Below are 57,671 nucleotides of genomic sequence, written 5' to 3' on the forward strand. Positions count from 1 at the left end.
CGTTACCCCTCCAACTAGCTAATCAGACGCAATCCCCTCCTTCAGTGATAGCTTATAAATAGAGGCCACCTTTCATCTATCCTCGATGCCGAGGTCAGATCGTATGCGGTATTAGCAGTCGTTTCCAACTGTTGTCCCCCTCTGAAGGGCAGGTTGATTACGCGTTACTCACCCGTTCGCCACTAAGATTGATAGAAGCAAGCTTCCATCGCTCTTCGTTCGACTTGCATGTGTTAAGCACGCCGCCAGCGTTCGTCCTGAGCCAGGATCAAACTCTCCAAGATATCTTGAAGCTATTTGAATAGCTCATTATTTGTTGTCGTTACATTTAAGTAACTTTGAATTATGGTTGGTTTTGACTTTGTCAAAACCCGCACTCTGGCATATGTTCAATCGTATTGATTGATTACCTATCATTGTTCAGTTTTCAAAGATCTGTTACGTCAGGTTGTTGCCCTAACGACTTGTATAAGTATATCAGCGAAGTCTTAAATCGTCAACCTCTTTTTTCAAAGATTTTTTCAATTTATTTTCAACTGATTTTATACATACAATCATAACCAAATTCTCTAGAAATAGAGATAGAAAACTCACAAACCGAAGTTTGTGAGTTTTAATTTGGTGACTCACCCGCGACTCGAACGCGGGACACCCTGATTAAAAGTCAGGTGCTCTGCCAACTGAGCTAGTGAGTCATGTTGGCAGGGGTGGCTGGGATCGAACCAGCGCATAACGGAGTCAAAGTCCGTTGCCTTACCACTTGGCGACACCCCTACAGTGATTATGATGTGTAGGTTATGGGGTGAGTAGTGGGGATCGAACCCACGCGTAACGGAGCCACAATCCGCCGTGTTAACCGCTTCACCATACCCACCACCTTGTAGGTATCGAAGACGTTGTCTTCGTAACAAAGAGAATTATATCTGTTCTAGAGATTTGTGTCAACACCTTTTTCTCAATTTCATTTAACTTTTACAATTAAAATCAAGAAATGTATTATCTCTAATATAAACTCTTTAGCCTTATATACATAAGGAAGCACTTCGGAAGCAAAGGCCTCACGAATGGTGCTTCCCTATTATACATATAAATTACTTAGTTGGCAAATAGTTTTTTACAAAATTTGGCAAAGCAAAAGCAGCCTTTTGAATTTCATCATTATAGTACTTAGTTTCAAAGTTTTGTTCACGGTTTGGAGTCCATGTTAATGGATCATATGTTTTGGAACCCAACGTGAAGCAATGCATGCCTGCTGGGTAAATTGGAATAAATGCAGTATATAAACGTGCAATTGGGAAGTGATTATTTACATACCCAAATACTTTCTCTACTAGCGGTTGATGCAACATAGGAGATTCTGTTTGTTGCACAAACAAGCCGTCTTTTTTTAGAGCTTTCAAGGTATTCTTATAGAACTCTTCAGTGAATAGACCTTCACCTGGACCAATTGGATCAGAGCAGTCTACTATAATTACATCATAATAATCTTCTGCTTCTGCCATGAAACCTATACCATCGCCAATTTTTACAGTTAATTTTGGATGGTTTTCAATCATAGCTTTAGCAATAGTTGGTAAATATTGTTTTGCCAACTCTACTACCTTGCCATCGATTTCAACCATTGTTACTTCTTTTACACAGTCGTGACGTACACATTCTCTAGCTACGCCACCATCACCGCCACCGATGATCAGTACTCGTTCAGGATTTGGGTGTAAGAATAATGGAACATGACTCATCATTTCATGGTAGATAAACTCTTCACGTTCAGATGTTTGGAATACGCCATCTAATGCGAGCATTGTACCATACTCTTTAGATTTAAATACTTCAATTTTTTGGAACTCAGATTCACCTGAATATAATACTTCTTCTGCTTCAGCGCTGAGACGTAAATGAGGAGTTTGTTCCTCTGTAATCCATTGACTCATGTAGTACCTCCTACTTTTATACTACAATACGCACCGCAGGTTATTGCGATGCGTATGTATGTTACTTTAATTGCTCTATTACTTAACCTTTACGGCTAATATAACAGAAACCGCCACCTAAAATGGTATCTTTCATCCAATTCGCTAACGAAAAATCTCGGATCTCACCTTCATCAAAGATGCCACAGCGAATATCATCGCCATCCCTAAAAATCTTGTGAATTGGAACCCAATGCCATGTATAAAGAGCCTTTTCCTTGCCCTTATGACGATTCAAAAACGCCACAGGCACATCTTGTGCCAATGCATCATGAATAAACTGAGCTGCTGCCTCTACCTCTACACGAGAAGCACAGAAGGGAGACACATTTAACATATGTACATCATATGACAAGCCTTCGTCTTCTAATAAACGAACCAGGCCTCGTTCCATCCATTGCGTTTTATAGACACCACCACCGAAGCGTGGCTTCACATATTTCCAAACTAAGTTCATCCGTTCTAAAGCAAGCGTTTGATCGGATGTGGTTTCTAAATCTAATAAGCCATCCCTAAATAGCGAATAACTCAAAACTTGTGATGCCGATGTAGGACCACAACCAGACAGGCGTTGCCACTCATCTGTGAACCACTCTTGGTCATACCCATATGATGTCTTTCCGTCTACATCAATATATAGCCATTCCGGATGTTTAATAGATACATCATTCATGAGATTAACCTTCGATTACTTCAACAGTTTCCATGATAGCACCTTGATGGATACCATCAACTACGTCCATACCTTCAATTACTTTACCAAATACTGTATGTACACCATCCAAATGAGGTTGTGGTTCGTATACGATAAAGAATTGGCTACCACCAGTATTAGGACCACGGTGAGCCATAGACAATGCACCACGTTCGTGTTTGTGTGGGTTACCAATTAATTCATCTTTAATTGTGTAGCCAGGACCACCTGTACCATTGCCATTAGGGCAACCACCTTGAGCTACGAAACCAGGAATTACACGGTGGAAACGAAGACCATTGTAGAAACCTTTATTGATCAAATCAATGAAGTTTTGTACTGTGCCAGGAGCTTCTTTATCAAATAATTCAATTACAATATCGCCGCCGTCAGCCATATGGATTTTTGCTTTTTTCATTGTTCAGGTACCTCCAAAATTGTACGCAACACATGTGCTACTAATATAAAACCTGCCACTGGTGGCACAAAACTACATGTACCAGGGCTTGTTGCTTCCCCACGGAACTGTGGCTTTGTTGGTTTTTCTGTAGAAAATAAAACTAATTGTTTTTTTATGCCCCGTTTTTTTAACTCCCGGCGCATAACGCGCGCAAGAGGACATGTATGAGACTTATTGATATCAGCAATCATAAGTTTTTCTGGGTAAAAGCGATTACCACCGCCCATACAAGAAATAACAGGGATACTTTCACGTTGACAAACCTCAATAATATTCAGTTTTGCCGTTACCATATCGATAGCATCGATAACATAATCAACGTGCAAGCTTTGAATGAATCCAGGGTAACTTTCCTCAGTATACATAATATCATGAGTTTCTATCACCACATCCGGATTAATAGAAAGAGCTCGCGCCTTTGCTACCTCTACCTTACGCTCACCAATCGTGTCGTGAGTTGTAATCATTTGGCGATTCAAATTACTAGGTGCTATAGAGTCTCCGTCGATAAGAACGATTCGCCCAACACCTGCACGTACCAGAGCCTCAAGAGCTCCACCGCCTACACCACCGACACCAAAGAGAGCCACAGATGTATTCTTTAAGGTTTGGATTTTATCTGGTCCAACTAACCATTCTAAACGAGTTAACATATATTCCATTAATATTTACCCGCCGGAATGATTTCTGTCCAATAACCGTCTGGATCGGCAATAAAGTAAATCCCCATATCAGCATTTTCGTAGGCTACAACGTCCATCTCTTTGTGTTTTTTAAAAGCTGCTTCATAGTCATCTACATAAAATGCCAAGTGGAATTCATTATCTCCCAGATTATAAGGGCGATCCCAGTCACGCAACCAAGTAAGTTCTAATTCATGCGCTGTATATGGACTTTTTAAATATACAAGTATGAAAGCACCACTTGGATCTTCCAAGCGGCGAGATTCCTCAAGTAATAAAGCCTCTTTATAGAAAGCTAAACTTTTATCAAGATCCTTAACATTTATATTATTGTGAGCAAATGAAAATTTCATAGGACCTCCTTAATTAATTCCAGTATGTTTTTGTAGGAATTCTCCTCTTTTAATAGTATCACATTTGGCAATTCTATAGCTAGTTAATCACAAATTTTGCTGTACTGCCATCATCACCACGTGTGACCTCTAAGTGGGCAGGTATACGGGTCTTTAATTCAGGTACATGAGAAATCATGCCGATGAGGCGTCCAGAAGATTGTAATTGTACCAATGTTTCCATGGCAAGTTCTAATGTATCTGGATCTAAAGTACCAAAGCCTTCGTCGATGAACATCGTATCCATATGAATACCACCTGCATAACTTTGAATGACATCGGCAAGACCTAAGGCAAGAGCCATTGATGCCAAGAATGTTTCACCACCAGACAAGGTGTTCGCTGGTCTTGATTGACCTGTGAAAGCATCCATAACGGCCAAATCAAGGCCTTGTTTGCCACGACCACCACCGGTATAGTCAGACCGCTCCAAGGAATATCGACTACGACTCATCTTTTGAAGTCGTAAATTGGCGGCATACACAACTTCATCTAAAATGGCACCTAGCACATATCGTTCAAAGGTTACATTTTTAAAGCCTTGTTCACCTCCATTGGCTAAGTCGTTAAGACGGCTTAAGAAAGTGATTTCCTCACGAGCTTCGCCCATAGCCTTTTCCAGTTCTTCTAATGATGCTAATGTGGTTTCAATATGTTTTGTTTCTTTATCCCAAGCCGCAAGAGAACCTACTAAATTATCACGTTTCTCTACGGCCGTATCATATGCTTCGTCAGAAACCGTATCACTTGGTTCTATTACAGACTGGGCATGTTTCAAAGCCGCATCATATACAGCTTGAGCTGTACTAAAAGCCTCATCTAATGCATGTAGCTCAGTTCTAAACGTATCTAAGGCCTTATAATCACCTAGTGCATCTATAAAGTCATCTTCAGATACAGAAATTGATTCTAATGATTTTACATATTCTTGGTAAAATCTATCAAGATTTTTTGTTTCTTCCTGCACTTGTGTAAATAAGATTTCTAAACGACCCCGTTTAGCGTTGAGCTGCTCTTTAGCGGCATCTAGACTTGATTTACAAACCTTCAACTGCTCATCGTATGTGTTAATTTCAGTCTCTAATGATTCGATCTGTTTATGCCATGCATCAAGATCTGTAGTTGGCAATATCTTAGATAACCCATCTATCTTAGCCTGTACAGAGCTAATCTGAACCGCTACGTCATGCAAATTATTAAGTAATTCATTATGACCGATTTCCAACTTTGATAATATACCTTTAGCCTCAACCAAGTCATGCTCATTTTTAGTTATAATTTCGGTCAACTGTTCAGTGTCTCTACGTAAAGCTGTAAGCTGCTCCATTTGAGACGCCAAGCCTTGTTGAATTGAATCAAATGCATCTTCTGAAAAATTATCAATAGATGATTTGAGTTTAGAAACTTGGTCTTTAACTTGCTCATCTAACTCATGTAGACGAATCGATAACGTTTCTTTCTGACCAATTTCGCTAGCCTGCTTTTGCAACACCCCATCACGCACTGCACGCGCCTCTTCTACTTCCTCTTTTGTAGGATATAACTCAGGCTTAGATGCTAACTGTGGATGCTCTGTAGAGCCGCATACAGGACATGGCTCATTATCTACTACTAAATGGACGAGTTCAAACGCTCGTCCCTCTGCCATCAAATGTTCTAAACGTTCAAGCTGTATCTTTGAGTTATTTACTGTTTTATCTAGAGTTGCTAACGACCTCTCTTTAGCATCGATATCGTTTTGAACCTTATCTTTCTCTACCAACAATTCAGAATATCGTTGCAACTGGCTCAACTGTTCTTGGATGTGAGGAATAGACTCTAATGCTTTACTATTAGCTTGGAACTGTTTTCTCGCTTCAACTAACGCAGCCTCTAAATCAGCAACTAGCTCGTGCTGAGCCTGTAACTTAGCTTCACTTTTCTCGCGGTCTTGTGTTTCTAACTGGCTATTTAATGTGCTCAATTCCTTATTTAGCACTACTAACTCATTAAACTGTTCGGCCTGCTGTTGTAATTGAGCCAACGTAGTCCGCTTAGCTTGCATAGTTTCAGCTTGAGATTCTAACGTTTCATAAGCCTCTGTACATTTAGACTCATGTTGAGTTGCAGCCTCTACACTTTTTTTTGCATCTGAAAGTGCCGTTTTCAAGGTTTTTAATACAGCCTGTTTATCACCAAGTTGTTTATACAATTCATAGCTTGGTGTTAACCCGGTGAGGAACTGAACCTTTTCATTTAAACTAGACCGCTCCTTTTCTCTTTCTTTTACCAAGTCTAATTTGTTCGTAGCCTCAATAAGAGATTGTTGTACCTGATTATATAAGGCCCACTCATTGCGTAATGTATTGAACTGGTCCACTACATCTACAGCTTTATCACGTTCAACAACAAGCATATCACGATGAGGTTCTCTATCTTTCAAAAGTTCCCGTACATGCTCAATAGTTAGTACAGGGATTTCCTCATCATGCGGAATGGATTGCAGTAATGCAGATTGTTTTGTTATATTTTCTTCAATACCGGATTTTGCCTCATCATAAGCAGATTTTAGGGCATCCTGTAATCTTCGATATAACTCAGTTCTAAAGAGTGTATGTAATAACTCCTCCCGTTCACTGGTAGAGGCTACTAATAATTTTCCAAACTCCCCTTGCGGCAAAAGTACTACTTGTAAGAATTGATCTTTACGAAAACCTATGATTCGTTGAATCGTATCCCGAATAGCAGCGGCAGAGGTAGCGATAACTTTCCACTCGCCATCTTTCATTTCGTATACAGTAGCACTAGCATTCTGCTCACGCATACCTGTACCACGTTTTTTAGCTACCAATTGTTTTGGCAATCTTTCAACACGATACCGAGCCTCACCAATAGCAAAGGAAAAATCAACACGGGTCATACGTTCAGGTTCTGCAAAATCACTGCGGATAGCATCTGTTTTTCGCACTTCCCCACTAGGTTCACCATATAAGGCATATACCATAGCATCTAGTATAGATGTTTTCCCTGCCCCCGTAGGACCAGAGATAAGAAACATGGAGTGATCTTGAAGAGTACTAAAGTCCAAGGTAACCGAATCGCGGTACGGACCAAAGGCTTCTATAGTTAAAGATATAGGCTTCATTTAGTCCTCCTTTAGAATTCGATCCCATACAGAGTTGATGTATTGTTGCTCACGCTCTGTTAATGGTTCTTTCCACACGGTTTCAGCAAATTGATTAAATAATTCGCGCTCGTTTAACTCTTTAAAAACGGCTTCATCCATATCTGCCATAGGAGTTGCCACGCGACCTACTAAATCAATAGTCATACATCGATGATACACTTGGCGCAGCTTAGCCATCCCATCCATTATAGGCATCGTATCAAGTAATCGAGCCTGCACATAATCGTCTTTGTGCTTAGCTTGTAATTCTTTATTATTTAGGAGGTCTTCAAAGTAACCTTCTAAAATAACTACATCTCGCTTCGCATCTACAGGAATGGTGCTAATATCTACTTGCCCCTTTGTATTCATATCAACGATGGTAAAAGATTTCTTCTGCGTATGCTCATCAAAGGAATACTTTAATGGCGATCCGCTATAACGAATATAGTCTGCCCCCATTCGTTGAGGCCCATGCAAATGGCCAAGAGCTGTATATTGAAAGTCTTTAAAGACTTGTGGACTTACTTGTTCACTACCACCGATAGACAAGGTCCGCTCAGAGCCACCTACATCACCGCCCATTACAAAGGCATGACTAATAGCAATGCTACGCATCCCCTTTGGCACTTGTTTGAACAAGTAGTCACTCCAGGCCTGATACATTTGATCGTAATTATGTAAATTAAGTGAAGCTGGCTCTTGCTCATCAGTCTCCACATAGGAGAACAGGGAGTCCTCGCTCATATCTATATCAACTGGTTTTGATACAATTGCACCCAGACCTAATGCATCTCCAATGCGACGAGGTTCACTAAAGGGCATAGGGCAAATGGCCACTTTGCCATCAGCACCTTCAAATTCAAAGGGTTGTAATGCATGATGAGGGGAGCCCCAAATATGGATACCAGAACGACTTAACATAGAGCGGCCCACCTCAAGGCGTTCAGCGCCGTCGTGATTACCACTTACCACAAAGAGAGGTACCTTATAATCCATAGCAAGACGAGTAATGATGGAATCCCATAACTCAATAGCTTCAATAGGCGGCACTGCACGATCAAATATATCCCCTGCGAGCAATATACCGTCGATTTTTTCATCTTTCAAAATAGAAAAGAACTGATTCTCTAACACATGAGCTTGGTCATCTGTTAAATACTGACCATAAAAAATACGTCCTAAATGCCAATCAGCAGTATGTAAAAAACGCATTTTATCCCCCTTTCCAGCTCTCCCTATACCTTATCTAAATGTATTTATATAAATAATTATATAACTAAGACTGCGTTTTAGCTTAATTATTGATTCTCTACAATAGAGCGCAACATAGCAATTTCTTTTGCATAACCATCTAATTCGTTTGGCGTTTCTAAATAGAACGGCAAGTTCGTCAATTTAGGATGTGTCACAATATGAGCAATGGCGTCGATACCAATGTGACCTTCACCAATTTTTTCGTGCCGATCTTTATGAGCGCCCATAGGGTTTTTAGAGTCATTCAAGTGAATGGCTTTTAAACGGTCTAAGCCTACAATACGGTCAAACTCATCAATAACACCATCAAGATTATTGACGATATCATAACCACCTTCATGAATGTGACAAGTATCTACACAAACGCCCATGTACTCTTTTAATTTGACGCCGTCGATGATACGAGCAATTTCTTCAAAGCGGGAACCAATTTCTGTTCCTTTACCAGCCATGACTTCTAAGAGAACTGTTGTTTTCATGCCAGGGAATAAGATTTCATTCAAACATTCTACGATATATTCGATGCCTTGATCTACACCTTGCTTTACATGGCTACCAGGGTGAAAGTTATACATTTGGCCTGGTAAATATTCCATACGCTCTAGGTCTTCTGTCATGGCTTGTTTTGCAAAAGCACGCAAATCTTCTTTTGCTGCACATGGATTATACGTGTAAGGTGCATGAGCTAATAAGGTGCCAAAGTTATGTTCTTTCATATACGCACTCAAGCTATTCATATCCTCTACATCGAGGGCACGCATACTACCACCACGAGGATTTCGTGTAAAATATTGGAATGTATTGCCCCCAATTTTTGTAGCTTCCTTCCCCATGTTTAAATAACCTTTGCTAATTGATAAATGACTGCCGATGACAAACATAATACTCCTTTATATTTATATAATTCTAAAATTCTAAAATACTCAATTCTAATATCTATTCTATTGCGCTTACATCTATTTCAAAAGCCTAATGAATATAAGACATATATAACTAATATAACCCCTACCGTGAAGGAGCCCTTCGCGACAGGGGTTATGAATTAATGGCTTTCTTTTTTAGCACACTCAGGGCATACACCTTCAAAGGTAATATGTTGACCTGTGATTTGATACTCGCTACCTTGATCAGCAATTGTTTTGATAGCTTGTAAATCAATGCCCATCATATCCTCTACCTTGTTGCAACGGATACAACGGATATGGGAATGAGCTTGTGTGTCCCAATCGTAATGAGCGCGCTCATCACCAACTTCTAAAATTTTTACAAGACCGATTTTTTCAAAAATCTCCATTGTCTTGTACACAGTTGCCAAGCTCATGCTTGGATGTTCTGGACGCAACGTATGATACAACATTTCTGCTGTTGGATGATCATGATGACCACGCAATGCATCATAAATCGCAATACGTTGTGGGGTCACTTTAAACCCTTGGCTACGCAGAATTTGTGCGATATCCATAATACTCTACTCTACCTTTCTCCACTTGGAAATCTATAAGGCATCGACCATTATCGGCCATTCACAAGAAATAATTATTATCTATTATATCAGAATTCTCAACACTTATCAAGATAGATAGTATTAACTATTAAGTAATAAAAAATGTGGATTGCTCGTAAGCAATCCACATTCTATTAGTCTTTAAAGTAAGGTTTGAAACCTTCACCTTGATGACGAGGTTTTTTATCACCACGTGGACGATCAGATCTACGATCATCTCTGCGGCGGTCATCACGACGTTCACCTCTGCGGTCATCACGGCTGCGACGAGGGCGGTCATCGCGACGACGATCTCCGTCACGGCGGCGATCACCATCTCTACGACGATCACCACGGCGGCGGTCACTACGACCACCTTCACGGCGACGGCGTACACGCAATGGTTTTTCTTCTGTAATATTTACAGGAGTTGTATCTGGTTCTTTTGTTAACAATTTAAGAGCTGCTGCCAAAAGTGTTACAGAATCTGTATCATTCAACAATTCCTCTGCACTAGATTTGAATGGCGCTAATGCTTCTAAATTATCTGTCATTTCAACGAGGCTTTCAATTGCCAAACGTTGTTGACCTTCAAGAACTTCACCTAAGGAAGGTGCACGGCGGCGTGCAATTTTACGTTTTGTTAAACGCTCGATAGCATGTAAATGCTCCATTTCACGAGGGATAACGAACGTGAAAGCTTGACCAGCTTTACCAGCACGGCCTGTACGACCTACGCGGTGTGTGTAGCTTTCAGGATCTTGAGGCATATCGTAGTTATATACGTGAGATACACCAGAAATATCAAGACCACGAGCTGCCACATCAGTAGCCACGAGAATATCGATGGTACCTTCGCGGAATTGACGAATTACGCTGTCCCGTTTTTGTTGAGACAAATCGCCATGAATGCCTTCCGCCATGTAACCACGTTTCTTAAGACCTTCAGTTACTTCATCAACACGACGTTTTGTACGTGTGAAGATAATAGCAAGTTCAGGTGTTTGAATATCGAACAATCGGCAAAGAACATCGAATTTTTGACGGTCTTGCACTTCGATATAATATTGTTCAATTAAGTCCATCGTAACTTGAGTCGGTTTCATACGAATCAATGTTGGCTCTGTCAAATATGTTTCAGCTAATTGTTGGATAGCTTTAGGCATAGTTGCAGAGAACAACAATGTTTGATGGTCTTCTGGGATAGCACCCAAGATTTTATTGATATCATCAACAAAGCCCATGTTTAACATTTCGTCGGCTTCGTCCAATACCACAACTTTCACATGGTCAAATTTAATAGAACCACGGTCCATATGGTCCATCAATCGGCCTGGAGTGGCAACGATGATTTGAGGGTTCTTTTTCAAGGCACGGAACTGACGATTAATATCTTGACCACCATAGATAGGTAGTGCTGTGATATTCGTGTATTGAGCCATTTTGTTAAGCTCTTCAGCTACTTGGATAGCTAATTCTCGTGTAGGGGATAAAATAACTACTTGAACGTGACGCTCATTCCCGTCTACGCGTTCCAATACAGGCAAGCCAAATGCTGCTGTCTTACCAGTACCTGTTTGAGCTTGACCGATCATGTCTTTACCGCTCATGGCTACTGGGATAGCTTCCTGTTGAATTGGCGTAGGCTCTTCAAAGCCCATATCGTTTAACGCTCTTAGAACAGGTTCGCTAATCATTAATTGTTCAAATTTTTCTAACATCTAAATGTGTTTCCTCCTATCGCGCACGAATTATGCGCGTTAGAATAGTATATCATATTTCGAAGGTGAGCGCTATAAGAGTAATTGCGAATCTAAACTAAATAGACTTTCTTCTCTCCCTTAAATGTTCTATTAAAACAATTCCACCTGATACACAAAGGAAAACAAGGTATGATAAATGAATAGGCGTATACAAGCATTCAACAAGAACAACCCATAGAAGTAATAGTAATTTAGAAATCCATTTTGTTGTTATTCTATCGGCTATCATAAATATAGATAAATTAATAATTATTTTAATGATTATCGCAGCGATTATAACGATTGATGTAAATTCTTCTCTATAATCTGTCAGTTCATATAAGGGATATAATAAATAACTTAACACAACGCTAAGTATTATTAAGAACCAAATATTTATGCCCTTAAAAAATTTACATTGTCTATAATAGAAAACTCCAACCAAAAGAAAGAGTAAAACACTAAGCAATATGCCTATAACTAATAGATAATCTAAATGAATCATGGTTTATACTGTCCTTTAATCATTTTCACCAGTCTCTTTTACAATACACTCTTAAATATTCTTAATTATAGCATACGGCAGCTCCACACTTATTAGATACTGATCCTCTATATTATGCACAAAAAAGGCACCTCGAAGGAGGTGCCTTCTTATTATGGTTTATTGAAGAATTCTATATTATTAGTCTAAGATAATAAAACAATATATATTTTTTATTTAGAATAATACCTTCCTAAACGCATAGATGCAAACAGTAATAAACATCAGCATCGAAAATGCGGCAATGAGTCCACGATTGTAATATATACTATCTCTTTTTTGAAAATATCCTGTACACAGTGTAACAAGTGTAAAAATAGTCCAAATACTTCCATAACTCACAATTACTGTATAATTTCTATCAATTATAATTTTAAGAATCAGTAGAACTAAACTTATAAGAGAAATAATAGACAAATATTTTGTTAAACTACCAAAAACTCTATGTTTTTTTATATATTCATACTCTTCATTAATTGAAGTCTTACGAATTTCAAGTTTATATAAGGCTATTCCCGATATGATAGATGCAAAAACAAACGTACTACCTAATATTGTTAATCTACTCATCTTTTACCTCATTTTTCATCGACGATACTTTTCTCGTATTCAAGCTTTCTCTTTACTACTTAAAGAATATATCTTTAAACGCATAAGCAGAGCCTACAGCACCGAATAATATTGAAGCAATAGCAATAATCCCACGTTTATAATACAAACTGTCTCGCTTTTGAAAAAATCCTGTACACATTATAAAAAGTAGAAAGAATGCCCAAGCCCCTCCAAATCGTGACATAAACTCATAATCTTTATAGACTAAAAAGTTAAGGTTTAATAGCAATATACTCACAATTGCAATTATTGTTAAATACTTGGTTAAATTACCAAAAGCTCTATGTCTTTTGATATATTCATATTCTTCATCAATGACACGTTTACTAATCTCAAGTTTATATAACCCTATAGATAACGACATAGATATGAAAATCCAAAAATATCCTAACATTTCAAGTTTTTTCATTTTTTACCAGTCTCTTTTACAATACACTTTTAGATGTTCTTTATTATAGCATACGGCAGATCCATACTTATAAGATACTAATTTCCTATATTATGCACAAAAAAGGCACCTCATTCGAGGTGCCTCATTGTTATAGTTTATTGGAGAATTGTATGGTATTAATCAACTATATAAGTAAAATTATATTTTAGGTATAATATGATTAAAAGAACGTACTTCAAAATACCGCCAATAATTAAGCAATGCCTGTTAAGCAATTACAATTTACTGAATATTCTAAAGTAGTATAAAAGGAATACCAATGAAACCATTTACTCTTAAAAGATTTGTATTACTACCGTTGATTATACTATCCCTCATACTAACAACAGGTTGTCATCTTCTATCACATTATAGTGAGGATGAGATACAACAATATATAAATAAGAATTATCCTAATCTGACCTATCACCTAGAATCACAACGGAATCATACATGGCAAGTCACCTTTGATAAATATCCACAAATGCCCATTGAAATATCTGAAGTCATGCACACCTCGGCACCAGTTGTACCACAAGTTGAGCGAATACTAATAACCAACATTCCGTTGATAACTGTATTTCCATTAATGAAAAACCATTTAACAGCAGAGGAGTTATCCTATGCTACATATGACACATCTACCTTGTATATTGAAATGCCTATCCCTTATTCAGCCATACAAAACCAAGATGTAGAAAGTTTTTATAATCGTATGGATCAATTCTGCAAAGAATATGCTAACACCTATCCAGACTTCAAAGAAAGGATATTTATTAGAGTCATTATAAAACCGTCTGATGGTTCTGATTCACCTGAAGAATATAGAAGAATATTCCGTTTATCTCAATATTGATAAAAGAGGTGCCTCCTAAGGAGCACCTCTTTCATTTATGAAACGATATTGCCATTTGATATTCTAGAAATATTATATGTGACATCATTTCACACTATCATCAACAATTCTTATAATCCTCCTAAAGAAATCATATCCACCATTTATATAATCACCCATTCCTACTTCCCTATCTTGAAAATATGGTGAAATAGGAAGATATCCCCACACAACACCTAATCCTCCACATAAATTGCGGCCACCATCTCCACCTTTATAGGAAAACACATCATTATCATATACAATTTCTCTACAATACGGATCGTCACCTATAACAAGGCCAAAAAAGTTTTCTTTTTCTAACGTATAATCTCCATCATTATCCATCCATTCCATATGCTTTAAATTCATAGAGAAATCTATATTGTTTCCCCATGGAAAGATAGTTCTACACCCCTTGCCAGCTAAATACTCCCACTCTCTTTGTGTAGGCAAAGAATATCTATTTTCTTTTATATCCTGTAAAAGTTTCTTAAATGTGGTTTCTTCATAAAGTTTGCCACACCAATTGCTATCGTCTGTTTTATATAAACAAACAGTGTTGTGCACCATCACTTCAGAAATACCTTTTTCCTCGGCTTTTTTTATCATCTGTTGCCACTCTTTATTTTGTCTGAGTGTCTCATCTGAAATAGGTATCCAACAAGTTTCACTATACTCTTTTTGTACCAATAATGGATGGATTACAAACTCATCTTCTTGAGTAAAATTATGTTTAAAATACGTTTCTATGTTGGATAGTACCTCTTCATCTTCTAGTGTTTCCCTAATCTTAGTTTGAACATCGTCTTCACTATAGATTTCCTCTTCATATCCCTCGACAAATGGATAGGCAAGCTCCGCTAAATTTTCATCATTAAAAATATCCTGAAATGGTTTATTTTTAAAATCAAATCCTAACGTAACAGTATCTCCAGGAACAAATACAAATTCTATACCATCATGTGAACGATATACCGCCGTATATGTGGATTTTCCAAAGGCAGTAAATTCTTTAAAGCATATTAATTCTAAATTATATATTTTTCCAATCTTATTTAATAATTCCATTCTATCGCTAGTAGATAACAAATCATATTGGGGATTATACAATTTTTTGATGGGAATAGGATTCATTAATTTGATACTCCTTATTTTTATCTAGTACAAATATTCTTCACTATGTATTTACTCTATTTGTTTAAGTATTGCCTTAGGGTTTGATTTTCTAATGGCCCTCTCTAAACAATACGATTTTATATGGCTACAATTATAGTATACCGTATTCTTTCACGGATAATAAGCTATTATTAAGCACAAAAAAGGCACCTCCAAGGAGGTGCCTCATTGTTATAGTTTATAGGAGATTTGTATTTTATTAATCTAAGTCGTAGAAACCAGATGGTTTATCGCTCAAGTTAATAATGATATTTTTCATTTGAGTGTAGTGTTCAAGGATAACTTTGTGAGTTTCACGGCCGATACCAGATTGTTTGTAACCACCAAATGGTGCACCTGCTGGGATGGAGTTATATGTATTTACCCACATACGACCTGTTTCGATTGCTCGAGCTACGCGGATTGCACGGTTGAGGTTTTGAGTAAATACGCCACCTCCAAGACCGTATAAGCTGTCATTAGCTTGTTCAATAACTTCTTCTTCGCTGTGGAACTTAATTACAACAGCTACAGGGCCGAAGATTTCTTCACGAGCTACGCGCATATCATTTGTAGCATCTACGATAAGTGTAGGTCTAATGAAGCAACCCTTACCAAGTTCGCCGTCAGTAACGCGTACACCACCAGCTGCAACGCGAGCGCCTTCTTCTTTGGCAAGCTCTACATAGCTAAGTACTTTCTTAACTTGATCTTCGTAAATCAAGGAACCAAGTTGTGTAGATTCTTCCCAAGGTAAGCCAACTTTTACTTTATCAAATAAAGCGGAAAGTTCAGCTACAAATTTATCATAAATTGTATCTTGTACGAAGATACGGGAACCTGCGCAGCATACTTGACCTTGGTTGAAGAGGATACCGAGCATTGCCCCATCAAGAGCTTGTTTCCAGTTTGCATCTTCAAAGAAGATATTCGCAGATTTACCACCTAATTCCAATGTAGCAGGAATCAAGCGTTCAGACGCTGCTTTATATACATCAAGACCTACTTCTGTAGAGCCTGTGAAAGCAAGTTTACTGAAACCAGGATGATCAAGGATATATTGACCAGATTTAGAGCCTTTACCAGTTACGATATTCACAACCCCTGGAGGCAAGATTTCTTTCAAAATATCGCCTAATACTAAAAGGCTAAGGGATGTATGGCTAGAAGGTTTGATAACAACTGTACAACCTGCTGCAAGAGCTGGTGCCAATTTCCAAGCAGCCATTAGGAATGGGAAGTTCCAAGGTACGACTTGACCTACAACGCCAATTGGTTCGCGAACGATGAGGCTCAATGTATTTTCATCCAATACTTGTGCAGATCCTTCTTCTGAACGAAGCACGCCAGCGAAGTAACGGAAATGGTCAGCACCAAGTGGAATATCTACGTTCAAAGTTTCACGGATTGGTTTACCATTGTCATATGTTTCAACTTGTGCCAAGTACTCTTTGTGAGCATCAATAGCTTCAGCAATTTTTAACAAGTAATCAGCGCGCTCTACTTGAGATACTGTTTTCCAAGTTTTAAAAGCTTCTGTTGCAGCGTCTACCGCTTTATCAACATCGTCTTTCGTAGCCTCTGCACAGATAGCGAGTTGTTCGCCATTAGCAGGGTTATATACATTAAATTCAGCGCCGTCAGATGCAGCTACCCATTCATTATTAATTAAAAGTCCATATCTTTCTTTAAGGTTCAAGCTCATAGCATTACCTCCTATGTAGGAATATAGATTGAGGAAGATTTCCTCTGTGATTTCATCATACGCCTTATATCTAAATATTTCAATCAGATATATCATTTTCGATATATCTAATCTGCATTATTATACATAGTTTTAAGTTATATAGAAAAACCGCACCCTCAAAATCCATAGAGAGTGCGGTTTTGTGTACAATGACTTTTAGTCAAGAGTATTTCTCAATAATATAATTCAATTGATACTAATTGTTTTACCGACCACCATTGTTGCGGTCATTATTACGGTTATTGTTACGATTGTTGTTTCGACGTTGTCCGTTGTTATTTCTGTTTCGGTTATTATCGCTATTCTTTGGCTTTTCTGGTTGCAATGCTTTTACAGACAAACCGATACGATTGCGTTTTACATCAACAGAAATAATTTGAGCTTCAATAATATCGCCTACAGCCAGCACATCAGATGGATGTTGGCGGCTGTTACAAAGTTCACTACGATGCAAAAGACCATTCGTTTTAAGACCAAAGTCTACGAAGGCACCAAAATCAACTACGTTGTGAACAGTACCTTTTACCACAGTACCAACCTTGATATCTTCAAGGCTTACCACATGTTTTCTAGTAAGTGGTGCTGGCAAATCTTCACGAGGGTCACGGCCTGGTTTTGCCAAAGCGCCTAAGATATCTCGTACAGTCGGTACACCCGCATCAAGTTTTACGGCCAGTTTTTCCGCATCAACAAGCGGTAATTTCACTTGTAACGCTTCCAATTGCGCTTTGTCTTGCAAATCGTTCAAGGTAAAACCTAATTCACCAATAATGCGTTCTGCCAATTCATAAGACTCAGGATGGACAGATGTATTATCTAGTGGATTTTTACCGTGTTGTAAGCGAAGGAAGCCCGCACACTGTGTGAACGCCGCAGGACCTAAGCGAGGTACTTTCAACAAGTCTTTACGACTTTTAAATACGCCATTCTCTTGACGATATGCAACGATATTTTTAGCCACCGTGCTAGAGATGCCCGCAATGTGTTGCAAAATAGCAGGAGATGCCGTATTGAGCTCTACTCCAACATGGTTAACTACAGTTTCAACGACTTGATCTAAGGTATGAGTCAACTGTTTTTGATTTACGTCATGTTGGTATTGACCTACACCGATAGATTTTGGATCAATCTTAACAGATTCAGCCAATGGATCTTGTACACGGCGCGCAATCGATACGGCACCGCGTATGGTTACGTCTAAATCTGGCAATTCATCGATAGCCAATTTAGAAGCAGAATATACAGATGCGCCTGCTTCATTGGTGATGATATAGTGGCAGTCTAATTTTTCTTCTTCAATCATGGTGGAAGCAAACTGCTCTGTTTCATAGGATGCAGTACCATTACCAATAGATAAGAGAGTAACTTTGAACTTACGGATTTTATCAGCCAATACCTTTTGCGCTTCTTTGCGAAGCTTTTCACTATTCGTTAAATAGTAGGCACCGTAATCTAGCACATTACCTTGTTGGTCGATGATAGCCATCTTACAACCTGTACGGTAACCAGGGTCAAGGCCCATGATAACGTGCCCTGCCAAAGGTGGTTGTAACAATAGATTTTTAAGGTTTACCCCAAATACCTTGATAGCTTGTTCGTCCGCATTTTCCGTCAACTCATTGCGGATATCACGCTCTAGAGCAGGGAAAATTAGACGTTTATACGCATCGGCTACTGCAGCCGCTTTATAGTCTCCGAAAATAGACTTTGGATTTTCCTCTAACTTTTGCACCATGTAAGTAACATACGTATCACCTGGTACTGTAAGGGCTAATTTCAAAGCCCCTAATTTTTCACCGCGATTAACCGCCAAGATACGGTGAGACGGCATTTGACGAACAGGCTCGGCATATTCCGCGTATTGCAAGAACTGTTGTTGTACCTCTTCATCACCAGTCAACTCAGCTTGAATAAAGCCTTCGTTCCACATCTTTTTGCGCAAGTACGCACGGAAGTCTGCACTATCGCTGACAATTTCTGCTACGATATCTGACGCACCTTGAATAGCGTCCTCTGGTGTGGGCACCTCTTCCGTTACAAAGTCTTTAGCAATCTCTAAAGGATCACCAGTGGTAACCGTATCGTTAAGGATCATTTCCGCCAACGGCTCCAAGCCTCGTTCACGGGCAATCATCGCACGTGTGCGTTTCTTAGGACGGTATGGTAAATACAAATCCTCTAACTCTTGAAGCTTTGTTGCGGCCTCTAAGGATTTCATCAACTCGTCGGTCATCTTTTCTTGCTCTGTAATAGATGCAATGATTTCTTGACGACGTGTTTCCAAGTTACGCAAGTATTTAATGCGTTCTTCAATGGTACGCAATTGCTCATCTTGCAATTCGCCCGTTACTTCTTTACGATAACGCGCAATAAATGGCACCGTATTGCCTTCGTCCAATAATTCTACGGCAGCTTGCACCTGCTTTGGCTTAACATTTAATTCACTGCCAATAATGGCAAACATTCTTTCACTCATTTAGATGCCTTTCTGCGATAGGTTACAAAACGATGAGGATATTTGTTCTTTTCATCCACCGCGCCGTCTACAACGGATTCAATGGTGAAAGCCTCCTCTGGGAACTCTGGGAAAAATGCATCCCCTTCAAATTCGTGGTCTACTTCTGTAATGTACATCGTATCCACGTAAGGCAAGAAAGCCTCGTATACTTGAGCACCGCCGATAACATAGGCCGCATCAAGAGTACGCGCTGCTTCTGCAGCTGCCTCAGGACTATGGAAAATCTTAACCCCTTCTGGTGCATCAAAGCCCTTATCACGGGTAATCACCCAGTGCTCACGATTTGGCAACAAGAACGGCAAACTTTCAAAGGTCTTACGGCCCATAATGATGACATGACCTGTAGTTTTCTCTTTAAAGAATTTCAAATCATTCGGCAAGTGCCAAATCAAGGTATTATCTTTACCGATCACACGATTATGTGCTACGGCTACGATTAATGCTAACATACTAGCCTCTTTCAATTAATGGTATATGGCAATAGTCATACATAGGATTCCAATTCGCAATGGTCATGAACATAATACTATATCTACAGCCATACGTATCATGCTATTTAACAATTATCATGAATTTAGTGCTATACAGCAACAGTCATGGACAATTTACCTAGATGTTCATACCCGTCTAATGTAACGTCCTCTGGTGTGAAGTCATAGAAGTCTTTTACTTCAGGATTCACAATAATTTTCGGGGCTAGCAACGCTTGATCACGACGTGCTAACTGCTCGCGCAATGCTTCTACATGGTTTTCATAGACATGAGCATTGTTGATAACATGAGTAAACTTACCAGGCTTAAGACCTGTTACTTGGGCAATCATGCATTGTAATGCTGCATATTGAGCTGTATTAAATGGAACGCCAAGGCCCATATCGCCACTACGTTGAATGAGCATACAGTTCAACTTGCCATCAGCTACGTCCCATAATGTTTCATACGCACATGGTTGCAATGCCATATCATCTAAATCTTCAATATTCCACAATGTAACAATCATACGACGGCTATCAGGATCTTCCTTGATAGTCTTGATGAGATTATCAAGTTGTTTGTACTTTGCAATTTGGTAACCATAGGCCTTACCAATAGTGCCATCTTCACGCATCCACTCATCCCATACGCGCACGTTCATTTCTTGTAATTTGCGTACATCGTTAGATTGCATTTGCCAAATCCATAACAATTCTTTTACCGCCGTTTTGAAAGCTACAAATTTTGTAGTCAAAATGGGAAATTCCTCTTGTAAGTCGAATTGCATAATTTGATGTGGCAATTTATAGGTTGCAACACCGGTACGGTTTTGACCATACGTGCCATGTTCTAAAATATTTTCAATAATACCGAGGTATTGTGTATCTGCTAGACTCATATGTCCCCCTAAATCTATGTATACTACGTCGAATAATACTAACCTTATATCTTACAATATATAGTACTATCATACTAAAAAATACATAGTACTACCATATATACAGTAAAATTTATTATCCCTTATATTCTGCAATGGCCTGTAAAAAACTGAGGCCATATTTTTTCAATTTTGCTTCCCCTACACCCTTAACATTGCCAAACTCACCTAATGTAGTGGGTCGTAAATTGGCTAGGTCAATAAGGACTGTATCGGGGAAGATAAGATATGGTCGAAGCCCTGCTTCTTCGGCTAAGCGCTTGCGATGTTGTCGTAAATGTTCAAATAAACCACCCGGGCCGGAACTAGATTTTTCTCGTGATGTAGTAGACGTAGACCGACTAGTTCTAGATGGTACAGACACATGTTGTCTGATTTCCTCCACCTCTTTATGCCCACTGAGGACCTCCTCAGCACCAGCCGTCAAGGATAGTACAGGATATTTACCTGAAGAACTACGCAAATAACCAGAAGCTACAAATTGTTGGATGAGCCCTTTAATAGATTTCTCGTCTACATTACTTAGTAAACCAAATACAGGGAGTGCATCGTGGCCTGCCCGCATAATACGATCAGTTCGCTCACCGCGCACGATAGAGGTAATCATAGAGGCACCATAGCGTTCATCAGTGCCCATAATAGCACGGAAAATAGCCTTCGCCTCTTTTGTTACATTGACCTTATCACCGGAGCCTTTACAGGAACTACAATTATCACAAGTGGTCCAAACGGTGCTTTCACCAAAATAGTTAAGCATATATTTACGTAAACAATTACTGCAGAAACAGTAATCAATCATGGACTGTAATTTACGGAGCTCCACCTCTTGTCGCTCAGGCGTCTCGATGGACTGTTCAATCAAATATTTATGAACTTGTACATCCTGCCCACTGTAGAGCAATATACATTCTGCAGGTGCTCCATCGCGACCTGCGCGGCCCGCCTCTTGATAGTAGGACTCCATGTTGCGCGGCATTTGGTAGTGCAACACATAGCGCACATTACTCTTGTCGATGCCCATACCAAAGGCATTAGTAGCCACCATGACCTGCAGTTTATCATCTGCATAAGCATTTTGCATCTCACGGCGCACCTCATCACTGAGACCTCCGTGATAATGGCCCACCTTAATGCCTGCACGAGTCAGATTTTCATACACCCGGTCTACATCCTTACGCGTCGCACAATAGATAATACCATTTTCATTAGCATGTTGGCGCACATAGTGAACCACATAATCCATGCGCTTTGGTGTACGGATGACAGAGAACGATAAATTAGGTCGATCAAAGCCCGTTACATACACATTTGCCTTATCTAGGCCTAATAGTTTTTTTATATCATTTTCTACATATTTCGTAGCTGTCGCGGTGAAAGCACCTACAATAGGTCTCTTTGGCAGAGAGTTGAGCCACTCACCGATGAGGCGATAGGACGGTCTAAAGTCATGGCCCCATTCGGAGATACAATGAGCCTCATCCACAATGACTTGAGCAATAGGCAAGGCTCGCAGCACATTACAGAAGAAATTAGACCCTAGTCGCTCTGGTGCAATATATAAGAGCTTGATCTTACCGCTACGCACTTCGTACATCGTTTTATTAAATTCCGCTTGGGTGAGCGTACTATTGATAAGCGCCGCTGGTATATTCTGCACTAAAAGACCATCCACCTGATCTTTCATAAGAGAAATCAATGGAGAGAACACGATAGTAAGGCCAGCCTTGCAAAGTGCAGGTATCTGAAAACAAATGGACTTACCTGCCCCCGTCGGCATGATACCAATTACATCTTCATTACGTAATAAGGAGGCAATCGGAGCCTCTTGAGCCGGTCTAAAGGAGGTATACCCAAAGTAAGTTTCTAACATGCGCAGTGCTTGTTGCTTTGTCACAACTGGTTGTTTCACAGTTTCTTGTTTTGTCGCAACTGGTTGTTTTAGATTGTCTTGTTTTGTTGTTCTCTGTTGATCCATGGGTACCTCCTTTCACGTGTTATTTTTCCATTCTATTATTTTATCATATTTCGAGTATTTTCGGCTTTTTAGTATATACGATTTATAGGTTAACCGTCTAATGCCCAAGATGAAAGTATATGCTTAAAATCCGTATGAAAATCAATAAAATCTCACCAAATTTTTACACTCTAAAGTGCTAATATATGATACAATAAGAATTATTTATAATACTATAGAATGAAAATTTAACCTAAGGAGGTCTTATATAGGCATGACACAAGACAACTTAATGATTATTATCGCCTTTGCCTTATATCTAGGACTCATGATGTATATTGGGGTCTATTACTACAGGAAATCAAACAGTATTGGCGATTACATCCTCGGCGGCCGACAATTAGGACCATGGATCACAGCACTGAGTGCGGAAGCATCAGATATGAGTGGTTGGATGCTCATGGGTGTACCGGGCCTCGCGTATACAACGGGGATCTCCGGAGTATGGATTGCCGTAGGCCTTACGCTAGGGACTTGGGCAAACTGGAAATTCGTGTCTAGACGCTTGCGTAACCATACAGAGGTAGCTAGCGATAGCTTAACACTACCAGATTACTTAAAGAATCGTTTCCACGATCAATCCCATTCGGTAGCTGTTATCTCAGCCCTATTCATCTTGATTTTCTTCTTGATTTATACATCATCAGGGTTCGTAGCAGGTGGCAAACTGTTCAATACCATCTTTGGTCTTGATTACACCGTATCCCTCTTTATTACAGCGGGCATCGTCGTATTTTACACTTTCCTCGGTGGTTTCCTCGCCGTATCTTGGACGGACTGTATTCAAGGGGCATTGATGTTCTTTGCCATCTTAGCAGTACCAATTACAGCAGCCATGTTTATGGGGGGTCCTATTGAAACATTCCAACTCATTCAACACGAGTTCCCTCAAGGTCTTAGCTTATTTGGCAATCCATCCGATTGGTTCACTTGGGCTATCGGCTTAATCTCCGCTCTCGGTTGGGGCCTAGGTTACTTTGGTCAACCTCACATTCTCGTAAGATTCATGGCCATCTCCGACGGGAAAGAGTTAAAAAAATCTACGAATATCGCCATGGTATGGGTTATCTTATCCCTTATGGCAGCTATCGCGGTAGGCCTTATCGGTCACGTATACATGTTGCCAGATAAATTAGTCGGCACTGATGCGGAAACAGTATTCCTCATCATGACAGAACGTCTCTTTACACCATTTATAGCAGGTCTCATCTGGTCTGCCGTATTAGCAGCTATCATGAGTACTGCATCTGCACAATTGTTAGTAACAGCTTCCGCTATTGCTAATGACCTTTATGCGAATATCATTCATCCTAAAGCAAGCGATAAAGAGCTAGTACTAGTAAGCCGTATCGTAGTGCTACTAGTTGCATTAATAGCCATCTATATGGCAATGGATCCAGATAGCTACATCTTAACAATGGTTGCCTATGCATGGGCAGGTTTTGGTGCTGCCTTTGGTCCAGCTATCTTGTTCTCCTTATTCTGGAAACGTATGACACGTCATGGCTGTATCGCAGGTATCGTCGTAGGTGGTTTAACCGTACTCATTTGGAAACAATTTGGATTCCTCGGCCTTTACGAAATCGTACCAGGCTTCCTCTTCTCTTCCATCGCTATCTATGTAGTGAGTATCATGGGTAAATTACCTCCTCGTCCAGTTCTTAAGGACTATCGCGAAGCAGAAAAAATGCATGTTCTATAAATTAGAAATCGGACGTTTAAAATAGCATACATAAAAATAGAGCTAGTTGATTCAACGATCAACTAGCTCTTTTATTATGAGTATTGTTCTAAGCCTTCCTTAATAGCTTCTTTCACTTCTGCTACCAAGGATGCTGGTGAAAGTACTTTCACACTTTGCATATATTGAAGTGCCCAATACTTAAAGGCATCATGATTTACACGTACACGGCATACAACATCATCAGATGTGACGTTCGTGAATTCCACATTGCCATCGAACCAATCTAAAATTTGGTTTACAATAGACCGCTTTGCCTTAAAACTTACGGTAATGGATTCACCGCCAAACATGTAAATATGTTCTTTTACATATTGTGATACATTAAAGGTGCGTTGCTGATTATAGCCCTTTATCTCCCGTAAAGGTTTTCTGCGTTCGCTCAGCACCGTAATGTGTGCAATTCGATCGACACGCAATGTAGACATGTCATCATAATTTTCATGGTTCCCAACTAGGTAATAGTGTCCCCGATTCATAACTAGTTGGAATGGATTGAATACATACTTTCGCTCCTTATTATCTGGACCGAGATTGATATGTAATCGTTTATCCACGTCAGGTTGGCAATAAGCCAAGGAAATTTTTCTCCCCTTTTGTATTGCTTCCTCTATGAGATCAATATTAAGGAATAAGTCCTGACTTCTATGAAGGTAACCCGTAGCACTTTCAATATCAATACCATGGGGCTTGAAATGAGAGCTACCCAATTTAGCAACACGACTAATTAAATCCTTACGTTGAGATGCGGTGATATGACGAGACGCCAAAATACCGTCAATTAATAATCTCAATTCTGAATCTTCAAAGGTATGAATCATATAGAAATCAGTACGGCGAATAGTACCATCTGCTCCTACGGCAGACTCTTCACATTGAATACCAAAATCACCAGATTCATATAAATCATTTAAATGACGGCCTAAGGTCTTCCGATCGACGGATACCTCGTACCGCTCGGCTAATATACTGCGAATCTCCTCTTGAGATAAAGTATGATTAGCATCCGTTTCACTTTTCAGGATTTCTAGTATATATACTAGAACGGCCTTCTTAGATGCCATAAAAGACTCCTTTTACAAATAATACAATAAAAACAACATTGTAACTAATACAATTTATAATATCATCCACAACACATCGGATGATGTTCACAAAAATACCCATACATAGTATACCATACTTTTCATATATGGTTCATTTATTTCTCATTAATTTTATCGATTTACTATACTTTTTTGGCAATATTATATAACTAAATGTAATAATTATTAAAAAAGATTAAATTAAATTATATAAAACAAAAACCCATTACTACTTAATACACATAAATGTTATAAGTGTAATGGGTTTTACATTCATTCTGAAGATTATATGAATCACTAAAATATTATCTTAGAAATTTTAAAAGAATTACGAAAGACCATTGTTTTTCTTACTTCTAATAAAGCCTAATTGCTCCATACGCTTCGTCAATTCATTATAGAATGCTTCCGCCATGGCATTTTGGTGTTTACCAGTTTGCGCCTTATCAGCGCTAAAGAGAGAATCTTTAATCTTCTTAATCATCGTAGACTTGGCTTTAGGCTTATTCAATAATTCCATGAACAATAAATCTTCTTCAGAAATATCACCAATAGCGTCATTGAACATATTTGCACCATAAATATATTCACTACCACCATCAGCAATAGCTTTTACAAAGTTTGTAAAACGAGCTGGTACATAGGATAAGCCCTCCATGTATTCCTGTTTATCAGGGAATGTTTTATAGAATCGAATACCACCGCGTACCATATGTTCAACGATAGCTTTATATAAACTACATACAGCTGGTTCTAAGTCATCTTCAGATGCATTAGCAGTATCATGAGCAGCTTTTAAAATGGCAAGGGCTTCGATCATATTGAAAGTGCCACCATCTTTAATGAGCGCTTTGAATGTATCTCGTACAAGCTCATTTTCAAACATTTCTAATGCTTCTTCATCAAAGAGGATTTGGAATACAAAACTATTTACGATAGACCGTACAGGTACTGTATTCACCTTATCTGGATTAGCTACATCATAGCTAATATCCTTTGCAGCACTTTCTTTGCAAATAATAGACTTGCGGAATGTTGTATCAAGCATAAAGTCTAAATATTGTTCTTGATCCGCTTGGCTATTAGGAGCCAATTTTTCAAGTTTATCGGCAATGCTGTCATCATAGGTACGAACCATAGATAATGTTAAATCTGCATCACACACATATGTAAGATTGTGAGCTTTCAAATGATCATTGAATTGATAGAAGTAACATGGATCATTATGAGGTTCTAAATGGTCATGACCTACATAATAATCATCCTTTTGCATAACGGAACGCAAGGCACCTAAGAATTTACTATTACGCTCTTTAAGGTTATCATAATTAAGAATTTGAGCACCTACTAGGCTACCTACAGTTTTACCACGTAATACCTTTTCCTTATGAGTCAACTCATCATAACCACGATTAGCAAATAGCATAAGTTGACGAACCTCTTCCATCGTATGCCAACCTGGGTATGTATTATAGGATACATATGCAATGCCATTATCAGCCAAATGATGAGATATAATATCAAGCAACTTATCCTTCATTTCATCGCTAATCCAAGAGTAAAAACCATGGGCAATAATGTAATCAAAGTTTCCTAAGGATTCATCAAAGTTCAAAATATCCCCTTGTAATAGAGATACATTTTCTAACTTAGCATCACTAATAATTTTGTTACCCTTCTCTACTTGATCTTGGGAAAGCTCAATACCTACAAATGTTGCTTCTGGATTATGCACAGCTTGAGAAATAATATTTCCCCCATACGTAGTACCTAATTCAAGTACACGTGCTGTTTTAGCCGTTGGTGGCTTAAGACCTACAAGTGTACCATACGCTTCCAAATAGGCAGGTGTAGTAAAAGGAAATGGATAGGATTTATAGCCTAACTCTTTATATATTGTTTGTTGCATATCGTCTGTTGCGATCTGTTGATTATCCTTAGCCATAAGCACCTCTATGTTTACTATTAATGTTATCAAATCATATATCTGTACAATATACCTAGTAGTATATGCACAACTATTTAATATTATACCAAATTCCTAGTATATTACCTATTATGAAAGCATTAGTAATTCAGGAACTAGCTATTCAAGAAATAACCGCATTAATTTAAGATACAATAAAATAAATTCCACATATAGTTAACTATATTATATACAAAAGAGGCACCCTCGAAAGGGTGCCTCTTATTAGTTCTTAGTCGTTAAATAACGAATTATTTTACGTCTTCGAAACCTTTTTGTAAGCGAACGTAGCTTAAGCGACGATCTTTTGCGTCTTGTTCAGTTTTAGCGAACAATTCTTCTGCAACATCTGGAGCTGCTTTAGCCAAGGATGCGTAACGAACTTCACCTTTAAGGAAGTCTTGGAAGTTTTCAGTTGGTTCTTTGGAATCCAAGGAGAATGGATTTTTACCTTCTTCTTTAAGTTGAGGGTTGTATCTGTAAAGATCCCAGTAACCAGCTGCAACTGCTTTACGTTGTTCTTCTTGAGCTTTACCCATACCAGCTTTGATACCATGGTTGATACATGGGCTGTAAGCGATGATCAAGGAAGGACCTGGATATGCTTCAGCTTCTGCAACAGCTTTCATCAATTGGTTTTTATCTGCACCCATAGCTACTTGTGCTACGTATACATAACCATAAGACATAGCCATCATGCCAAGGTCTTTTTTCTTAGTACGTTTACCAGAAGCTGCGAATTGAGCAACTGCTGCGATATTAGTGGATTTGGAAGCTTGACCACCAGTGTTGGAGTATACTTCAGTATCGAATACGAAGATGTTGATGTCTTCGCCAGAAGCTAATACATGGTCAACACCGCCGAAGCCGATATCGTATGCCCAGCCGTCACCACCGAAGATCCAGTGGGAACGTTTGATCAAGAATTGTTTTTTCTCAAGAATTTCTTTTAATTCTGGAGTTGTAGCACCTTCAGCTTCGATAGCTGCTACTAAACGTTCGGAACGTTGACGAGTTGCTGCACCAAGGTTAGCAAATTCAATCCATTGTTCCAAAGCTTCTTTCAATTCGCCTGTAGCAGTTTCTACAGCTTTAGAAGCTAATTCTACTAATTGTTGACGAATTTTCTTAACGCCGATGTACATACCATAACCATACTCAGCATTATCTTCGAACAAGGAGTTTGCCCAAGAAGGACCTTGACCTTGTTGGTTAGTTGTGTATGGAGATGCAGGCATGGAAGCACCCCAGATGGAGGAACAACCAGTTGCATTGGCAATCATCATGCGGTCGCCGAACAATTGAGTTAACAACTTAGCGTAAGGAGTTTCACCACAACCTGCGCAAGCACCGGAGAACTCGAACAATGGTTGTTCGAATTGGGAACCTTTAACAGTGTCCTTCTTCATAGGGTTTTCTTTTACAGGAAGGTTAACACCGTAGTTCCATGCTTCAGCTTGTTCGATTTCGGAATCGATGGAAGTCATTACGATAGCTTTGCCTTTAGGAGCTGGACAGATATCAACACAGTTACCGCAACCCAAGCAATCTAATGGGGATACTGCGATACGGAATTGAAGGTCTTTAGCGCCCAATGCAGGGATTGTATCGAAATGTTCTGGAGCTGCAGCCACTTCTGCTTCAGTTGCCAAGATTGGACGAATTGTAGCATGTGGACATACGAAGGAACATTGGTTACATTGAATACAGTTTTCAGGTAACCATTTTGGAACGAACAATGCAGGACCGCGTTTTTCGAATTTAGCAGTACCAGCAGGTAATGTACCATCTTCGTAACCAGCGAATGTGGATACAGGAAGATCATAACCAGCTTGTGCATTGATTGGTTGTGCAATGTTTTGAACGAAGGATGGGCAAGATTCGCAACCAGGTTTAACTGCGTGGCCACCTTCATCAACAGCGTTTTTCCAGTCAGCAGGAACATCTACTTTTACCAAAGCGTTAACACCTTGATCGATAGCAGCGTTGTTCATGTCAACGATATTTTGACCTTTTTTACCGTAAGAAGTTACTACGGATTCTTTAAGGTATTTAACAGCGTCATCTACAGGGATGATTTCAGTCAATTTGAAGAATGCAGCTTGAGTTACCATGTTGATACGGCCGCCCAAACCGATTTCGGAAGCGATTTTCGCAGCGTTGATGATGTAGAAGTTCAATTCTTTTTCTGCGATTTGACGACGTAATTTAGCAGGTAAATGTTCGTTCAATTCTTCAGGAGACCAAGTACAGTTCAACAAGAATGTACCACCTTTTTTGATACCGCGGATCAAGTCGTATTCATGTACGTAAGATTGACGGTGACATGCTACGAATTGAGGTTCAGTTACCAAGTATGGCAAGTTGATTGGGTTTTTACCAAAACGAAGGTGAGACATTGTTACGCCACCAGATTTTTTGGAGTCGTAGTCGAAATATGCTTGAGCATACATATCAGTGTGGTCACCGATGATTTTGATAGCGGATTTATTCGCACCTACAGTACCGTCAGAACCGAAGCCCCAGAATTTACATTCAGTCAAACCAGGAGTTTCAATATCTACGCCTTCAGCACGATCCAAGGACAAGAATGTAACATCATCATTGATACCCAATGTGAAGAATTTCTTGCCGTTTTCAGCAGCCAAGTTATCGAATACAGCTACGATGTCTGCAGGGATAACGTCTTTGGAGCTCAAACCATAACGGCCAGCGATAACTTTTACGTTACGGCCACCATCGATTACAGCAGCTTGTACGTCCAAGAACAATGGTTCAGCCAAAGCGCCTGGTTCTTTAGTACGGTCAAGAACTGCAATGCGTTCTACAGTTTGAGGAAGAGCTTTCAACAAACGATCTGTTGCGAATGGACGGAACAAGTGAACGTTGATGAAACCAACTTTACGACCCAATTTATTTAAGTAGTCAACAGTGGATTGTACTACTTGAGCGGAAGAACCCATAGTAACGACTACGTCAGTTGCATCAGGAGCACCATGGTAGTTGAACAATTGGTAGTTAGTACCAGCCAATTTGTTAACTTCGTTCATGTAATGTTCTACAACGTCAGGAACGTTCAAGTAGAATTTGTTGGATGCTTCGCGATGTTGGAAGTAAACGTCAGGGTTTTCTGCAGTACCACGAGTTACAGGAGCATCTGGGTTCAAAGCATTTTTACGGAAAGCTTTAACAGCGTCCATGTCTACTAATGGTTTCAAATCTTCATAGTCCCAGATTTCAATTTTTTGAATTTCATGGGATGTACGGAAACCGTCGAAGAAGTTGATGAATGGTACACGAGTTTTAATAGCTGTCAAGTGAGCTACAGCGGACAAGTCCATTACTTCTTGTACGGAGGATTCAGCAAGCATAGCGCAGCCAGCTGCACGAGCAGCCATTACGTCTTGATGGTCACCGAAGATAGCCAAAGCGTGTGCAGCCAATGCACGAGCAGCTACTTGGAATACACCTGGAAGTAATTCGCCTGCTACTTTGTATAAGTTAGGAAGCATCAATAACAAACCTTGGGAAGATGTGAAAGTTGTTGTTAATGCACCAGCTTGTAAAGAACCGTGAGTTGCGGCAGCAGCACCTGCTTCAGATTGCATTTCTACAACTTGAACAGTGTTGCCGAAGATGTTTTTACGACCAGACGCAGCCCATTCGTCAATGTGTTCTGGCATTGGGGAAGATGGAGTGATTGGGTAAATCGCAGCAACTTCTGTAAAACCATAAGAAACGTGAGCAGCCGCTTGGTTGCCGTCCATAGTTTTAAATTTACGACTCATGTGATTATTGCCTCCTTAAGCATTTAGCAAAAATAGAACACTTGCTTAATCTATCATTATGTTTAGGAATAACAACCATTACAAACTTGCGCACATGAAAAAATAATGCAATAATATATATGTTATATATAATATGGCATTATGTGTGAACATACTTTTGTATTGGGCACAACCATAATTCCTAATATCATAACTTGATATAGCCCTATATGCACATTATAACGTGCTGGGCCCTATCAACGCAACACATACAGTGACTGTCGCTTTGCCAATATTGCTATCCATGCTTTACATAAAGTAATAGCTAATTGCGTTATAGTAATAACTATTCTCATTTAGTATAGGTCACTTCCCATAACCAGATTTTATTTTTAGGGGGTTAATTATGGATTTTCATCATTTGAAATACTTCGTTGAAGTAGCTGATCAAAAAAGCTTTAGTAAAGCTGCGCGGAATTTGCACATCTCCCAATCCGCTATCAGCCGTACTATTAAAGCTTTAGAAGACGAACTTGGTGTTGTTCTCTTCATGCGTAATGCTAAATCTGTAGAACTTACTGATGGGGGTACCATCTTCTTAACCCACGCAAAACGCGTAGTATTCATGTTTGAACATCTAAAAACTGATTTTGAAAACGAGTTTCGTTTGGAACAAGGTTCCATTAGAATTGGTATTCCACCAATTACCGATGCACCTATCTTCGCTCAGCTTTTAGGGGAGTTCAAAAAAGTATATCCACAAATTGAATTAGAACTTTATGAACAAGGTTCTAAAAAAGTTGAGATTAGTGTTCAAGAAGGCTTAATTGATATTGGTATCATTTGTACGAAACCAAATCCAAAAGAATTTGAGTCCTTCTACCTCACTAGTGATCCTCTTTCCGTTATCGTTCCAAAATCTAGCCCTCTTGCGAAAGAAAAAGAAATTCGTTTAGAAATGCTAGCTGATGAGTCTTTCGTATTGCACAAAGACGACTTTAATTTGCATGACGAAATCATCAAAGCTTGTAAACATACAGGTTTTCAACCTCATATCGTATTTGAAACAAGCCAACGTGATCTTATGTTGCAAACAGTTAGTGCAGACCTTGCCATCGCATTGTTACCATCTCGCCTCTGCCCTGAGGTAGGTGAAAATACAGAGGTTGGTTCCAAGGTCGTTGTACGTCCACTTGTACCAGAAATCATTCATACACTTTATGTTATTTGGAAAAAAGGTCATTACCTCTCCCATGCTTCTCGCTTGTGGTTAGACTTTGTAAATTCCAAATTACCATTACCTGGATTACAACTCGAGGATCGTCAATAATGAATAAACCATCTGGGCTCGCATCTAAATTGCGGGCCCTTTTGAAAGCTAAAGAAACACCCATGTGGGGCGTTATTATCGTGCTGGTCATTGTTATAATCTTCCAGCAAATACAAATTTCAGAACTACAATGGCGTGTCGATGAAGACCACGATGGTTCTTCCGTTGATAGCGTAGCTGGTCGCCTTTACATTCTAGAAGGGATGGCTAATAAACATAGCGACCAACTGGATGGTATCTTTAAAGACATTCGCCAATTACAAAACGACGGTGCCAAGTACGACTGGGAACTGAAACAACTACAATGGTTACACCCAGAACTCAAAGTGCAACCACCAGAAGCTAACCCTTCCCCATTCAAATCGACGGATTTAAACCTCGATATGAATCCTGGGAAAGTGCCGGATGTAAAAAAATAAATAAAAGCCAGATACAATACATACTAAAGTATTTACATTGTATCTGGCTTTTTGTTATATCTGCCTTAATTCGTTTGAACCACAGTAATAGCTTTTATCTTTTTATCAAGGGGAATGTGCTTATATAAACGGAAATTCTTATTATAGGATTTTTCCCATTCACTCACAACAGAGTAGTGCCTATGATGGAAATTACCTTTATCATCTATATAAAGAAAGAGATCTTTTTGAGCCATAACACCAAAGCCCATGGCATCCAAAGTGTACCCCTTATGAATACCATCATTTGTATTTAAATAATCTCGTAACTCTGCTTCACTAGATGTATCAACCCAGCCTAATTCCAATACTCTACTAACCAACGTATCTTCAGCAGCCTTATAAGCTTTATTTGCAGCTATAAGTCCCTTATCTGGAAAACCTTGAACATCCTCTTGATATCCAAAGGCTGTCACAACTATAAGTTTTCCCGTTCCATACTGATTCTCATAAGAAATAATCGGATCTGCTACTGTAATAACTTTCTCTACAAAAGGATTCCATAATATTGAATCAATATAATGCTCTTGAGTTTTATACTCTACAATATATTTAGTCTCACCTACATCATTACTGGTCGGTTTTATTTTAACAATACCATCATCATGAGTAAGGATATTAAAGTCTACGTAATATGCTGATACATAATAACCGCCTAATATAGGCTTCAATTGACTCTGTAAGTTGTCTATCGTCTTATATTGTTCTAAATCATCAATATATTTAGCGCGTCCTAAATTCTTAACAGCTGTCTCCCATGAATCATAAGGACTTGAAACTTTAACAACGTCACGGTTGTACACTGCTGCTCGTTCAAAGATAGCTCGACCTTCACCATTCGGGTCACGTAATGATATCGCACTTACAGATACGCCTAGTGTAAAAGTTGTTAATACGGTTGCTAATAATAACGTTCTATACATAGTAGCCTCTCTCTTTTTACTGTAGATTACATTACTCTTATTATACATAAATAATATATTTACTAAAAGAAAAAGAGCTATATATTTATTCAATATCCGTCATAGAAAAGAATAAACAATATAACTCTTTTTAAATTTGTATTTAATTTTTAACTTAGTGTTCCTTGTGTTCCATAGATTTTGGTAATGTCAAAATCAATAGACCTGCAAGGAACATACAGGCCCCCATTACATAGTAACCGTAAGTAAAGCTACCAGTGTGACCATTGATGAAACCAAGCATATAAGGACCTACCCAGCCCCCCATGTTACCAGAGGAGTTAATAAGGCCCATCGCCCCTGCCGCAGCAGCACCAGATAAGAAGGTTGTTGGCATTGTCCACCATACACCCATGCCACCGTAAACGCCTACAGCAGTTAAGCAGATAAAGAATAAACTAATTTCTGGAGATGGACTATGTGGTGTTGCTAAGAAGCCAATAGTACCAATGAACAATGTAGTAGCAACATGCCAACGTTTTTCATTGCGCTTTTCAGAGGAATAACCACAATATACTTGTACAAGTAATGCAGCAGACATGGGAATCGCAATAGACCATGCTACAACACTTGGTGGCCAACCAGATAGGCTTTTAAGAACTTGAGGCATCCAGAAGCTAAAGCCCCAGAAACCAATAACCCACAAGAAATAGATTAATGCTAAACGCAATACTTTTGGATCTTTCAAAGCTTGCCATGTAGTATATTTCTTTACAGCTTGCTTTTGTTGCTCTTCTTTTTCAAGTTCAGCCTTGATATACGCTTTTTCTGCATCAGTTACCCAAGATGCATGATCTGGACGTTCTTTCATCCAGAATGCGAAAATGAACGCAAAAATTACAGCAGGAATGGCTTCAACGATGAAAAGTGTGCGCCACCCATGAAGACCAAAGAATGTTGTATCAAGTAAGATACCTGCCAATGGACCACCGATGATATTAGAGAACAATAAAGATGTTAACATCAAGGAGATCGCTTTCGCACGTTCCTTTGGCAAGAACCAATTCGGTATCAGTAACGAATAAATTACAGGATATAAAGAGGCTTCACATAGACCGAGTAAGAATCGATAAATATAAAACTCCAACTCTGTAGTCATCGTCGTCATAAGAATACATACGAGACCCCAACTAAACATGATACGAGCCACCCAATGCATAGCGTTACAGCGAGCAGCTATTAAGGATGCTGGCACTTCAAATAAAACGTAGCCAATAAAGAAAATACCGGCCCCCATACCGAATACCTCTGGCGTTAACCATGGTAAATTCTCTTTCATGGTCAAGCCTGCATAGGCAATATTAACACGGTCTAAGAAGGCAATGATGGAAACAATAAATAAAGGTAAGACTACGTGTAGCATACGCCGCTTTGTAAAGTCTTTGAAATCGATGGCCCCACTTTGAGGCTCTGGTGTAGATGAGTTCATATAATTCCTTTCTACTACTTAAGATATTACATACCTTACTATCTTAAGAAAACAAAAGTCCTCTGTCAATGGAATTATATAGAATATAGAAATAACAAATAGGAATAGTAACACCAAAATAATAGCCTTTAAAAATAGAAAAAGGATATTTGCTAAGAATGACTGTATAAAACAAAAAGCACTTTATAGTATAAATATATCTCTATCACAAGATAAGAAAATACTATAAAGTGCTTTCATATTAATTTGTACTAACAGGATCATAATCAGCAGGCACAGGAGCAACGATACTTACAAAGATAACATCTTCTGTCCCAGTATTTTTTGCGCCATGACATTCACCCTTTTTAGATACTATAACTTGTCCCTTTGTAAAAGGCACCTCTGTATCAGGCGTTGGATAAAATACCCCCTTACCTTGCAATATAACCCATATATCATCAGAGTTATGATGGTAATGCTTTGGTAAGGTTTGCCCAGGTTTAATAACCCATACTGAGCCACCTGTGGAATCAGTTTGATAAAATGGAGTCCTAACAGCTTTCTCCAAACTTTCAACTTTCACAAGTTCCATGTCAAAAATACGTTGATTACTCATAATGCTCACACCTTTCATCGATTAACAACTAACGAGTACCCGATGCATATTCTCCCATATTAATATCTATAACAGTTCGAACAGGTTGAATTAAGGAGTCCTCATACTGAACCGCCCATTTAATATCTGGATTCATATTTCCATTTTCTAAGCCTGCAATCGTTTGCCCGTCATCAATAGGATTATCGTGCTCAAAGATATAATACAATACACTATACGCATGATTTACAATTTCATCGGGGTTCATACCGTGAAAGTGATACTGCAAATCAGGGTAGAATAAGGTGTTCATACCTATCGTATCAACCATCATGTCATCTGTGCCTTGAATGCTAAAATATCGCACATTTACGGCATAATAAATAAAACGTGTTACAGCTTTATCAGGATGATTTTCAATGGTTTCTCGACTTAAGAACTTACGAGATGGACCAAAGACAACGGCCTTACAGGATGGATATAACTCTAACAACGCATCTACATATTTCACGAGCATATCAGCTCGTTCTTTAGGTTCTAAACCCGAAGCTAACATGTCTGTAGCAAATACTCTATATTGGCACTCATCTAGCAAGTCATCTACATTTGGACAATCCCAAACCTGACTACGTGTAAAATCATCTAGTACAGGTTTGTCGATTTTTTCACAATTCGTCACCATCAAGGTTGGTGAAATATCTGCATCGTTATCCTCGTAATGAACCTTATAATTCTGAGGTGCAAAACCAGCAGATTCAACGCCATAACTAAAGCAATCAACAGGACCTAAATGCTTTGTGAATACCTCTACCATTGTATCTCGATTAGGCATATCACACTGCTTTGGCATTAATAACTCAACGAAAAACAAACCGCCAGGGCGAACAGAGTTATCTGTTAGATCTTGTTTAAATACTTGAGTCATACACGCTCTCCTAAATTAAAACATAATGTAAAATATATCTTTCATTTTATAGTATATCAGATGTTTATAAGTACTACAATTACGTAACCACTGTTTCATAAATAATAAATAATCTATATTTCTACTACATGTTAGCGTAATATCGATATACTGTGGCATCACGATTATATAATCTAAAGATAATGACTCATACTCAAGTTCAAACGTCTTATTATTCTCCAAGGTTTGTAGAAATCGCGCATATAAATAATCAATACTTTCAGAATGATTACCAAGTTTGCAATTTCCCATATCAAATAGGTTACGATAGGAAGTGTCCCCTGGTAGCACAGACATCCAATCTAAAGCATATTCTGATACACCGAACACCGTTTTTTCAGGATTAGGTCCATCTAAATCATCCTGTAACCAAGCAGATATTATTTGGTACATATTTAGTGTTTCATATTCGCTTACATCACTATAAAACTCACTTAGCCCCTCTAGGTCAATCTCTAACTTAGCAATACAACGATACATAGAAACTACCTCCTAAAGATCTCCAATCTTCTTATAGTAAAAGTATAACTATATCTATGTACCATTTTTATCTCATTAAGTTTTGACCCTGTATCTAAAATTAACACTAAATCATTTATAACTACAAAAAGACCCTCTCCATAAGTCCGAGAACTATGGAGAGGGTCTTTATATTATCTAATCAGCATAGGATGATGAGCCGATGGCCTACCTGTTACGGTTTCCCTCGAACTCTCAGCACTACTTAATTATAGAGGTTTACGAACCACGTCAAGAATGGAGCCATCGCGGTATTCAACGATTGCGATGATGTCTTCGTCTTTATCAGATACAGGAATATCTTGTGGTTTACCTACTAAATCAAATGCTAATTGTTGTAATTCTTCAATTGTGAAGATAGGCAAGTTGCTATCTTTGAAGCGTTCAATTAAATCAGTACGAGCTGGGTTGATTGCGATACCGTATTCAGTAACAAGTACGTCAACAGAGGAGCCTGGTGTAATTACAGTTGCTACTTTGTCACGGATCATTGGCAAGCGGCCACGGATCAATGGGCAAGTAATAACTGTGCATTTAGCACCTGCTGCTGTATCGGAGTGACCGCCAGAAGCGCCCATCAATACACCGTTGGAGTCAGTCATTACGTTTACGTTGAAATCAAGGTCGATTTCAGTAGCACCAAGGAATACTACGTCTAAGTAGTTTGTAGTGCAGTCTGTCCATGGGTTAGCGTACATGGAAGCAGACATTTCGATGTGTGCAGGGTTTTTATCCAAGGATGCTGCTGCAGTTGTATCGAATGTTTGAGTATCGTAAATAGCACGAATCAAACCTTCTTCAAGCATACCAGTCAAGATACCAGTAGCACCACCGATAGCGAAGCCACCTACTTCACCGCGTTTGCGAAGTTTTTCAGCGATGAATTTCGCCACAGTCAATGGAGCACCACCAGCGCCCAATTGGAATACAAAACCATCTTTAATGATGCCAGCTTGGTCAAGGAATTCACCAGCTAATTCAGCAATTTTAATTTGGATAGGGTTTTTAGTGAAACCTACCGCACCAGAAGCAATACCTTCTGGATCACCAATGCTTTCAACCTCAACAACATAATCTACGTCAGTTTGAGGGATTGCATAGTTGTGTACATAGTCAACTAAGTTATCTGTGATAATAACAGTTGTATCAGCATAATGGGAGTCAACTTTAGCATAGCCAAGCGCACCACATGCGGATTTACCCATACGACCAGTAGCATTACCACGTGGATCAGCTGTAGGAGCAGCCATGAAAGCTACGTCGATATGTACTTCGCCAGATTCGATAGCACGAGCACGGCCACCGTGAGAACGAATCACTACAGGGCGTTTCAATATGCCTGGGTTTTGTGTTAAGAATTTACCAAGACGATCGCGCAAGCCAGATGTTTCAATAGCTGTTACAGTACCATCTTGAATCATTTCTACCAAGAATTCATGGCATGGGGACAAGGAAGAAGACGCAATTGTGATGTCTTTAATGCCTTTTGCTTGAACGCGTTCCATAACCATTTTCATTACATAGTCGCCATTACGCAAGTGATGATGGAAGGACAATGTCATACCATCTTTTACACCAGCTTTTTCGATTGCTTCATCGATGGAAGCAAGTACTTTATTAGTACCAACACGACTCATGTGTACAGGTTTACCTGCGCGATGAGCTTTAGGTTCAATGGCGAATTCACCTTGATACACTTCGCGACCTTCTAGTGCTGGGATATTTGTTGGGATATCGCGACCTACTTTATTTAACATCGTATTCTGCTCCTTCCTCTAATTCAACTTTAATGCCTGCTGCACGTGCTTTATCAACAACGCGTTGTGCACGAACTACGATAGGACCATCGATCATTTTACCATCTACAGAGATTACGCCTTTATTGTTGCGCAATGCATCTGCGTAGCTGTTCAATACCTTAACGGAGTGAGCGATTTCTTTTTCGTCAGGAGTGAATACTTCGTGGATAATTTTGATTTGGCTTGGGTGGATACAAGATTTGCCATCGTAACCCAACGCTTTAATGAATTCAACTTCTTCGCGGAAGCCTTGTGGGTCTTTCACGTCAGAGAATACAGTATCAATTACGCGGATACCTGCTTCACGTGCGGCATGAAGAATTGTTTGACGAGCGAATAGCAATTCAACAGCTGGTTTATGTTTACCTGTACGAAGGTCAGCACGATAGTCTTCAGCGCCAAGAGCGATAGCTACTACGCGAGGGCCATGACAGATTTCACGAACATTGTACAATCCACGAACAGATTCGATAGCTACGATAATATTGATAGTACCTTCTGGCCAGCCATTAGCTTTTTCTACTTCTTCAATTTTCTTCGCTACGATTTCAACTTCAGACACGTCTTCAGTTTTAGGTAAACGAATCATATCAGGTTTAGCTGGAACGATTACATCAAGATCGTCATAGCCATAAGGAGTTTGTGTAGGATGGTTGATACGAACAACTGTTTCTGCACGGAATTTGCGAGATTTCAATGCTTCTGCAGTTAAAAGACGAGCTGTATCTTTTTCTGTTACAGGAACAGAGTCTTCGATATCAATCATGATGGAGTCAGCGCCGTGAATATCAGCACTGTTAATCATTTTAGGTGTATTACCAGGTACGAACATCATGGAACGAGACAAGCGTTTTTTTGCAGCCTCTGTTAATGGATTTGTTTTAACTTCTGGGAATGTTTTATCGTTAGCCATTATGCTTTGCTCCCCCTTTCCAATGCGCCCAATACGCGAGCTTTAATTGTGTAATCCCAAGCATTTTTATCTTGTACGATTACTTTTACGCCGTCAAAACCAGCTTCTTTAACTGTGTTTAAAACAACGGATTTAATTTGATCTCCGTATTGGCGAATAACTTTGGATGTTAATTCAATTTCGATACCGCTAGCAATCGGTTCAACCGTTACTAATGCATCATTTTTTTCGTCGAAGCCAGCTTGTGCAGCTTTTACTAATTGTGCCATGTTGCATCCTTTCACTAAAAATATATCAAATGGCAAAGACCAGACGTGTCGCGAATGTCTGGTCCGTGCCGTTAAAACCATGTTGATTATAAAATTATATGGTGATTAAATCATACCGATGAAAGTCCACCAAGGGATACCTACTACAAAGAGTAGAATCCAACTCAATACTGCTAAGATTGCACCAGCAGTCCACCAATCTTTCAAGTTATTGTAACCTGCAGAGTAGATGATTGGACCTGGAGATGCACCGTAGTGAGTTACAAGCCCACCAAACGCATTTGTTGCAAGCAATACTAAACCAAACATAACAGGGTTAACACCAGCTGCCATACCTACAGTCAAGAATACTGGAAGCATAGATGCAATGTAGGCAGTACTGGAAGCGAATAAGTAACGAATGACAACACTAATAGCAGAAAGAATTAATACAACTACGAGTGGAGACACATCGAGTGCCAAGTTTGCTTGCATATATGCTGCAAGCCAAGCGAAGAATTTAGCTTTTGTTAAAGCAGTGGATAAACCAAGGATAGCACCGAACCAGATGAATGTATTCCAAACAGCTTTTGTTTGAACCATGTCATCCCAAGTGATGATACCAGCAAAGAACACAACAGTCATAGCAACTAATGCTACTGCTGTTGGGCTCAAATCAAAACCGATGGAAGGCAATGCCCAACCGATAAGAGCAAGAATAAATACAACTGCCAAGATTTTTTCAGACATTTTCATAGGTCCTAATTTAGCAAGACCGTCAGCAGCCAATTTCTTATTGTCAATTTTTACTGCTTCAGGACGGTCGATCCAGTAACCTACAAGTGGAACGAAAATCAACATTACAAGACCAGGAAGAGCTAAAGCCAAAGCCCATTCAGCCCAAGTCATGTTTAGACCAGTGATTTTAGTAACAAAGTCCAAAGCCAACACATTAGGAGCCATAGCTGTTAAGAACATGAAGGATGTAATTTTTGTTACGAAATATCCATTCATCAAGATGAAGGAACCACCGCGTTTTGCAGTATCACCAGGATAAGAACCGATGGATTCAGCGATGGATAAATTGATTGGATATACAATACCAGCCGCACGTGCTGTGTTAGAAGGTGTTGCTGGAGATAATACTAAATCAAGAAGTGCTGTTACATAGCCAAGGCGTAATACAGTAGAGCCAAATGCATCAATCAAATGGTACGCAACGCGGTGACCAAGACCAGTTTTACCAAAGGCAACACTCAAGGAGAACGCAGCGATGATCATCCACAATGCTGTGGAGCCATAACCTACCAAGATATCTTTTGCATTGTCTAAGAATAATGCAGAAGCAGATAATACAGCTAATAAAATAATTTGAATTGGATATGGTTTTAAAATCAAACCTACGATACCTGCAATGTAGAAGCCTAAGAGGCGCCACGCTTCCGCAGAGAGCCCTTCTGGTGGAGTTGTAAACCAGAGGATAATTGGAATTAGCACGATAAGTGCTAGTTTTAAGAATTTTTCCATGTTTATTCCTTTCTTAAAAACATAGGCATGTATATCATCCTAACACTCCCCTAAAGATTCGTGATACGCGACTATCATCTATTGAACTCTAGGAGTCTTTGTCTACACTCATTATATATGCTTAAAAGAATTATGAATAATAGATTACCTTTATAGGGGTTATAAAAACTTTTATATCTACTATTCATACTTTTTATGCATTTTAAGCATAGAATTGCAGCCCATAATGAAAAAAATGCATGTATACGTCCCCAAAGGGGGTATACATGCACTTACATGGTCCTGCCTGGCTCTTTCGAGACACCTTTATTATGACTTATTATATCGAAAAAGTCTAATACTGAAATAGCATGAATAGGCAGTTACAAATTCTTATATTGGATCTATTTATAAATCTATCCTTTATATTCTCTAAAAATACTATTATCTACTACAGTATGCTCTTTGTAATAATTCCGAACATACTCGATAAAGGTCTTTACTACTACTAGATTTTCCGCATCCTTTGTATATACCATATTTGTATCACGAGTGATATAGGTACCATCTTTGCTACGCAATGGACTTACATATATATCTCTATCCTTACAAGATCCAAGGCCCATATAGGTCAAAATGGACCATCCAAGGCCGGCGCGTACAAAGTGACGGCACGTACTCATAGAATTTACATCCATCGCAACACTCGGTGGTTCTTCAAAATGCTCGGCACACCACGTTTCAATAATGTTTGCTACAGATGCATCTGTTTGATATTTAATGAATGGCACCTTCTCTAACGACTCAGGTGGTACTAATTCTTTATAAACCAAACAATACGGTTCCTCCAATAGTAATTCAGATTTACCAGATACTTCATAGCCACCACGAGCAAAGGCAACCATACAGTCACCAGAATTAAACATTTTTACTACTTGATGGCTGAAAGCAGTCTTAACTTGAATATGCACATCCGGATACTGCTCCCGGAATGATTTCAGTAAAGCTGGTAGTTCATAGTCTGCAAAATTGATGGATGATGCGATTTTTAAGGTCCCTTGAATCTTACCAGAAGCGGAATTCATAGCATTTTCTAAGGCCTCTTGATCCTGCATCATTCTTTTACAGTAGTCATAAAAAATTTCGCCTTGTGCTGTAAGAGCAATCCCTTCAGCAGTTCGCAACAACAGAGAATGGCCCAAGGCTTTTTCCATATGGCGCAACCGATAACTTAAAGCCGGTTGTGATAAAAATAATTTTTCTGCAGCCCTTGTAATATTCCCTTCATCCACAACGGTTACAAAGGTTTGCCATTCTCTATTATCCATACAATCTCCTTTTATCGCTTATTGCCAAAGATGCGCAATAAGGATAAGAATAAGTTAATGAAATCCAAGTATAGGCTCAAAGCACCTGTGATTTCAATGCGGTCTAAAATGGTTTCATCCTCCAAGAGCGCTACTTGTGTCACATTATTTTTAATGCGGTTCACATCGATAGCTGTAAAGATGGAGAATACTACAACCCCTACATAACCTAGAACTAAGCTAACAGTGTCGCTAAAGCCACTGAGTACAGCCCAGTTAAAATAACGAGCCCCTATCATCACAAAAGATACGATGATCATACCAAGTAAGACAGCCATTACATATGGGGTTAGGGATGACAAATTACGTTTCGTAGTAGCCCCTACGATAGCAAAGCCGATGAAGAACGCTAACGTGCCGATTAACGCGGGAATAACTACTTCAAATACATTATATCTCAAGGATATAAGTGTCAATGTAAGACCATTCAATGCACTGTAGAGGAAGAACATGCCTTTTAAAGTCATAACATTGGCAGTATACGCACGAGCACTAAATAGGAATACTACGCCTAGTTCAACTAATAGAATAATATTAAAGTTTTCGTATGCAAAGCGTAGCCAGTTTGGATTTGCCAACGCAGCAACTCCAACACCGATAGTCGTAAGTAAACCTACAACCATCCACAAGAAGGATCCCTTCAAACGTTGGGATACAATACTTTCAACCTGAGCAACTTGAGAATTACTAGGTCCTGTTACATTATATGGATTCATACTATCCCTCCTTATATTTAATTATCTTTTACTAAAACTATCGAGCATTAGCAATGCCAGCAAACACCTTACCGCGTTCGCCATCGATTGTTACCTCTTGACCTTCAAGGAGTACGTCATGAGCGTTTTTAGCGCCTAAAATTACAGGAATGCCATAGGTAATGCCTGCAATAGCACTGTCAGAGGTATAACCATCTTCAACAGCAATAATGCCACCTGCACGTTTAGCAATAGCCATTAATTCAGGCTCCATTGTACCTACAACGAGGATGTCGCCGTCTTTGAAGCTTTCATAGTTGCCCTTATGGTTAGCAGCAATGAATACAGTGCCTGTAACGGATTTACGCAAAATACCATTACCAGATAAGAGTACTTGGCCTGCAATATGAACGCGAATCATATTTGTAGTACCTGTTGCACCAGATGGTACGCCAGCCGTTACCACAACTAAGTCACCAGACTCAATGGCACCTGTGCCAAGAGCACCTGTAATAGCTTGTTTAACCATTTCATCAGAGTTAACGATTTCATGACCTTTAATAGCCTCTACACCCCAGCATAATTGCATGCGGCGAATTGTTTCTTCATGCGGAGTTACAGCAATAATTTTGCAAGCCGGACGATGTCGAGCAGTGCTAATTGCAGTATGACCAGATTCAGTACATGTCAAAATAGCAGCGGCCCCAAGGTTTTGAGCGATGCGCACGCTTGCTAAACATACAGCACTGGTAGTCGTCATATCCACATCTTGACGAGCACGACTTTTACTATCGTAAATAGCAGCTTGTTCTGTTACCTCAGCAATGCGAGTCATAGTCGTAACCGCCTCTACTGGGTAAGCACCATTTGCAGTTTCACCAGACAACATGATCGCATCCGTACCATCTAAGATGGCATTGGCTACGTCACTTGCTTCCGCCCGTGTAGGACGTGGATTTTGAATCATGGACTCTAGCATTTGGGTTGCCGTAATAACTGGTTTACCCAAGTCATTACATTTTTCAATCATCATTTTTTGAAGTACTGGTACCTCTTCGGCAGGGATTTCTACACCGAGGTCACCGCGAGCCACCATGAGGCCGTCCGCTACTTCCAAAATTTCATCGATATTTTTAACGCCTTCAGCATTTTCAATTTTTGCAATAATCTTGATATCTTTTTTCTCAGACTCAAGAATGCGACGAATGGCTACAATGTCCTTACCGCGTTGCATGAAGGATGCGGCTACAAAGTCTACACCCTGTTGACAGCCAAAGCGTAAATCCGCTTCGTCCTGTTCAGATACAGGAGGCAAGCTAAGTGCTACACCTGGCACTGCTACACGTTTACGGTTGCCGATTTCACCACTGTTTTGAACAGTGGTAATAATGTTATTACCTTCGATAGCATCGATGTTAAGTGTTACAAGACCATCAGCCAAGAGGATTTTATCCCCAACGGACACGTCGCCTACAAGACCTTTGTGGTTCACGGAGCTAAGCTCGTTTGTGCCTTCCACATCATCGGTAGTCAATGTAAACTTTTGACCTGCTTCAAGGAATACCTTGCCCTCTTTAAATAGGCCGAGACGAACCTCAGGGCCTTTTGTATCAAGCAATAGCGCGATTGGTTTATTAACGATCATCGCCGCATCGCGCACCATTTGCATGCGCTCTGCTTGCTCTTCATGAGATCCGTGAGAGAAATTAAAACGAGCCACGTTCATGCCCGCTCGCATCATATCTTCTAAAATACCAAATTTATCCGTTCCCGGACCTACAGTACATACGATTTTTGTACGTTTCATCTTTCCTCCTATGAAAGCAATTTCTATATTGAATCTTTCATTTCTTATTGTAGTAATGCTGGTGAAAGCTAGCTGTGCTTCACGCAACATAAGTTATTAAGTAGTAAATATATTTTCGTGCAATAATATCTACTTATGCATAGATTATTGTACCTCTACGGAGCCATCCCCTAAGATAGCTTCAATAGCCTTGATAGATTCATCACTAGGATCAAAGCACATATTCAGTGGCAAGTTAATGCGCTTCCGTTGACGGTGCAAATATAGTGATGTTGGCACAGAGCCTGCGGTGCTAGTTAACACCCGTTTCAAGGCTTCACTATTTTCTGGCGTGTCATATTGGCTATAAATATGAATAGCCACATGCTTAGCCTGACTATAGTTTACCTTTAACGGCATAATGCGGTCTGCAATAATTTGCACACCCTTTTCATCCGCATCAACGCGGCCTTTTACCTTAACGATCATATCGACCGCAAGGAACTGTTGACTTTGACTAAAGACCTTAGGGAATGCCACAACATTGGCCGCACCAGAATAATCCTCGATGCGAAGAATGGACATAACCTCGTTTCGTCTCGTCATGCGGTCCGTCTTATTTTCAATCAAGCCCCCAAAGGTAATGGTTTGACCATCATATTGCTCTGGATTTTCTACGAGAGCACCCAGTTCAAAAAGGCCCTCTAACTCCTTCGCATAGCCTTGCAATGGATGGCCTGTAATGTAAAAGCCTGTATATTCCTTTTCATCCTTTAATTTATCGTCTTCCGATAAATCCTCCACATTCGGTACAGGGATGAAGTCAACGGACTCTTCCATCTCTCCAAAGAGACTCATGGTGCCCATAGCGGCATCCTTTTGCTCTTTAGCACCAACGGCTTGAGCGCTTTCATACATATGCAATAATTGGTTTCGGTTTTCCTTGAAACCATCCATGGCTCCGCACCGAATGAGACTTTCAAGAAGTCGTTTATTAACAACCTTGTTATCCACTCGTTTACAGAAATCTACGATATCTGTATAGAGGCCGTGCTCATTGCGCTCGCGAATCAAGCGATCGATAGCATTGTCCCCTACGTTCTTAATGCCCCCAAGGCCGAAGCGAATAGCATCGCCTTGCACGGCAAAGCTGCGCTCAGAATAGTTAATATCTGGGCCTAGCACCTTAACATTATGCTTCTTGCAGGCATTGATATAATACGTCAATTTTTGCATGTTCTGCATAAAGCTAGTCATGGTAGCAGCCATGAATTCAGGGAAATAGTGGGCCTTCAAATACGCCGTTTGGTATGCGATGTACGCATAGGCCGCACTATGTGATTTATTAAAGCCATAGCCTGCGAAGTATACGAGCAAGTCGAATACTTCATTTGCAATGGACTCTTCTATACCATTATTTATGGAACCTTGAATAAAGGACTCGCGCTGCGCCTTTAGAACAGATTCCTTTTTCTTACCCATCGCACGGCGCATCAAGTCCGCTTGACCAAGGGAGAATCCACCCATGGCAGATGCAATCTGCATAACCTGTTCTTGGTATAAGATTACACCAAAGGTGTCTTTCAATATTGGTTCCAAAATTGGATGTAAATAAGTAACCTCTTTTTTACCGTGACGGCGATCGATAAAGTCCGCCACCATCCCAGACCCCAATGGACCTGGGCGGTACAAGGCTACCAATGGAATTAAGTCTTCAAAATGCTCAGGCTTAAGGTCCATAACGAGCTTGGTAATACCTTCTGATTCGAGCTGGAATACACCAGAGGTGTCACCTTTTGTGAGGATATCACAAGACGCTTTATCATCGAGCGGTATTGCATCTAAATCGAGGTCAATACCGCGGTTCGCCTTGATGAGCTTTAAGGCATCCCCCATAACCGTCAAGGTACGAAGACCCAAGAAGTCCATCTTTAAGAGACCTAATTCCTCGATGTTATCCTTGTCGTACTGTGTTACAAAGCCTTCATCGTTAGCATTTTGTACAGGTACGTGGTCATCGAGAGGGTCCGCAGAAATTACGACGCCCGCCGCATGAGTGGACGAATTGCGCGCTATGCCTTCTAGCTTTTTACCAAAATCGAATAACTCTTTAACATTTGGATCAGCTTCGTATAAAGCTTTTAACTCTTTGCCTTGCAAAGCCTTATCTAAGGTAATCCCAAGTTCATTGGGAATCATCTTAGCAATGCGGTTTACTTCCGCCAGTGGTAAATCAAGCACGCGACCTACGTCACGAATTACAGCGCGAGCCGCCTCTGTACCAAAGGTAATGATCTGAGATACGCGAGCTTGACCATATTTTCGCGTTACATATTCGATAGCTTGGCCACGCTTTTCATAGCAGAAGTCAATATCGATATCAGGCATGCTTACCCGCTCTGGATTTAAGAACCGTTCAAAGAGCAAATCGTATTTTAATGGATCAAGGCCTGTAATGCCTAATAGATAGGCTACTACAGAACCGGCCGCCGAACCACGACCTGGGCCTACTAAGATGTCATGCTCACGAGCATAGCGTACATAGTCCCATACGATGAGGAAGTAATCCTCAAATCCCATTGTCCCAATAACATCTAACTCGTAGTCTAGACGTTTTTGTAACTCTTCAGACGTTTCACCATAAAGGCGTGGAATTTCTCGTTCACAAACCTTACGTAAATACGTCTTAGACGTTTCCCCTTCTGGTACATCAAAGTGTGGCAAGTGATGTTCGTCGAAATTGAATTCTACATTACAGCGATCTGCAATTTTTAATGTATTTTCGATGGCCCCAGGAATATGCGAGAACAACTGCGCCATCTCATCCCCAGATTTTAGATAGAACTCATCATTGGGGAATTTTAAACGATCTACCTCAGCACGACGACGACCTGTAGAAATACATACCTTAATATCTTGCGCGTCTGAATCCTCTTTTAGGACATAGTGAAAGTCATTAGACGCTACAATGCCAAGGCCGTATTCCTTGCTGAGCTTAATGAGCTCCTCTTGGGCCTTAGCCTCCTCCGGCAAGCCATGATTTTGGATTTCTAAGAAGAAATTATCCTTCCCGTACGTCTCGATATACCATTCGATGGAACGCTTCGCGCCTTCCATATTATCTTGCAAAATATACTGAGGGATCTCTCCCTGAATACATGCACTGAGGGCAATTATCCCCTTGCTGTATTGGCGCAATAAATCTCGGTCTGCACGAGGGCGATACAACATGCCTTCCGTCGATGCTTTAGACACGATTTTTACAAGATTACGATACCCTTCCATGGTCTCCGCCAACAAGATAAGATGTTTTAATCGTTCACGGCTACGACCTTCAGGACGATCGAATCGGCTATTTTCCGTTACATATACTTCACAACCAATGATCGGTTTAACACCTTGGGCCATACATTCTTTATAGAAATAAATAGCAGCGTACATATTGCCGTGATCTGTAATGGCAAGGGCCGGCTGATTTAACTCCTTCGCACGACGTACCATGTCAGGCAAACGACTGATGCCGTCTAGCAAACTAAACTCTGTATGACTATGTAAATGTACAAATGGCTGCATGGTACACCTCCTTTAAGGGCGATGAGCAAAATACACGTTCAATGACTTCTTACGAGCCTTCCAATCTGGCAAAAACTGGGCCACTAGATTGTGAAAGTTCTTGGAATGGTCCAAATATTTAAAATGAGCAAACTCATGAATCATAACGTACTCAATATACGCCTGTGGCCCCTCTAATAAACGGGTGTTCATCTTGATGAGCTGCTTTGCTGGCGTACAAGAACCCCAACGGCTCTTCATGCGCTGCTGTTTTATGGTTGGCATAGGCACATCAATACCTTGCTTGTGAAAGCGTTGATACACGACCTTTGCCCAATGAACAAAAACCTTCTCCCCTAAATTACGCCAATAACTTTGCATTAATTTATGCTTCGCTTCAAAGGTCGTACCACGAGGTACCACCATGGTAAGGATGGCTTTTCCGTCAAAGCCAATATGAGGCTTTCCGTCCTGCTCAACTAGACGCAACGTAACAGGAATGCCGAGGATTGATAAGCTTTCACCATTCACATACTGCAACGCATCGACGCGCTTGGCATTCAATGCATCAATCTTGTAACGAGCCCGCTCAATGAAGGGCATATTTTCGATAACAAACTTGTCCACCCTATAATCCGGTACATAGGCATTCGCCGACACATGGATCACACCATCCTTTGTAATGCGCATGTTCATGTTCTTCACACGCTTGATGGTTAACTCATATTCAATTCTGTCGCCATTATAGGTAATAGACCTAGTTGTTGAAGTATTCATACCTTTTATTTTATCATAAAACACTCATAAAATCGTAAAAATCTGGTGATTTTAATAGGAATTATTCGATATAGGTAAAATGATAAAAAAAACAGATAGCTGATTAAAGATAATCAACTATCTGTTATATAAAACTATTTTAAAACCTTTTTCTTTAAATTAATACATACAAATGACATATTATAATTAAAAAATCATATACTATTCTACGACATGAAATTCATGAGATTTATCATCATAATAAATTTTCCATTTGGACAATGCCAATGGAATATTTTCATCGTAATAATCTCTCCCATTCCAAATCGAACTATTTCTAATATAAGAGTAACCATTTTTGACTAATTCTGTATCTAAACAAAATTCACCAGCTAGACAAATATTATTTTCTAAAAGCAAAGTTCGAACAATTAGGGCTTCATAATCCCAACCTTCGAATAGCAAATAGTCAAAATAATTAAGTGCTATATAGGCATCCCATCTATTATTTAAAACAATTAACTGAAATAATTTATTGATTAATGTATAGTTGGGAGACATATAATATTCGTCACTCAAAAGAAATTGATATATTTGTGTAATTCTCTTTTCCTCTAGTTTTTTAGTCTGATCAATATCAGCTAAATCAAGAAAAGTGTCTAAAGGATCCATAAAAAACTCCTATTTCACACTACTTACAATATTAAAGATATAAGCATGAACACTATTGGTAATCAGCCAGTCGCAAGATTCCACCTATAAAATCAACAGTAGTTCCAACTAATTAAAGTCTTATTATTTTATATCTAATACACAAAAAACATATTAGAATAAAGGCAATTAATTATAAATGTAATAGTTCTAACCAATTATTACGTGCCAATACTACAATATATCCATTATTTTTCGTATTCTTTGTTATATAAACTCTATATGATGGATTTTCATATACAAACCTATTTTCATTTTGATCAACAAGCTCCCAATTTCCACTTAAGGGTTTTATGGATTTTATATCCATATATTGTGAATCTGGCTTTATATCAATTGATCGACCTATTGATATAAGATTTCTTCTATTCGAATCATGTATATCTCCATCGATTATATATTGATTTCGTGGAAAAGCTGCATTTAAAGCTTGCGTCAGTTCTATTCTAGACTGCTCAACAGTATCATTAAATAAAAACTTATAGCTTAGCCCACAAATTAGCCATAAACTAAAACAGCCTAGAAATATGTACCAACCAACAGAATAAATTGTTTTAAATTTCATACCTCAAAGTCCTTTATACGGCCTATATACTAGATCTATTGAGCAGGGCAGCTAGAGAATTAAAGATATTCCCAGTTGTCACTTTCAATTAAACGCCGATATCTTATAGGAACATTCTCATAACCATCTATTACCTTTATTCTTCCAATAAAATCATCATATTGTTTTTCATCCATATTAAATTTTAGATTTACAAATATATAGTGATCTAAATATCCATCATAAATAATATATTTTTGTTGAACATGGTCTACTTGACCAATGAAAATTTGATGATTATTAATTGATTTGTATATATGATAATTATCTGACTCTAAGGAGTTTATCAATTTATATGACTTTATATCAGACGCTATTCTAATCATTTGTCTATAATCATACAAAATACCTTCATTATTTAACTGAACTAAATAATCAGGCTTTATACCGACCACACTGCCTAATTCAGCATAAAAAACCAGGAATTCACAAGAAAATAGATTCCAATTAAAAACAGAGAAAAAATATTTCCTAATAGGCTAATTATTAGTAATCGTTTTTTCCACATCTGCTAATCAACCTCTACTTTCGTTCATTCCAAATAGGCAACTTAAAAATCTTACAGAATTTATAATCCCAAGTCTATAAACCTCCCTGAAACTTTAATCTGCCAGAACATCCCTCTAGTAGCTTTTAAATCAATATCTGTTTTTAACTTATCAAAACTCACATCATAAAATGGTAATAATACCTGTAACGATGCTAATTTTGCTTTCATAATAATTAAATCTTTACTTAATTGCCCAGATATATTAGTATCAGCTATCTCCTGTAAATTGGAAATACATGCTTGAAAGTCTTCATTCTGAATACGTTTACACGTATATATTTCAGACAAATAGGACTGTTTAATACAACTTAAGATTGATTCAGAAATGAATTCAGGTTTTTGTAAGACTTCATACAGCCCCAACAAAAACAACGCCCAAAATATCTCCTCTACATAATCGGTAAAGAAATAGATACCGAGCTTATTTTCATCATGTGTAGAAATCTTTAACGCCTCAGATAAAGTATCCCTCTCTAATTCCCGTTCTATTAAGGCAATCCAACTACTGTATTCAATATCATCTAACGTATCATTTAATGCGGGTATAGGGATTCTACGAGCCATCCACTCATCAACATCCTCTAAACTCATCCCATCTCCAATTATATTTAACAGTTTATCAGACAGATGTGCTTTTCTACACATTAAACGAATTGACATACTAAATATGTAATACTCTAGAATGGTCAAATCAATATAATTTCGTCTATATGCCTTAACAGCTCCTAATACAAAGACCATTAAAAATGTATCTAAGTTTTTTTTATTTTTAAAATAGATCATATTTATTCCTCTATCCACTAATTTATTCTAACTTAAAATTTATACGTTCATCATTAACCCGTTTTACTTAGTGAATTATAATAGTCCATTATCCATCAGCAACCCCAACAAAGTAAATATAGCAAAAATCAAAAGGATACTTAAAATAATCCTTACTACACGTCTCACTATAGGCTTAGCCGGAGTAAAAGATTCTATGCTATCATGATTACCAATCAACTCAGGGATACAAAGAAATGCAATAGTAAGACCTATAGACTGAATTGTATCTTTAACCTCATAATTAGTATTATATAAATTTAGTAAAGAATCAAAAAACTCCATTTATACACTAAATCTCCTTATAGTTAAAATGATACATACTAAATATAATATTAACTTTACCTATCTTTTTCTAATTTAACGATGATATCCTTTGTGTTTATATCATGAGTAATATCAACCCAAATATTATCATCTAAATCATATCCTATAATATGACTCTTATTTACTTCACGCCAGTTTATCTTTTCTTCTGAAAGTATATTCTTTACTGATTCCAAAGTAACACGTTTATAGGTATTTTTAAAAACATAAACCTGCCCGTTTCTACCTGTAGCAAAGTGCTCTTCACTTACTTTATACGTCGATATAGCTGCTAACTTTTGCTCATATACTGTTAGTTTTTGTATTTGTCCCGGTCTATTAATATACGCAAGCAAAGTAACAAGTCCCATTATGAAGAATCCGAACAAGATAAAACCAATATAAAATTTAACCCTAAAAGGGGTTCGTTCTAATATAGATTTTAAACCGCTCCATACTTTCATAATATCTCCTATACGATCAGTTAATATTCAATTCACTTCTATATTTCAATTATATATTAAACTAACTTATATCACCAACGAATATTTTAATATTGTTATCTTTTATTTATTTTTATAGTTAGCCTAAAAAAATGCCAAAGTGTTAGCACTGGCATTTACAGTATAGTAATACAAAAGCACCATCTACCTAGGTCTGACTTATGTGTCATTTCCTATTAAGATAGATGGTGCTTTTATAATTGCTCTAATTAAGTTGTTCTAATAAACATGTTCCACTCAATCTACAATGTAGTATAGTACTACTTTATATTACGTCGTGCCGCTAAACTACCAGCACTGCTAGCTAGGCCCGCCCGATTGATATGTGGGTTCCCATGTTTGTACGTTTTTGGCTTGCTACTTTTATCTTCTACCTTTGATTTCTCAAATTTAGTAAATAGATTATCTAGCTCGCGCAAGAGCGCACGTTTTTGTGAGTCTTTCAACTCGAATACTTCACCTTTATAGGCGATGTATTTATTTTTGAGTACAGGACTGAGATCATAGATGGGCTCGTGTTGTTCTCCATTTACATCTAGCAGCTCATCTAAGGTCAATCCATAATAGCGAGACAGGGCACAGAGTGTATCTAAATCCGGTTCGCGATACCCTGTTTCGTAATTTGAAAGCGCCGCATTACTGATACCTACGGCCTTTGCTACTTCGATTTGGCTTTTGCCCATGCGCACGCGAGCACGCTTTAAGTTCTTATAAAACTGCATGTTCATCACCTACATCGATACATAAACAACTACAAACTATATACTTTTATAATAGTGTATCACTAATCTTTATAGTAGTGTATCACTGATTTTTTTGAAAGCTTCATCAGCTACGGCTAATGTGCGTTCGATTTCACTGCTCTTATGACAGATAGACACAAAGTTACTTTCATAAGGGCTTGGTGCATAGTAAATACCATGGCTCAAGTTATGGTGGAAGAACATTTTAAATTGTTCTTCGTTGCAAGCTGCTGCATCATCAAAGTTCTTAACTGGTTTATCAGTGAAGAAGATGGTGAACATGGAGCCTACCCGTTGTACTACAACAGGCACATTGTATTGAGCTGCCAAACGTTCAAAGCCTTCACACAGAGCTATGGTTGCATCTTCTACTTGTTTAAAGATAGTTGGATCTCGTTGCAAAATGGAAAGCGTTGCAAGACCAGAGGTAACGGCAATTGGGTTACCACTCAATGTACCGGCTTGGTAAATAGGACCAGCTGGTGCGATTTGGTTCATAATCTCACGAGCACCGCCAAATACAGCGAGTGGCATGCCACCGCCAACGATTTTACCAAGGCATGTAAGGTCAGGTTTAATATTGTAACGTTTTTGTGCACCCCCACTGCTAGCGCGGAAGCCACACATTACTTCGTCAAAGATCAACACTGCGCCATGAGCCTTAGTCACTTCTCGCAAGGTTTCAAGGAAGCCTGGTTCTGGAGGCACGCAGCCCATGTTGCCTGCTACAGGTTCCACGATGATAGCCGCAATAGTATCGCCGATGTCGTCGAATAATTTGCGAACCGCATCAGAATCATTGTACGGTAAGGTTATGGTGTTTTCTGCTACGCCTTGTGGAACGCCAGGGCTATCTGGTACACCGAAGGTAGCAAGGCCAGAGCCAGCTTTTACCAAAAGGGCATCGCTATGACCATGGTAACAGCCAACGAATTTCACGATACGATCGCGACCAGTATAGCCACGAGCTACGCGCAAAGCACTCATAGTGGCCTCTGTACCGGAGTTAACAAGGCGAATAACCTCCATAGATGGCATGAAGGCTTGCACCTTTTTAGCCAATTCTGTTTCTAGTAGTGTAGGCGCACCATAACTAGTGCCGCGAGGAATCGCCTCTTGTAAGCTAGCGATAACTTCAGGATTCGCATGGCCCAAAATCATAGGGCCCCAACTTAACACATAGTCGATGTATTCGTTGTTGTCGATATCATAAATACGGCTACCGCTAGCGCTGCTAATAAACGGAGGGTTAGAACCTACGCTGCGGTAGGAACGAACAGGACTGTTTACGCCACCTGGCATATAACGTTTAGCCTCTTCAAAGGCTTTTTCAGATTTACCGAGTTGGAACATGGTTTCTCCTTACTTTTGTAACCATTTAGCAATATCTATAGCATGGTACGTAATGATAATTTTAGCACCGGCGCGCTTCATAGAAAGCATTGTTTCCATAACGAGGCGTTCTTCGTCGATAAGACCAGCTGCAGCAGCGGATTTAACCATCGCATATTCGCCAGACACATTGTATACCGCTACAGGTAATTCATAGCGGTCACGTGTTTCGCGAACGATATCCAAATAGGACAAGGCTGGTTTAATCATGATAATATCTGCACCTTCAGCGATGTCGAGTTCGATTTCTCTGAAAGCTTCCAAGCGATTAGCTGGGTCCATTTGATAGGACTTGCGATCCCCAAATTTAGGTGCAGAGTTAACGGCACCACGGAACGGACCATAGTAAGCGGATGCGTATTTTGCAGCATAGCTCATAATAGATACATTAGTATAACCTGCCGCATCAAGGGCTTCACGGATAGCACCTACACGGCCATCCATCATATCGGATGGAGCCACCATATGGGCACCTGCTTCTGCTTGGCTTACCGCTACTTTACAAAGCAATGGCAATGTTTCATCATTTAAGATTTCATGATCATCAATCATGCCGCAATGGCCTGTTGTTGTGTATTGGCACAAGCAAACATCAGCTACCACCAATAGATTTGGCACAGCTGCACGGATGGCTTTGATAGCTTGTTGTACAGGTTGGGACATATCCCATGCAGAGGAACCTTGTTCGTCCTTATATGTAGGAATACCGAAGATTTCTACGCCAAGAATACCAAGATCATATACCTCTTGAGCCATTTTTACAGCTTCATCAACGGATAAGTGATATTGGCCTGGCAACGTATCGATTTCTTTTTTGATACCTTCACCAGGAACGATAAATAATGGATAAATTAAATCAGTTACGTCGAGTGTCGTTTCCCGTACCAAATCACGCATTTCTGGATTGATACGCAAGCGGCGAGGACGGTATGTTAAATCGTACATGTAATCCTCCTAAATATCCTTTATGATAGCGTTAACTAAGCCATCAGTAGTATATACATCGCTGATGACAGCAGGTTTAAGACCTGCACTCATAGCCGTAGCAGCTGTGATAGGTCCAATGCAAGCAATCTTAGTATTGCCTAATAGCTTCAATGCATCATCGCCCAATAATTGGATTGTATTGGTTACTGTAGAGGAACTTGTAAACGTAATATAGTCTACAGTACCTGCAGTTAAGGCATTTACTAATGCTTCTTGTTGAGATGTATCTTGTGTGGTTTCATATAAACGCAAGATATCTACATCTATATCGTGATGACGCAAAGAGCGTGGAATTACGTCACGAGCTACTTTTGGTTGAATGAGCAATACGGAGTCCCCTGCCTTGAGTTCTTCTTCAAGAGCCTTTACAGCAGATTCAGCCTTGTAATCTACAGGAATAATATCTGGAACAATGCCGTATTTTTGAAGTTCCCGAGCTGTAGCACAGCCGATAGCTGCCACTTTAGAATTACCTAATGCACGTGTATCCTTGCCCTCT

The 57,671-nt window shown here is 39.2% G+C and carries 49 protein-coding genes, 3 tRNA genes and 1 rRNA gene (1 of these 53 running past the window's edge); 4 read left to right on the forward strand and 49 right to left on the reverse strand.

Annotated features, from left to right (window positions below):
• From ACWTVK_RS08100 to ACWTVK_RS08175, 16 genes are all read right to left on the reverse strand, one after another.
• Nucleotides 1–284: ribosomal RNA gene (locus ACWTVK_RS08100) — 16S ribosomal RNA — on the reverse strand; the annotation flags it as partial.
• Between the two features lie 335 nt (nucleotides 285–619).
• Nucleotides 620–695 (reverse strand) — tRNA-Lys (locus ACWTVK_RS08105).
• A gap of 4 nt (nucleotides 696–699) precedes the next feature.
• A tRNA-Gln gene (locus ACWTVK_RS08110) sits at nucleotides 700–774 on the reverse strand.
• Nucleotides 775–798: 24 nt separating this feature from the next.
• Nucleotides 799–874: transfer RNA gene (locus tag ACWTVK_RS08115), tRNA-His, on the reverse strand.
• Nucleotides 875–1,091: 217 nt separating this feature from the next.
• Nucleotides 1,092–1,931, reverse strand: a complete 840-nt coding sequence (gene speE, locus ACWTVK_RS08120; protein WP_308522767.1) for a polyamine aminopropyltransferase — start codon at nucleotides 1,929–1,931, stop codon at nucleotides 1,092–1,094.
• Between the two features lie 82 nt (nucleotides 1,932–2,013).
• On the reverse strand, nucleotides 2,014–2,643 hold the full coding sequence (locus tag ACWTVK_RS08125) for a hypothetical protein (RefSeq protein WP_060924502.1): 630 nt from the start codon (nucleotides 2,641–2,643) through the stop codon (nucleotides 2,014–2,016).
• 4 nt (nucleotides 2,644–2,647) lie between these two features.
• Complete coding sequence (locus ACWTVK_RS08130) at nucleotides 2,648–3,082, reverse strand: peptidylprolyl isomerase (RefSeq protein ID WP_005385683.1); 435 nt, start codon at nucleotides 3,080–3,082, stop codon at nucleotides 2,648–2,650.
• Nucleotides 3,079–3,786 carry a tRNA threonylcarbamoyladenosine dehydratase gene (locus tag ACWTVK_RS08135; RefSeq protein WP_456046506.1) on the reverse strand — a complete coding sequence of 236 codons (708 nt, stop codon included), beginning with the start codon at nucleotides 3,784–3,786 and terminating at the stop codon, nucleotides 3,079–3,081. Before ACWTVK_RS08135 ends, ACWTVK_RS08130 begins: the two co-directional genes overlap by 4 nt.
• The gene (locus ACWTVK_RS08140; protein WP_456046507.1) at nucleotides 3,786–4,160 is read right to left on the reverse strand and encodes a VOC family protein; all 375 of its coding nucleotides are present in this window, start codon (nucleotides 4,158–4,160) and stop codon (nucleotides 3,786–3,788) included. Before ACWTVK_RS08140 ends, ACWTVK_RS08135 begins: the two co-directional genes overlap by 1 nt.
• Nucleotides 4,161–4,239: 79 nt before the next feature.
• The gene (locus ACWTVK_RS08145; protein ID WP_456046508.1) at nucleotides 4,240–7,323 is read right to left on the reverse strand and encodes an AAA family ATPase; all 3,084 of its coding nucleotides are present in this window, start codon (nucleotides 7,321–7,323) and stop codon (nucleotides 4,240–4,242) included.
• Nucleotides 7,324–8,559, reverse strand: coding sequence for an exonuclease SbcCD subunit D (locus tag ACWTVK_RS08150; RefSeq protein ID WP_456046509.1), 1,236 nt, complete (start codon nucleotides 8,557–8,559; stop codon nucleotides 7,324–7,326).
• 86 nt (nucleotides 8,560–8,645) lie between these two features.
• Nucleotides 8,646–9,482 carry a deoxyribonuclease IV gene (locus ACWTVK_RS08155; protein WP_456046510.1) on the reverse strand — a complete coding sequence of 279 codons (837 nt, stop codon included), beginning with the start codon at nucleotides 9,480–9,482 and terminating at the stop codon, nucleotides 8,646–8,648.
• Nucleotides 9,483–9,643: 161 nt separating this feature from the next.
• Nucleotides 9,644–10,063, reverse strand: coding sequence for a Fur family transcriptional regulator (locus ACWTVK_RS08160; protein WP_005385669.1), 420 nt, complete (start codon nucleotides 10,061–10,063; stop codon nucleotides 9,644–9,646).
• 176 nt (nucleotides 10,064–10,239) lie between these two features.
• Nucleotides 10,240–11,805, reverse strand: a complete 1,566-nt coding sequence (locus tag ACWTVK_RS08165; protein ID WP_456046511.1) for a DEAD/DEAH box helicase — start codon at nucleotides 11,803–11,805, stop codon at nucleotides 10,240–10,242.
• A gap of 742 nt (nucleotides 11,806–12,547) precedes the next feature.
• Nucleotides 12,548–12,940: a hypothetical protein gene (locus ACWTVK_RS08170; protein WP_105084859.1), complete on the reverse strand. Its 393-nt coding sequence runs from the start codon at nucleotides 12,938–12,940 to the stop codon at nucleotides 12,548–12,550.
• A gap of 55 nt (nucleotides 12,941–12,995) precedes the next feature.
• Nucleotides 12,996–13,391, reverse strand: coding sequence for a hypothetical protein (locus ACWTVK_RS08175; protein WP_456046512.1), 396 nt, complete (start codon nucleotides 13,389–13,391; stop codon nucleotides 12,996–12,998).
• A 301-nt stretch (nucleotides 13,392–13,692) separates the two neighbouring features.
• On the opposite strand from ACWTVK_RS08175, the gene ACWTVK_RS08180 reads away from it, so the two are divergent.
• The gene (locus tag ACWTVK_RS08180) at nucleotides 13,693–14,268 is read left to right on the forward strand and encodes a hypothetical protein (RefSeq protein ID WP_456046513.1); all 576 of its coding nucleotides are present in this window, start codon (nucleotides 13,693–13,695) and stop codon (nucleotides 14,266–14,268) included.
• Between the two features lie 84 nt (nucleotides 14,269–14,352).
• Here the strand turns inward: ACWTVK_RS08180 and ACWTVK_RS08185 are convergent, their stop codons facing one another.
• The 6 genes from ACWTVK_RS08185 to recQ all read right to left on the reverse strand — a co-directional run bounded on the left by ACWTVK_RS08185 (nucleotide 14,353) and on the right by recQ (nucleotide 22,990).
• Nucleotides 14,353–15,423: a hypothetical protein gene (locus ACWTVK_RS08185; protein WP_456046514.1), complete on the reverse strand. Its 1,071-nt coding sequence runs from the start codon at nucleotides 15,421–15,423 to the stop codon at nucleotides 14,353–14,355.
• A 241-nt stretch (nucleotides 15,424–15,664) separates the two neighbouring features.
• Nucleotides 15,665–17,149: an aldehyde dehydrogenase family protein gene (locus ACWTVK_RS08190; protein WP_456046515.1), complete on the reverse strand. Its 1,485-nt coding sequence runs from the start codon at nucleotides 17,147–17,149 to the stop codon at nucleotides 15,665–15,667.
• Nucleotides 17,150–17,396: 247 nt separating this feature from the next.
• Complete coding sequence (locus ACWTVK_RS08195; protein WP_456046516.1) at nucleotides 17,397–19,667, reverse strand: Tex family protein; 2,271 nt, start codon at nucleotides 19,665–19,667, stop codon at nucleotides 17,397–17,399.
• Nucleotides 19,664–20,158: a dihydrofolate reductase gene (locus ACWTVK_RS08200; protein WP_456046517.1), complete on the reverse strand. Its 495-nt coding sequence runs from the start codon at nucleotides 20,156–20,158 to the stop codon at nucleotides 19,664–19,666. Before ACWTVK_RS08200 ends, ACWTVK_RS08195 begins: the two co-directional genes overlap by 4 nt.
• Nucleotides 20,159–20,289: 131 nt before the next feature.
• Nucleotides 20,290–21,081: a thymidylate synthase gene (locus ACWTVK_RS08205; protein ID WP_456046518.1), complete on the reverse strand. Its 792-nt coding sequence runs from the start codon at nucleotides 21,079–21,081 to the stop codon at nucleotides 20,290–20,292.
• Between the two features lie 115 nt (nucleotides 21,082–21,196).
• A complete protein-coding gene (gene recQ / locus ACWTVK_RS08210; protein WP_456046552.1) occupies nucleotides 21,197–22,990 on the reverse strand; it encodes a DNA helicase RecQ in 1,794 nt (597 codons plus the stop codon).
• A 358-nt stretch (nucleotides 22,991–23,348) separates the two neighbouring features.
• Here recQ and putP point away from each other — a divergent pair, with 358 nt between their 5' ends.
• Complete coding sequence (gene putP, locus ACWTVK_RS08215; protein WP_456046519.1) at nucleotides 23,349–24,836, forward strand: sodium/proline symporter PutP; 1,488 nt, start codon at nucleotides 23,349–23,351, stop codon at nucleotides 24,834–24,836.
• A 74-nt stretch (nucleotides 24,837–24,910) separates the two neighbouring features.
• Here putP and ACWTVK_RS08220 read toward each other — a convergent pair whose 3' ends face one another.
• The 3 genes from ACWTVK_RS08220 to nifJ all read right to left on the reverse strand — a co-directional run bounded on the left by ACWTVK_RS08220 (nucleotide 24,911) and on the right by nifJ (nucleotide 31,714).
• The gene (locus ACWTVK_RS08220; RefSeq protein ID WP_105084871.1) at nucleotides 24,911–25,939 is read right to left on the reverse strand and encodes a helix-turn-helix transcriptional regulator; all 1,029 of its coding nucleotides are present in this window, start codon (nucleotides 25,937–25,939) and stop codon (nucleotides 24,911–24,913) included.
• A gap of 349 nt (nucleotides 25,940–26,288) precedes the next feature.
• Complete coding sequence (locus ACWTVK_RS08225) at nucleotides 26,289–27,905, reverse strand: methyltransferase regulatory domain-containing protein (protein ID WP_456046520.1); 1,617 nt, start codon at nucleotides 27,903–27,905, stop codon at nucleotides 26,289–26,291.
• A 272-nt stretch (nucleotides 27,906–28,177) separates the two neighbouring features.
• Complete coding sequence (nifJ, locus tag ACWTVK_RS08230; protein WP_456046521.1) at nucleotides 28,178–31,714, reverse strand: pyruvate:ferredoxin (flavodoxin) oxidoreductase; 3,537 nt, start codon at nucleotides 31,712–31,714, stop codon at nucleotides 28,178–28,180.
• 385 nt (nucleotides 31,715–32,099) lie between these two features.
• On the opposite strand from nifJ, the gene ACWTVK_RS08235 reads away from it, so the two are divergent.
• Complete coding sequence (locus tag ACWTVK_RS08235) at nucleotides 32,100–33,023, forward strand: LysR family transcriptional regulator (RefSeq protein ID WP_105089649.1); 924 nt, start codon at nucleotides 32,100–32,102, stop codon at nucleotides 33,021–33,023.
• Nucleotides 33,023–33,442, forward strand: a complete 420-nt coding sequence (locus tag ACWTVK_RS08240) for a hypothetical protein (protein ID WP_060924520.1) — start codon at nucleotides 33,023–33,025, stop codon at nucleotides 33,440–33,442. Before ACWTVK_RS08235 ends, ACWTVK_RS08240 begins: the two co-directional genes overlap by 1 nt.
• Before the next feature lie 65 nt (nucleotides 33,443–33,507).
• Here the strand turns inward: ACWTVK_RS08240 and ACWTVK_RS08245 are convergent, their stop codons facing one another.
• The 24 genes from ACWTVK_RS08245 to cobA all read right to left on the reverse strand — a co-directional run.
• The gene (locus ACWTVK_RS08245) at nucleotides 33,508–34,404 is read right to left on the reverse strand and encodes a hypothetical protein (protein ID WP_456046522.1); all 897 of its coding nucleotides are present in this window, start codon (nucleotides 34,402–34,404) and stop codon (nucleotides 33,508–33,510) included.
• Between the two features lie 154 nt (nucleotides 34,405–34,558).
• Nucleotides 34,559–35,872 carry an MFS transporter gene (locus ACWTVK_RS08250; protein ID WP_295287180.1) on the reverse strand — a complete coding sequence of 438 codons (1,314 nt, stop codon included), beginning with the start codon at nucleotides 35,870–35,872 and terminating at the stop codon, nucleotides 34,559–34,561.
• A 241-nt stretch (nucleotides 35,873–36,113) separates the two neighbouring features.
• Nucleotides 36,114–36,470, reverse strand: coding sequence for a cupin domain-containing protein (locus ACWTVK_RS08255; protein WP_058948382.1), 357 nt, complete (start codon nucleotides 36,468–36,470; stop codon nucleotides 36,114–36,116).
• Nucleotides 36,471–36,498: 28 nt separating this feature from the next.
• Entirely contained in the window at nucleotides 36,499–37,374 is an 876-nt protein-coding gene (locus ACWTVK_RS08260) for a DUF4261 domain-containing protein (RefSeq protein WP_456046523.1), read from the reverse strand.
• 15 nt (nucleotides 37,375–37,389) lie between these two features.
• A complete protein-coding gene (locus ACWTVK_RS08265; RefSeq protein WP_456046524.1) occupies nucleotides 37,390–37,893 on the reverse strand; it encodes a hypothetical protein in 504 nt (167 codons plus the stop codon).
• A 248-nt stretch (nucleotides 37,894–38,141) separates the two neighbouring features.
• Nucleotides 38,142–39,689, reverse strand: a complete 1,548-nt coding sequence (citF, locus tag ACWTVK_RS08270; RefSeq protein ID WP_456046525.1) for a citrate lyase subunit alpha — start codon at nucleotides 39,687–39,689, stop codon at nucleotides 38,142–38,144.
• The gene (locus ACWTVK_RS08275; protein WP_105089655.1) at nucleotides 39,679–40,644 is read right to left on the reverse strand and encodes an HpcH/HpaI aldolase/citrate lyase family protein; all 966 of its coding nucleotides are present in this window, start codon (nucleotides 40,642–40,644) and stop codon (nucleotides 39,679–39,681) included. Before ACWTVK_RS08275 ends, citF begins: the two co-directional genes overlap by 11 nt.
• Nucleotides 40,644–40,913 carry a citrate lyase acyl carrier protein gene (gene citD / locus ACWTVK_RS08280; RefSeq protein WP_009351290.1) on the reverse strand — a complete coding sequence of 90 codons (270 nt, stop codon included), beginning with the start codon at nucleotides 40,911–40,913 and terminating at the stop codon, nucleotides 40,644–40,646. Before citD ends, ACWTVK_RS08275 begins: the two co-directional genes overlap by 1 nt.
• Nucleotides 40,914–41,018: 105 nt before the next feature.
• Nucleotides 41,019–42,419: a DASS family sodium-coupled anion symporter gene (locus tag ACWTVK_RS08285; RefSeq protein ID WP_303938482.1), complete on the reverse strand. Its 1,401-nt coding sequence runs from the start codon at nucleotides 42,417–42,419 to the stop codon at nucleotides 41,019–41,021.
• 395 nt (nucleotides 42,420–42,814) lie between these two features.
• Nucleotides 42,815–43,726, reverse strand: coding sequence for a LysR family transcriptional regulator (locus tag ACWTVK_RS08290; RefSeq protein WP_456046526.1), 912 nt, complete (start codon nucleotides 43,724–43,726; stop codon nucleotides 42,815–42,817).
• 11 nt (nucleotides 43,727–43,737) lie between these two features.
• On the reverse strand, nucleotides 43,738–44,481 hold the full coding sequence (locus ACWTVK_RS08295; protein WP_456046527.1) for a Bax inhibitor-1/YccA family protein: 744 nt from the start codon (nucleotides 44,479–44,481) through the stop codon (nucleotides 43,738–43,740).
• 37 nt (nucleotides 44,482–44,518) lie between these two features.
• Complete coding sequence (gene pyk / locus ACWTVK_RS08300; RefSeq protein WP_456046528.1) at nucleotides 44,519–46,267, reverse strand: pyruvate kinase; 1,749 nt, start codon at nucleotides 46,265–46,267, stop codon at nucleotides 44,519–44,521.
• A gap of 144 nt (nucleotides 46,268–46,411) precedes the next feature.
• Nucleotides 46,412–49,819, reverse strand: a complete 3,408-nt coding sequence (locus ACWTVK_RS08305; protein WP_456046529.1) for a DNA polymerase III subunit alpha — start codon at nucleotides 49,817–49,819, stop codon at nucleotides 46,412–46,414.
• Nucleotides 49,820–49,831: 12 nt separating this feature from the next.
• Nucleotides 49,832–50,599 (reverse strand): M48 family metallopeptidase, encoded by a 768-nt coding sequence (locus ACWTVK_RS08310; protein WP_367268654.1) that lies wholly within the window; start codon nucleotides 50,597–50,599, stop codon nucleotides 49,832–49,834.
• 177 nt (nucleotides 50,600–50,776) lie between these two features.
• The gene (locus tag ACWTVK_RS08315; RefSeq protein WP_456046530.1) at nucleotides 50,777–51,226 is read right to left on the reverse strand and encodes a hypothetical protein; all 450 of its coding nucleotides are present in this window, start codon (nucleotides 51,224–51,226) and stop codon (nucleotides 50,777–50,779) included.
• Between the two features lie 172 nt (nucleotides 51,227–51,398).
• Nucleotides 51,399–51,830 (reverse strand): hypothetical protein, encoded by a 432-nt coding sequence (locus ACWTVK_RS08320; RefSeq protein WP_456046531.1) that lies wholly within the window; start codon nucleotides 51,828–51,830, stop codon nucleotides 51,399–51,401.
• Nucleotides 51,831–51,889: 59 nt separating this feature from the next.
• Complete coding sequence (locus ACWTVK_RS08325; protein ID WP_456046532.1) at nucleotides 51,890–52,264, reverse strand: hypothetical protein; 375 nt, start codon at nucleotides 52,262–52,264, stop codon at nucleotides 51,890–51,892.
• Nucleotides 52,265–52,437: 173 nt separating this feature from the next.
• Nucleotides 52,438–53,202 carry a DUF3969 domain-containing protein gene (locus ACWTVK_RS08330; RefSeq protein ID WP_456046533.1) on the reverse strand — a complete coding sequence of 255 codons (765 nt, stop codon included), beginning with the start codon at nucleotides 53,200–53,202 and terminating at the stop codon, nucleotides 52,438–52,440.
• A gap of 75 nt (nucleotides 53,203–53,277) precedes the next feature.
• Nucleotides 53,278–53,526 (reverse strand): hypothetical protein, encoded by a 249-nt coding sequence (locus ACWTVK_RS08335; protein WP_101928444.1) that lies wholly within the window; start codon nucleotides 53,524–53,526, stop codon nucleotides 53,278–53,280.
• A 56-nt stretch (nucleotides 53,527–53,582) separates the two neighbouring features.
• Complete coding sequence (locus ACWTVK_RS08340) at nucleotides 53,583–54,011, reverse strand: hypothetical protein (RefSeq protein WP_456046534.1); 429 nt, start codon at nucleotides 54,009–54,011, stop codon at nucleotides 53,583–53,585.
• Between the two features lie 299 nt (nucleotides 54,012–54,310).
• A complete protein-coding gene (locus tag ACWTVK_RS08345) occupies nucleotides 54,311–54,772 on the reverse strand; it encodes a helix-turn-helix domain-containing protein (protein WP_005385599.1) in 462 nt (153 codons plus the stop codon).
• Nucleotides 54,773–54,841: 69 nt separating this feature from the next.
• Nucleotides 54,842–56,146 carry a glutamate-1-semialdehyde 2,1-aminomutase gene (hemL, locus tag ACWTVK_RS08350; protein WP_314361027.1) on the reverse strand — a complete coding sequence of 435 codons (1,305 nt, stop codon included), beginning with the start codon at nucleotides 56,144–56,146 and terminating at the stop codon, nucleotides 54,842–54,844.
• Between the two features lie 9 nt (nucleotides 56,147–56,155).
• Entirely contained in the window at nucleotides 56,156–57,130 is a 975-nt protein-coding gene (gene hemB / locus ACWTVK_RS08355; protein WP_039969007.1) for a porphobilinogen synthase, read from the reverse strand.
• 9 nt (nucleotides 57,131–57,139) lie between these two features.
• A protein-coding gene (gene cobA / locus ACWTVK_RS08360) for a uroporphyrinogen-III C-methyltransferase (protein WP_456046535.1) crosses the window boundary here: on the reverse strand, nucleotides 57,140–57,671 show its 3' end. The gene runs 977 nt beyond the window's last position; the window shows 532 of its 1,509 coding nt (coding positions 978–1,509); the start codon falls outside the window, past its right edge; its stop codon occupies nucleotides 57,140–57,142.

Source organism: Veillonella sp. Ser01, assembly GCF_053850375.1.

Bases quoted from the DNA above. Each gene is read 5' to 3' on its own strand.
- speE (WP_308522767.1), bottom strand. From the start codon at position 1,931: ATGAGTCAATGGATTACAGAGGAACAAACTCCTCATTTACGTCTCAGC.
- ACWTVK_RS08125 (WP_060924502.1), bottom strand. From the start codon at position 2,643: ATGAATGATGTATCTATTAAACATCCGGAATGGCTATATATTGATGTA.
- ACWTVK_RS08130 (WP_005385683.1), bottom strand. From the start codon at position 3,082: ATGAAAAAAGCAAAAATCCATATGGCTGACGGCGGCGATATTGTAATT.
- ACWTVK_RS08135 (WP_456046506.1), bottom strand. From the start codon at position 3,786: ATGGAATATATGTTAACTCGTTTAGAATGGTTAGTTGGACCAGATAAA.
- ACWTVK_RS08140 (WP_456046507.1), bottom strand. From the start codon at position 4,160: ATGAAATTTTCATTTGCTCACAATAATATAAATGTTAAGGATCTTGAT.
- ACWTVK_RS08145 (WP_456046508.1), bottom strand. From the start codon at position 7,323: ATGAAGCCTATATCTTTAACTATAGAAGCCTTTGGTCCGTACCGCGAT.
- ACWTVK_RS08150 (WP_456046509.1), bottom strand. From the start codon at position 8,559: ATGCGTTTTTTACATACTGCTGATTGGCATTTAGGACGTATTTTTTAT.
- ACWTVK_RS08155 (WP_456046510.1), bottom strand. From the start codon at position 9,482: ATGTTTGTCATCGGCAGTCATTTATCAATTAGCAAAGGTTATTTAAAC.
- ACWTVK_RS08160 (WP_005385669.1), bottom strand. From the start codon at position 10,063: ATGGATATCGCACAAATTCTGCGTAGCCAAGGGTTTAAAGTGACCCCA.
- ACWTVK_RS08165 (WP_456046511.1), bottom strand. From the start codon at position 11,805: ATGTTAGAAAAATTTGAACAATTAATGATTAGCGAACCTGTTCTAAGA.
- ACWTVK_RS08170 (WP_105084859.1), bottom strand. From the start codon at position 12,940: ATGAGTAGATTAACAATATTAGGTAGTACGTTTGTTTTTGCATCTATC.
- ACWTVK_RS08175 (WP_456046512.1), bottom strand. From the start codon at position 13,391: ATGAAAAAACTTGAAATGTTAGGATATTTTTGGATTTTCATATCTATG.
- ACWTVK_RS08180 (WP_456046513.1), top strand. From the start codon at position 13,693: ATGAAACCATTTACTCTTAAAAGATTTGTATTACTACCGTTGATTATA.
- ACWTVK_RS08185 (WP_456046514.1), bottom strand. From the start codon at position 15,423: ATGAATCCTATTCCCATCAAAAAATTGTATAATCCCCAATATGATTTG.
- ACWTVK_RS08190 (WP_456046515.1), bottom strand. From the start codon at position 17,149: ATGAGCTTGAACCTTAAAGAAAGATATGGACTTTTAATTAATAATGAA.
- ACWTVK_RS08195 (WP_456046516.1), bottom strand. From the start codon at position 19,667: ATGAGTGAAAGAATGTTTGCCATTATTGGCAGTGAATTAAATGTTAAG.
- ACWTVK_RS08200 (WP_456046517.1), bottom strand. From the start codon at position 20,158: ATGTTAGCATTAATCGTAGCCGTAGCACATAATCGTGTGATCGGTAAA.
- ACWTVK_RS08205 (WP_456046518.1), bottom strand. From the start codon at position 21,081: ATGAGTCTAGCAGATACACAATACCTCGGTATTATTGAAAATATTTTA.
- recQ (WP_456046552.1), bottom strand. From the start codon at position 22,990: ATGTTAGAAACTTACTTTGGGTATACCTCCTTTAGACCGGCTCAAGAG.
- putP (WP_456046519.1), top strand. From the start codon at position 23,349: ATGACACAAGACAACTTAATGATTATTATCGCCTTTGCCTTATATCTA.
- ACWTVK_RS08220 (WP_105084871.1), bottom strand. From the start codon at position 25,939: ATGGCATCTAAGAAGGCCGTTCTAGTATATATACTAGAAATCCTGAAA.
- ACWTVK_RS08225 (WP_456046520.1), bottom strand. From the start codon at position 27,905: ATGGCTAAGGATAATCAACAGATCGCAACAGACGATATGCAACAAACA.
- nifJ (WP_456046521.1), bottom strand. From the start codon at position 31,714: ATGAGTCGTAAATTTAAAACTATGGACGGCAACCAAGCGGCTGCTCAC.
- ACWTVK_RS08235 (WP_105089649.1), top strand. From the start codon at position 32,100: ATGGATTTTCATCATTTGAAATACTTCGTTGAAGTAGCTGATCAAAAA.
- ACWTVK_RS08240 (WP_060924520.1), top strand. From the start codon at position 33,023: ATGAATAAACCATCTGGGCTCGCATCTAAATTGCGGGCCCTTTTGAAA.
- ACWTVK_RS08245 (WP_456046522.1), bottom strand. From the start codon at position 34,404: ATGTATAGAACGTTATTATTAGCAACCGTATTAACAACTTTTACACTA.
- ACWTVK_RS08250 (WP_295287180.1), bottom strand. From the start codon at position 35,872: ATGAACTCATCTACACCAGAGCCTCAAAGTGGGGCCATCGATTTCAAA.
- ACWTVK_RS08255 (WP_058948382.1), bottom strand. From the start codon at position 36,470: ATGAGTAATCAACGTATTTTTGACATGGAACTTGTGAAAGTTGAAAGT.
- ACWTVK_RS08260 (WP_456046523.1), bottom strand. From the start codon at position 37,374: ATGACTCAAGTATTTAAACAAGATCTAACAGATAACTCTGTTCGCCCT.
- ACWTVK_RS08265 (WP_456046524.1), bottom strand. From the start codon at position 37,893: ATGTATCGTTGTATTGCTAAGTTAGAGATTGACCTAGAGGGGCTAAGT.
- citF (WP_456046525.1), bottom strand. From the start codon at position 39,689: ATGTTAAATAAAGTAGGTCGCGATATCCCAACAAATATCCCAGCACTA.
- ACWTVK_RS08275 (WP_105089655.1), bottom strand. From the start codon at position 40,644: ATGGCTAACGATAAAACATTCCCAGAAGTTAAAACAAATCCATTAACA.
- citD (WP_009351290.1), bottom strand. From the start codon at position 40,913: ATGGCACAATTAGTAAAAGCTGCACAAGCTGGCTTCGACGAAAAAAAT.
- ACWTVK_RS08285 (WP_303938482.1), bottom strand. From the start codon at position 42,419: ATGGAAAAATTCTTAAAACTAGCACTTATCGTGCTAATTCCAATTATC.
- ACWTVK_RS08290 (WP_456046526.1), bottom strand. From the start codon at position 43,726: ATGGATAATAGAGAATGGCAAACCTTTGTAACCGTTGTGGATGAAGGG.
- ACWTVK_RS08295 (WP_456046527.1), bottom strand. From the start codon at position 44,481: ATGAATCCATATAATGTAACAGGACCTAGTAATTCTCAAGTTGCTCAG.
- pyk (WP_456046528.1), bottom strand. From the start codon at position 46,267: ATGAAACGTACAAAAATCGTATGTACTGTAGGTCCGGGAACGGATAAA.
- ACWTVK_RS08305 (WP_456046529.1), bottom strand. From the start codon at position 49,819: ATGCAGCCATTTGTACATTTACATAGTCATACAGAGTTTAGTTTGCTA.
- ACWTVK_RS08315 (WP_456046530.1), bottom strand. From the start codon at position 51,226: ATGGATCCTTTAGACACTTTTCTTGATTTAGCTGATATTGATCAGACT.
- ACWTVK_RS08320 (WP_456046531.1), bottom strand. From the start codon at position 51,830: ATGAAATTTAAAACAATTTATTCTGTTGGTTGGTACATATTTCTAGGC.
- ACWTVK_RS08330 (WP_456046533.1), bottom strand. From the start codon at position 53,202: ATGATCTATTTTAAAAATAAAAAAAACTTAGATACATTTTTAATGGTC.
- ACWTVK_RS08335 (WP_101928444.1), bottom strand. From the start codon at position 53,526: ATGGAGTTTTTTGATTCTTTACTAAATTTATATAATACTAATTATGAG.
- ACWTVK_RS08340 (WP_456046534.1), bottom strand. From the start codon at position 54,011: ATGAAAGTATGGAGCGGTTTAAAATCTATATTAGAACGAACCCCTTTT.
- ACWTVK_RS08345 (WP_005385599.1), bottom strand. From the start codon at position 54,772: ATGCAGTTTTATAAGAACTTAAAGCGTGCTCGCGTGCGCATGGGCAAA.
- hemL (WP_314361027.1), bottom strand. From the start codon at position 56,146: ATGTTCCAACTCGGTAAATCTGAAAAAGCCTTTGAAGAGGCTAAACGT.
- hemB (WP_039969007.1), bottom strand. From the start codon at position 57,130: ATGTACGATTTAACATACCGTCCTCGCCGCTTGCGTATCAATCCAGAA.